The organism is Streptomyces sp. PA03-6a, assembly GCF_033792765.1.
In the GTDB taxonomy this organism is placed as follows: Bacteria; Actinomycetota; Actinomycetes; order Streptomycetales; family Streptomycetaceae; genus Actinacidiphila.
On the sequence record NZ_JARAVK010000067.1, the window covers coordinates 1 to 40457 of the forward strand.

At 74.8% G+C, this 40457-nt stretch carries 32 protein-coding genes and 2 pseudogenes; 17 read left to right on the forward strand and 17 right to left on the reverse strand.

Translation table 11 applies throughout. The features are described from left to right. Positions 1-888 (reverse strand): serine/threonine-protein kinase (locus tag PV350_RS18020; protein ID WP_500334814.1); only part of this gene is annotated, 888 nt, incomplete at its 3' end. A gap of 192 nt (positions 889-1080) precedes the next feature. Here PV350_RS18020 and PV350_RS18025 point away from each other — a divergent pair. Continuing rightward, positions 1081-2241, forward strand: coding sequence for an exonuclease SbcCD subunit D (locus PV350_RS18025; RefSeq protein ID WP_500334816.1), 1161 nt, complete (start codon positions 1081-1083; stop codon positions 2239-2241). 531 nt (positions 2242-2772) lie between these two features. After that, positions 2773-5775, forward strand: a complete 3003-nt coding sequence (locus PV350_RS18030; RefSeq protein WP_500334818.1) for an AAA family ATPase — start codon at positions 2773-2775, stop codon at positions 5773-5775. Here PV350_RS18030 and PV350_RS18035 read toward each other — a convergent pair. Continuing rightward, entirely contained in the window at positions 5740-6189 is a 450-nt protein-coding gene (locus PV350_RS18035; protein ID WP_499510416.1) for an Lrp/AsnC family transcriptional regulator, read from the reverse strand. The genes PV350_RS18030 and PV350_RS18035 overlap by 36 nt on opposite strands. Before the next feature lie 94 nt (positions 6190-6283). On the opposite strand from PV350_RS18035, the gene PV350_RS18040 reads away from it, so the two are divergent. Then, a complete protein-coding gene (locus PV350_RS18040; protein WP_500334820.1) occupies positions 6284-6808 on the forward strand; it encodes a rhodanese-like domain-containing protein in 525 nt (174 codons plus the stop codon). A gap of 18 nt (positions 6809-6826) precedes the next feature. On the opposite strand, the pseudogene PV350_RS18045 reads toward PV350_RS18040, so the two are convergent. Both PV350_RS18045 and PV350_RS18050 read right to left on the reverse strand, forming a co-directional pair. After that, positions 6827-7671, reverse strand: a pseudogene (locus tag PV350_RS18045) (ATP-grasp domain-containing protein). Positions 7672-7683: 12 nt separating this feature from the next. Beyond that, complete coding sequence (locus tag PV350_RS18050) at positions 7684-8217, reverse strand: GNAT family N-acetyltransferase (protein ID WP_499510413.1); 534 nt, start codon at positions 8215-8217, stop codon at positions 7684-7686. A 178-nt stretch (positions 8218-8395) separates the two neighbouring features. Here PV350_RS18050 and PV350_RS18055 point away from each other — a divergent pair, with 178 nt between their 5' ends. Continuing rightward, positions 8396-8992: a hypothetical protein gene (locus tag PV350_RS18055; protein ID WP_500334822.1), complete on the forward strand. Its 597-nt coding sequence runs from the start codon at positions 8396-8398 to the stop codon at positions 8990-8992. 57 nt (positions 8993-9049) lie between these two features. Here the strand turns inward: PV350_RS18055 and PV350_RS18060 are convergent, their stop codons facing one another. Together PV350_RS18060 and PV350_RS18065 are read right to left on the reverse strand one after the other, a co-directional pair. Beyond that, positions 9050-10717 (reverse strand): DUF885 domain-containing protein, encoded by a 1668-nt coding sequence (locus PV350_RS18060; protein WP_500334824.1) that lies wholly within the window; start codon positions 10715-10717, stop codon positions 9050-9052. Positions 10718-10765: 48 nt separating this feature from the next. Continuing rightward, positions 10766-11248: an Lrp/AsnC family transcriptional regulator gene (locus PV350_RS18065; RefSeq protein WP_431964617.1), complete on the reverse strand. Its 483-nt coding sequence runs from the start codon at positions 11246-11248 to the stop codon at positions 10766-10768. Positions 11249-11307: 59 nt separating this feature from the next. On the opposite strand from PV350_RS18065, the gene PV350_RS18070 reads away from it, so the two are divergent. Then, on the forward strand, positions 11308-12483 hold the full coding sequence (locus tag PV350_RS18070) for a trans-sulfuration enzyme family protein (protein WP_500334826.1): 1176 nt from the start codon (positions 11308-11310) through the stop codon (positions 12481-12483). Here the strand turns inward: PV350_RS18070 and PV350_RS18075 are convergent. The 3 genes from PV350_RS18075 to PV350_RS18085 form a co-directional block, all read right to left on the reverse strand. Next, on the reverse strand, positions 12437-13825 hold the full coding sequence (locus PV350_RS18075) for a GNAT family N-acetyltransferase (RefSeq protein ID WP_499510409.1): 1389 nt from the start codon (positions 13823-13825) through the stop codon (positions 12437-12439). The two genes, PV350_RS18070 and PV350_RS18075, sit on opposite strands and share 47 nt — an antisense overlap. Positions 13826-13901: 76 nt before the next feature. After that, a complete protein-coding gene (locus PV350_RS18080; RefSeq protein ID WP_499510408.1) occupies positions 13902-14423 on the reverse strand; it encodes a DUF1990 domain-containing protein in 522 nt (173 codons plus the stop codon). A 98-nt stretch (positions 14424-14521) separates the two neighbouring features. Continuing rightward, positions 14522-15127, reverse strand: coding sequence for a dihydrofolate reductase family protein (locus PV350_RS18085; RefSeq protein ID WP_500334828.1), 606 nt, complete (start codon positions 15125-15127; stop codon positions 14522-14524). 185 nt (positions 15128-15312) lie between these two features. Between PV350_RS18085 and PV350_RS18090 the strand changes: the two genes are divergently transcribed. Further along, the gene (locus PV350_RS18090) at positions 15313-15600 is read left to right on the forward strand and encodes an alpha/beta fold hydrolase (RefSeq protein WP_499516749.1); all 288 of its coding nucleotides are present in this window, start codon (positions 15313-15315) and stop codon (positions 15598-15600) included. A gap of 71 nt (positions 15601-15671) precedes the next feature. Here PV350_RS18090 and PV350_RS18095 read toward each other — a convergent pair whose 3' ends face one another. Then, positions 15672-17255 (reverse strand): alkaline phosphatase D family protein, encoded by a 1584-nt coding sequence (locus PV350_RS18095; RefSeq protein WP_499510406.1) that lies wholly within the window; start codon positions 17253-17255, stop codon positions 15672-15674. 282 nt (positions 17256-17537) lie between these two features. Here PV350_RS18095 and PV350_RS18100 point away from each other — a divergent pair, with 282 nt between their 5' ends. From PV350_RS18100 to PV350_RS18110, 3 genes are all read left to right on the forward strand, one after another. Further along, the gene (locus PV350_RS18100) at positions 17538-19376 is read left to right on the forward strand and encodes an HSP90 family protein (protein ID WP_499516748.1); all 1839 of its coding nucleotides are present in this window, start codon (positions 17538-17540) and stop codon (positions 19374-19376) included. Beyond that, positions 19373-22357, forward strand: coding sequence for an ATP-binding protein (locus PV350_RS18105; protein ID WP_500334831.1), 2985 nt, complete (start codon positions 19373-19375; stop codon positions 22355-22357). The genes PV350_RS18100 and PV350_RS18105 overlap by 4 nt, the downstream gene beginning before the upstream one ends. 99 nt (positions 22358-22456) lie before the next feature. Continuing rightward, positions 22457-24298, forward strand: a complete 1842-nt coding sequence (locus tag PV350_RS18110) for a glycoside hydrolase family 15 protein (protein WP_500334833.1) — start codon at positions 22457-22459, stop codon at positions 24296-24298. Here the strand turns inward: PV350_RS18110 and PV350_RS18115 are convergent. The 3 genes from PV350_RS18115 to PV350_RS18125 form a co-directional block, all read right to left on the reverse strand. Next, a complete protein-coding gene (locus PV350_RS18115; RefSeq protein ID WP_499510403.1) occupies positions 24295-25053 on the reverse strand; it encodes an N-acetyltransferase in 759 nt (252 codons plus the stop codon). The two genes, PV350_RS18110 and PV350_RS18115, sit on opposite strands and share 4 nt — an antisense overlap. 50 nt (positions 25054-25103) lie before the next feature. Then, positions 25104-26324: an MFS transporter gene (locus PV350_RS18120; protein ID WP_499510402.1), complete on the reverse strand. Its 1221-nt coding sequence runs from the start codon at positions 26322-26324 to the stop codon at positions 25104-25106. A gap of 156 nt (positions 26325-26480) precedes the next feature. After that, a complete protein-coding gene (locus tag PV350_RS18125; RefSeq protein WP_500334850.1) occupies positions 26481-26648 on the reverse strand; it encodes a hypothetical protein in 168 nt (55 codons plus the stop codon). A 27-nt stretch (positions 26649-26675) separates the two neighbouring features. Between PV350_RS18125 and PV350_RS18130 the strand changes: the two are divergent. Next, positions 26676-27394 (forward strand): annotated as a pseudogene (locus PV350_RS18130) (EamA family transporter); the annotation flags it as partial. A 129-nt stretch (positions 27395-27523) separates the two neighbouring features. Here the strand turns inward: PV350_RS18130 and PV350_RS18135 are convergent. After that, positions 27524-28975, reverse strand: coding sequence for an NCS2 family permease (locus PV350_RS18135; RefSeq protein WP_499510401.1), 1452 nt, complete (start codon positions 28973-28975; stop codon positions 27524-27526). A 203-nt stretch (positions 28976-29178) separates the two neighbouring features. Between PV350_RS18135 and sigJ the strand changes: the two genes are divergently transcribed. Both sigJ and PV350_RS18145 read left to right on the forward strand, forming a co-directional pair. Beyond that, the gene (gene sigJ, locus PV350_RS18140) at positions 29179-30105 is read left to right on the forward strand and encodes an RNA polymerase sigma factor SigJ (protein WP_500334835.1); all 927 of its coding nucleotides are present in this window, start codon (positions 29179-29181) and stop codon (positions 30103-30105) included. A gap of 186 nt (positions 30106-30291) precedes the next feature. Then, positions 30292-32115 carry a tetratricopeptide repeat protein gene (locus PV350_RS18145; protein WP_500334837.1) on the forward strand — a complete coding sequence of 608 codons (1824 nt, stop codon included), beginning with the start codon at positions 30292-30294 and terminating at the stop codon, positions 32113-32115. 9 nt (positions 32116-32124) lie between these two features. Here PV350_RS18145 and PV350_RS18150 read toward each other — a convergent pair whose 3' ends face one another. Continuing rightward, positions 32125-32871, reverse strand: coding sequence for an SDR family oxidoreductase (locus PV350_RS18150; RefSeq protein WP_500334839.1), 747 nt, complete (start codon positions 32869-32871; stop codon positions 32125-32127). A 260-nt stretch (positions 32872-33131) separates the two neighbouring features. On the opposite strand from PV350_RS18150, the gene PV350_RS18155 reads away from it, so the two are divergent. Then, entirely contained in the window at positions 33132-33896 is a 765-nt protein-coding gene (locus PV350_RS18155) for a GntR family transcriptional regulator (protein ID WP_499510397.1), read from the forward strand. A 45-nt stretch (positions 33897-33941) separates the two neighbouring features. Here PV350_RS18155 and PV350_RS18160 read toward each other — a convergent pair whose 3' ends face one another. Both PV350_RS18160 and PV350_RS18165 read right to left on the reverse strand, forming a co-directional pair. Then, complete coding sequence (locus tag PV350_RS18160) at positions 33942-35564, reverse strand: alpha/beta hydrolase (RefSeq protein WP_500334842.1); 1623 nt, start codon at positions 35562-35564, stop codon at positions 33942-33944. Positions 35565-35813: 249 nt separating this feature from the next. Beyond that, the gene (locus tag PV350_RS18165) at positions 35814-36971 is read right to left on the reverse strand and encodes an ROK family transcriptional regulator (protein ID WP_499510395.1); all 1158 of its coding nucleotides are present in this window, start codon (positions 36969-36971) and stop codon (positions 35814-35816) included. Between the two features lie 128 nt (positions 36972-37099). On the opposite strand from PV350_RS18165, the gene PV350_RS18170 reads away from it, so the two are divergent. The 4 genes from PV350_RS18170 to PV350_RS18185 all read left to right on the forward strand — a co-directional run. Next, complete coding sequence (locus tag PV350_RS18170) at positions 37100-37546, forward strand: hypothetical protein (RefSeq protein WP_499510394.1); 447 nt, start codon at positions 37100-37102, stop codon at positions 37544-37546. Between the two features lie 170 nt (positions 37547-37716). After that, positions 37717-39060 (forward strand): glycoside hydrolase domain-containing protein, encoded by a 1344-nt coding sequence (locus PV350_RS18175; protein WP_500334844.1) that lies wholly within the window; start codon positions 37717-37719, stop codon positions 39058-39060. Positions 39061-39158: 98 nt separating this feature from the next. Next, a complete protein-coding gene (gene ribB / locus PV350_RS18180; protein WP_500334846.1) occupies positions 39159-39809 on the forward strand; it encodes a 3,4-dihydroxy-2-butanone-4-phosphate synthase in 651 nt (216 codons plus the stop codon). Positions 39810-39813: 4 nt separating this feature from the next. Then, positions 39814-40457, forward strand: a 644-nt coding sequence (locus tag PV350_RS18185) for an HAD family hydrolase (RefSeq protein ID WP_500334848.1), incomplete at its 3' end; no start/stop codon positions are given.

Consider the following 40457-nt stretch of genomic DNA (forward strand, 5'->3'; position numbering starts at 1 on the left):
CCCGAAACCGGGGGGCGCCGCGTCCACGGGCGCGGGAGCGGGCGGCGTGCCGCGCTCGACGTCGGAGAGCATCCGGTCGAGCCGGTCGGCGTCGGGCCGGGCGGCGGCGTCCCGCACGAGCAGGGCGGTGAGCACGGGGGCGAGCGGCCCCGACCGCACCGGGGGCGGCAGGGGCTCGTCGAGGACGGCGACGAGCGTGGCGATGCTGGTCTCGCGGCGCAGCGGGTGGACGCCCTCCACCGCGACGTACAGCAGCATGCCGAGCGACCACAGGTCGGAGGCGGGGTTGCCCTCCTCGCCGCGGATGCGCTCGGGGGCGATGTACTCGGGCGAGCCGATGAGGCCGCCGGTGGTCGTCAGCCGTGTCGAGTCGCGGAGCGTGGCGATGCCGAAGTCGGTGAGCACCGGTGTCATGTCGGGCCGCAGCAGTACGTTCGCGGGCTTCACGTCGCGGTGGTGGACCCCGACCGCGTGCGCGGCGCGCAGCCCCGCGAGTACCCCGCGGCCGACCGTGGCCGCCTCCGGCGGGGTCAGCGGGCCGCGGGCCAGTCGGTCCTGCAGGGAGCCGCCGGTCACCAGCTCCATCACGAGCCACGGGTGGGGGAGGTCCGTCCTGTCCACGATGTGGTGGATCGTGGCGACATTGGGGTGGTGCACCCGGGCCAGCGCGCGGGCCTCGCGCAGCACGCGCTCCCGCAGTTTCGCCGCCGCCTCGGGGTCGGTCTCGGCCAAGTCCGGGTCGGGCGGCCGTACTTCCTTCAGTGCGACCTCGCGGTGCAGGGCGGTGTCGCGGGCCCGCCAGACCAGGCCCATGCCGCCACCGCCCAGTCGTTCCAGCAGCTCGAAGCGGCCGTCGATCAGTCGTCTGCCGGAGTCGCTCGCCGTCATGGCGGTTATCGTACGGGCGGGCGGGGACACGGCTTGACCGGCCTTGCCCGAATTCGGACTCCCGCGGCGCGCTGACAGTGGTGCCGGATAGCCTGCTCTCGGAGCCTACGGGACCGGTGGGGACACCGGGGCCCGTGCGGAGTATGCGGAACGTGAGCCGGAGGAACGGAACATGCGGGCGGGAGAGCCACGGTGAGGTTGCTGCACACCTCCGACTGGCATCTGGGGCGGTCCTTCCACCGGGTCGGACTGCTCGACGCCCAGGCGGCGTTCATCGACCACCTGGTGGCCACGGTGCGGGCGGAGCGCGTGGACGCCGTCCTCGTCGCCGGCGACGTCTACGACCGGGCGCTGCCCTCGCTGCCCGCCGTCGAGCTCTTCGACGACGCGCTGCACCGGCTCGCCGCCCTCGGCGTGCCCACGGTGATGATCTCCGGCAACCACGACTCGGCCCGCCGGCTCGGCGTGGCCTCCGGGCTCATCGACCGCGCCGGGATCCACCTGCGGACCGACCCGGCCGGGTGCGCGACGCCGGTCGTGCTCGCCGACGCGCACGGGCCGGTCGCCCTGTACGGGCTGCCCTACCTCGAACCGGCCCTGGTGCGCGAGGAGTTCACCCTCGACCGGGCCGGCCACACCGAGGTGCTGAGCGCCGCCATGGCGCGGGTCCGCGCCGACCTGGCCGCACGCCCCGCGGGCACCCGCTCGGTCGTGCTGGCGCACGCCTTCGTCGCGGGCGGCGCGCCCAGCGACAGCGAGCGGGACATCACCGTCGGCGGTGTGGCGGCCGTGCCCGCGAGCGTCTTCGACGGCGTCGACTACGTGGCCCTCGGCCACCTCCACGGCTGCCAGGCGATCACCGACCGCGTCCGCTACTCCGGCTCCCCGCTGGCGTACTCCTTCTCCGAGGCCGACCACCGCAAGAGCATGTGGCTGGTCGACCTCGGCGCCGACGGCTCCGTGGCCGCCGAGCGGGTCGACTGCCCCGTGCCCCGGCCGCTCGCCCGGATCCGCGGCCCCCTGGAGGAACTGCTGGAGGACCCGGCGCACGAACGGCACGAGGACTCCTGGGTCGAGGCCACCCTCACCGACCCCCACCGCCCGCACGAGCCCATGGCCCGCCTGCGCAAACGCTTCCCCCACGCCCTCGCGCTGGCCTTCGAGCCCGAACGCACGGACGCCGACCCCCACGCCTCGTACGCGCAGCGCCTGCGCGGCCGCACCGACCGGCAGATCGCCGAGGACTTCGTGACCCACGTCCGCGGCACCGGGCCCGACACCGCGGAGCGGGGTGTCCTGCGGGACGCGTTCGACGCGGTCCGTAGCGATGCGGTGCGGGCGGAGGCCGACTGATGCGCCTGCACCGTCCGACCTTCACGGCCCTCGGGGCGTTCGCTGTCAGCCGCGCGGTCGGCGTTCGGTGGGGCGATGGGCCGTGCGGCGATCACGCCGCCGTCGTGCTCGGCCGAACCGTGGGTGGTGGGCGGCCGGCGGGTGCCCGGCGCCGCGTGCGGCCGGGAACCGGGCCGGGCACCGGGCCCGACACCGCGGAGCGGGGTGTCCTGCGGGACGCGTTCGACGCGGTCCGTAGCGATGCGGTGCGGGCGGAGGCCGACTGATGCGCCTGCACCGTCCGACCTTCACGGCCCTCGGGGCGTTCGCTGTCAGCCGCGCGGTCGGCGTTCGGTGGGGCGATGGGCCGTGCGGCGATCACGCCGCCGTCGTGCTCGGCCGCACCGTGGGTGGTGGGCGGCCGGCGGGTGCCCGGCGCCGCGTGCGGCCGGGAACCGGGCCGGGCACCGGGCCCGACACCGCGGAGCGGGGTGTCCTGCGGGACGCGTTCGACGCGGTCCGTAGCGATGCCGTAGGGGCGGAGACCGACTGATGCGCCTGCACCGTCTGACCCTGACCGCCTTCGGGCCGTTCGCCGGCAGCCACACCGTGGACTTCGACGAGCTGTCCTCGGCCGGGCTGTTCCTGCTGCACGGTGCGACCGGCGCCGGCAAGACCTCCGTGCTCGACGGGGTGTGCTTCGCCCTGTACGGCGGGGTCCCCGGCAGCCGGCAGGGCAACCGGCTGCGCAGCGACCACGCCGGGGAGGACACGCCCACCGAGGTGGTGCTCGACCTGACCGTGGGCGGACGGCGGCTGGAGATCACCCGGCGCCCCGAGCAGCCGCGCCCCAAGAAGCGCGGCACCGGCTACACGATGGAGAAGGCCGTCACCCTGCTGCGCGAGCACACGGCGGGGGAGTGGCGGGCGCTCAGCAAGTCCCACCAGGAGGCCGGCGAGGAGCTGAAGCAGCTCATCGGCATGAGCCGGGAGCAGTTCTGCCAGGTCGTGCTGCTGCCCCAGGGCGAGTTCGCGACCTTCCTGCGGGCCACCGCCACCGACCGGGCAGCCCTGCTCGGCAAGCTCTTCGACACCGGCCGTTTCAAGGCCGTCGAGGAGTGGCTGCGGGCCCGGCGGCGGGCCGCCGAGCAGCGGGTCGCCGCCGGGGACGACGAGTTGCAGCGGCTCGCCGAGCGCATGGGCCAGGCCGCCGGTGACGACCCGGAGGCCCTGGCCGGGCCGCTGCCGGAGGGTGTCGTGGCCGGCGACCCGGAACTGGCCCCGCACATCCTGCGCTGGGCGGCCGTGCTGGCCACCACCGCTCACGAACGCGTCGACGTCGCCGACCTCGCCGTGACCGCCGCCGAGGGCGGGCACGAGCGGGCCCAGCGCGAGGCCGAGGCGGTACGCGAACTCGCCGTCCGGCAGCGCCGGCACGCCGCGGCCGAGCGCCGCGCCCGCGACATGGCCGGCGAGCGCGAGACCCGCGCCCGCGAACAGCGGCTGCTGGAGACGGCGGAGCGGGCCGCGACCGTGGTGCCCGCCCTGGATCTGCGCGAGCGGGCCGCCGCCCGGCAGGCCCGTGCGGCCGTCGAGGAACGCACCGCCCGTGCGGGCCTGCCCGCCGAGCAGTACGAGGCGGGCGCCGAACAGCTCGCGGAGTACGAGAACCGGCTCCGCGAGGAGCTGGGCGGCCTCGCCGACGCCGGCCGGGCCGAGCAGCGCGCCGCCGAACTGGCCCACGACCGCGGGCGCGTGGAGCGCGAGGCCGCCGAGGACGAGCGGCTGATCGCCGACACGGCCGCCTGGCTGGACGGCTGGGAGGCCGCACGCCTCGGCCACGAACGCGCCGTCGACACCGCCCAGTCCGCCGCCACCCGCGCCGCCGAACTCTCCGGCGCCCTCGACCGGGCCCGCCGCCGCCTCGACGCCGCCCGCGAACGCGACACCCACGCCACCGCGCTGCTCGCCGCGCAGGACCGGCTGCGTGCCGCACGCGACGCCGCCGCCGACGCCCGCGACCACTGGCAGGACGTGCGCGAGGCCCGCATCAATGGCATCGCCGCCGAACTGGCCGCGCAGCTCAGCCCCGGTGAGGGCTGTCTGGTCTGCGGCGCCACCGAGCACCCGCACCCCGCCCGCCCCACCGGCCGCCAGGTGGGCCGCGCGGACGAGGAGGCCGCGCAGGAGGCCCAGCAGCGGGCCGCCGCCACCCGGGACACCGCGCAGGACCAGGTCGTACGCCTCACCGCGGCCCACGACGCGGCCCTCGCCGCCGCGGGACCGGAGCCGCAGCCCGAACTCGCCGCCGCGCACGCCGCGTTGGAAGAGGAGTACCGGGCCGCCGCGCGGGCCGCCGCGCGGGCCCCCGAGGCGCGCCAGGCGCTCGACCGGGCCCTCGCGGAACACGCCCGCCGCTCCTCGGACCGCAACGAGGCCGAGAACCGGCTCGCCTCCCTCACCACCCGCCGGGAGCTCCTCGACCAGGAGGACACCGAGCTCACCGCCCGGCTGGCGCGGGCCCGCGGCCCGTACGCCACCGTCGCCGAGCGCCGCGCCCGGCTCGCGGCGGACGCCGAGCGCGCCGCCACCGCGGCCCGGGCTGCCCGCGCCGGGCAGGACGGCGCCCGCGGGCTGAAGGAGGCGGACTCCGACCTGGCCGACGCCGCCTACAAGGCCGGTTTCCCGACGCCCGAGGCGGCGGCCGCCGCCGTACAGCCGGAGACGGAACTGCGGCGGCTGCGGCAACGGGCGGAGGAGTGGCGCCGCGAGGAGGCCGCGGTCACCGCCGAACTCACCGCCCTGGAGCTGGCCGAGGCCGCCGCGCTGCCCCCGGCCGACCCCGACGCGGCCCGGCGGGCCGTCGAGACCGCCACCGTACGGCTGCGCGGGGCCGCCGCCCGACAGTCCGCCGCGCACACGACCCGCGACGCCCTCGACCGGCTGCGGGCCGAGGCGCTGCGCGGTACCAGGGCGCTCGCCCCGGCCCGCGAGGAGTACGCGAGGCTGCGACGCCTGGCGGACCTGGCCACCGGCGCCGGCGAGAACACGCTGCGCATGGAGCTGGAGACCTATGTGCTCGCCGCCCGGCTGGAACAGGTCGCTGCCGCGGCCAGCGTCCGGCTGCACCGGATGTCCTCCGGGCGCTACACCCTCGTCCACACCGACGCCCGTGCCTCACGCAACGTCAAGTCGGGCCTGGGGCTGATGGTCGTGGACTCCTGGACGGGCACCGAGCGCGACACCGCCACGCTCTCCGGCGGCGAGACCTTCTTCGCCTCCCTCGCCCTCGCCCTCGGACTCGCGGACGTCGTCACGGACGAGTCGGGCGGCGCCCGCCTCGACACGCTCTTCGTCGACGAGGGCTTCGGCAGCCTCGACGAGCAGACCCTGGACGAGGTGCTGGACGTCCTCGACGGCCTGCGCGAACGGGACCGCGCCGTCGGCATCGTCAGCCACGTGGCCGAGCTCCGGCAGCGCGTCCCCGCCCAGTTGCAGGTGGTCAAGGGGCAGCGGGGCTCAGCCCTCCGCCACCGCACGACGGGCGAGCGGTGACGAGTAGACGACGCTCGTCGTCACCGAGCCGAGGCCCGAGACGCGGCCGGTGATCTCCTCCAGGTGGCGCATCGAGCGGGCGGTGACCTTCATGATGAAGCAGTCGTCGCCCGTCACATGGTGGGCCTCCAGGATCTCCGGGGTCGACTCCAGCAGATCGTGGAACGGCTTGTAGTTGCCGTGCGGGTAGCGCAGCCGGACGAACGCCATGATCGGGCGGCCGATCCGCTCCAGGTCCACGACGGCCGTGTACGCCGTGATCACCCCCGCCTCCTCCAGCCGCCGGACCCGCTCGGTCACCGCGCTCGGTGACATCGACACGGCACGCGCCAGTTCGGCGTAGCTGGCCCGGCCGTCGCGCTGCAGGGCGTCCAGGATGCGCCAGTCGGTGGCGTCGAGGGAATCCACGGTCATGCACCCTGAGTACCAGTGGTTTCCCCGGTCGGGCAAGACGGACGCCGGGGAACGACCCTTCAGACGGGCGTCGGCGGCTCGTAGATTTGCCGCCATGACGACACAGACCGCTGCCCCCGCCTACGCCCCCGCCTCCGCTCCGGCCGACAACCCCGTGCTGCGCGTCCCGCCCGCCGCTCCGGCCGACGCCGCCGCGTACTTCGCCGCGAGCCTCGCCTTCCACGCCGACGTGTCCGACGTCGCGGCCGCCCTCGCCACGGCGGCGGAGAGCGGCACCGGACCCGGCTTCGTCGTCGTCGACTCCCGCTCCACCCAGGCCTGGGAGCAGGGCCACGTCCCCGGCGCCGTCCACCTGCCCACCGCGGACGTCCCCCGGCTCGCCGCGGCCTACCTCGACCGCGACGTGCCCGTCGTCGTGTACTGCTGGGGGCCCGGCTGCAACGGCGCCACCCGCGCCGCGCACGCCCTGGCGAGCCTCGGCTACCGGGTCAAGGAGATGCTCGGCGGCATGGAGTACTGGATCCGCGAGGGCTTCGCCCACGAGACGGCCGACGGCACCTTCCGGCGCCCGGCCGACCCGCTGACCGCGCCCGTGGGCGGCGACGACTGCGGCTGCTGAGGCCGCCGCGCGGCGGCCTCAGCGGACGACGGAGACGGCCGGGCGCAGGAACCGGCGGTCCCGCGGCCCCCGTCCGGCGAGCGGCGCCGCGGCCCGCAGGACGACGTCCAGCGCGGCGTCGGCCTCGCAGGCGTAGTGCCCGCTCGCCCAGGCCGCGTTGGCCTCGACCACCGCCCAGCCGTCCGCGGTCCTGCCGACGTCGACCACGACCGCGCCGGGCAGTTCCGGCACGCCGTGTGCGAACAGCCGTGCGGCGAAGTCCCGCACCTCACCGGCCGCCGGGTCGCCGTCCAGGGGAGCCACGTCCAGGTCGCCGCGGGTCGCGTAGCGGCTGCCCGTGACGACCTCGCCGTCCAGCAGGAACAGCCGGTACTCGACGGCGAACGCCACGATGTCGCTCACCAGCACGGGGGTGTCTCGTCCACCGCGTCCGGACCGGGCAGGCCGCTGCCGTCGGGGTACACACGGGCCGGGAAGCTCTTGTCGTTCGGCGGCTTCACGAAGGCGGGCCGGCGCAGCCCGCGGGCCTGCGCCAGGGTGGTGAACTCGATCCGCCGCCCCACGAGTTCGAACGGCAGCCGGGCCAGCCAGTCCTCGTCGGCCTCCAGCAGCCCCAGGCCCAGGTCCGCCGCCACCGCGTCCGCGAAGAGCGGCCCCGCGTACAGCGACGGGCCCACGGCGTCGAGCGCGTCCTGCGGCACCCGCCACGTGGGGAGGGTACGCGTCGCCATGCCGCGCCGGTGGGCGGCCGCGGCGAGCGCGTGGCCGGTGGCGGTCACGCGCGGCGAGAGGAAGAGGGTCCGGGACGGGTGCACGGTTTTCACGGTCACCGATGGTGGCGCATCCGGCGGGTGACGCGACATCGCATTACGCCGTCACACCACCCCGGCCGGCCGCAGCTCGTACGCCCACTGGGCGTCCCGGTCCGCGACCCGCCCGAAACCGGCCCGCTCCAGCACCCGTTGCGAGGCGCGGTTGCCCGGATCGGTGGTCGCCAGCACGGTGCGCACCTCGGCACGGCTCAGCGCCCACCGGGACAGCACCAGTACGGCGTCCGTCGCCCAGCCCACGCCGCGCGCGGACTCCGACAGGTCGTAGCCGATCTCCACCAGGCCGTCGACGGCGGAGGGCGGGCCGTGGAAGCCGATGCCGCCGAGCGCGAGGCCGTCGTCCGTCCGCTGGATCACGAACAGCCCCCACCCCGGGGCGTACACCGCTGCGGCCGCCGCGATCGTCATCATCCCGGCCGCGATGATCGTGCCCTCGCCCGGCCCGCCGTCGATCCACTCCAGCCCGGCCGGCTTGCCGTCGGCCAGCTGCGCCGCTTCCTCCGGCAGTTGCTCCCTCAGCACCACCCGCCCGTGCGTCAGCACCAGGCGGCCGTCTTCCCGCGCAGCATTCGGAATCATCCGCGTGACACCCCCATGCGACTCACCCTATCCACCCCCGCCGCTCCCCGCGGGCGGGTCCCCGCGCGGGGGCGGGCATCGCGGGCAGGCACCGGGCGGCGGAGTGCCCCGCGGGAAATCCGCGGGCTTCCGACGGTCCGGCGTGACACGATCGGTGCCGCTCAGGGGAGGGATGCGCATGGGGCTCGACTACACCTACGAGATCGTCCTGCCGGCCGGGAACGTCGCCGCCGCGCTGGCGGAGCTGGTGAAGCTGGCGCCGCCGGCCTCGCGCGTGCCGCCGCTGACGGTCACCCTGCCCGGCGGTGAGGGCGTCGTCGTCCCGTTCACGTCCCATTTCCGGAGCGAGCCGGTGGATTGCTCCGGGAGCGGCACGCTGGAGCTCGACACCTCGATCATGTTCGGGGTGGACGACGCCGTACGCGCGTTCCTGGAGACCTGCGACCCCGAGCCCGACGCGCTCGGGAGGGTCCCGATCGGCTACGTCTACCTGACGGTCCGGTTCGCGCCCGCGCTCCACCCCCACTACGCGACGCTGGAGTTCACGGCGGCGACCACCGGGATGAGCCTGATGTTCGAGCGGTCCGCGAGCGTCCGGTCGGTGTTCACCGGCCTCACGGCCGCAGCCGGGGGAGTGTGCTGCCTGCTCGACACCGAGACCGGCATCCACCGGATGGACTGGCTGAACGGCCGGCCGGTCCGGGAGAGCGTCCCCGGCCCCCGCTTCGCCGACTACCGGGCGCTCGTGGCGGCCTGGCCCGACCCGGAGCGGTAGGCGTCGGTGCGCCCTGCGTCCTTCCCCGGGCGGGGCCCGGGGAAGGACGGTCGACCGTCAGAGCTTCGAGAGCTCGTCGACGAGGTCGTCCAGGCCCAGGGAGCCCTGCGAGAGCGCGGCCATGTGCCAGGCCTTGGGGTCGAAGGAGTCGCCGTGGGCCTTGCGGGCGGCCTCCCGCCCGGCGAGCCAGGCGCGCTCGCCCAGCTTGTAGCCGATGGCCTGCCCCGGCATGCCGAGGTAGCGGATGATCTCGCTGTCGAGCATGGCGTCGCTGAGCCCGTTGAAGCGCCCGAAGAACTCACGCCCCAGCTCCGGCGTCCAGGTCTCGCCCGGACGGTACGGGCTGTCCTGCGGGATCTCCAGCTCCAGGTGCATGCCGATGTCCAGGATGACGCGGGTGGCCCGCAGCATCTGCGCGTTGAGGTAGCCCAGCCGGCGCCCCGCGTCCGTCAGGAAGCCGAGTTCGTCCATGAGGCGCTCGGCGTACAGGGCCCAGCCCTCCGCGTTGGCGCTGACCTGGCCCAGGGTGGCCTGGTAGCGGCTGAGCCGGTCCGCGACGTACACCCACTGCGCGAGCTGCAGGTGGTGGCCGGGGACGCCCTCGTGGTACCAGGTGCTGACCAGGTCCCAGACGGGGAACCGCTCGCGGCCCAGGGTGGGCAGCCAGGTGCGGCCCGGGCGGGAGAAGTCCAGGGAGGGGGCCGTGTAGTACGGCGCGGCGGCGCTGCCGGGCGGAGCGATGCGGGACTCGACGTGCTTGACGGGCTCGGCCAGGTCGAAGTGGGTGCCGTCGAGCGCCGCCATGGCCTCGTCCATCAGGCCCTGCAGCCAGTCGCGGACCGCGTCGACGCCCTCGACGGCCTCGCCGGCCTCGTCCAGGTGGGCCAGCGCCTCCAGCGGGGTGGAGCCGGGCAGCACCTTCTCCGCCTCGACGCGCATCTCGGCGTCGAGGCGCCGGAATTCCTCCCAGCCCCAGGCGTACGCCTCGTCCAGGTCGAGGTCGGAGCCGGTCCAGTAGCGGGCCCAGCGGGCGTACCGCTCGCGGCCGACGGCGTCCGGGGTGCCCTCGACGGCGGGGGCGTAGGTGTCGCGCAGCCAGTCGCGCAGGTCGGCGACGGCGGCGGTGGCGTCGGCGGCACCGCCGTCGAGCTCGGACCGCAGGGCCTGCGGGCCCTCCTTCACGAACCAGCTCGCTCCTGCGTCCTCGCCCAGCCACTCGCCGAGCTGCTCGATGACCGTGGCGACCTGGCGCGGCCCGGCCGGCAGCTTGCGGGCGACGCCCTCCTCCAGGGAGGCCCGGTAGCCCGCCAGGGACTCCGGGACCGCGCGCAGCCGGGCGGCGACGGCGGCCCAGTCCTCGTCGGTCCCGGTCGGCATCAGCATGAAGACGCCGCGCACCGAGTGGACGGGGGAGTGCAGGTTGCTCACGGCCCGCAGGCCCTCACCCGCCTCGTGCACGGCCAGCTCGGCGGTGAGCCGCTCGCGCAGCAGCCGGGCGCAGCGGCGCTCGTCGTCGTCCGTCGCCTCGGCCGCGTCGACGTCGGCCAGGGTGCGGCGGGCGAGCCCGGCCTGGGCCTCCAGGCCGGCGGGGCTGAAGTCGGGGAGCCGGTCCTGACCGGTCCGCACCCCCAGGTACGTGGCGGTGATGGGGTCGAGTTCGGTGACCGCGTCGACGTACGCGTCGGCGATCTGGCGGGGCAGCGCGCTGCCGGTGGTGTCGGGCATGGTCACATCCTGGTACGGAGCGGCCTGCTCCGTCATCACCATTGACGATCATATTCCTGACGTGGGCGGGAGCAGTGGGCCGCAGTCCCAGTGCTGGAAGATCAACCGGGTCTCCACGCGCGCGACTTCGGGCCGCGAGGTGAACTCGTCGACGACCAGCCGCTGGAGGTCGCCGGTGCTCGCCACGGCCACGTGGACGAGGTAGTCGTCGGGCCCGGTGAGGTGGAACAGCGCCCGGGACTCGGGCAGTGCCCGCACCCGCTCCACGAACGGGCCGATCAGCTCCCGGCGGTGCGGCCGCACCTGCACCGCCAGCAGTGCCTCCAGCGGCCGCCCGAGCCGGGCCGGGTCGACCCGCAGCTCATGGCCGAGGATCACCCCGGTGCGGCGCAGCCGGCTGACCCGGTCCAGGCAGGTGGACGGGGCCACGCCCACGGCCGCGGCGAGGTCCTTGTAGGTCGTCCGTGCGTCGTTCTGCAGGAGCCGCAGAATCTCGAGGTCGACCGGATCCAGAAGCACGGAATCGGACATCGGCCGAAGTTAACACGGGCTCTCCCCACTACGGACCGGTAGCTGTTCAGCATCGGGCCATGGACACGACAGCATCGGCGCCCACCCGCGCCCTCGCCACCGAGGCCGTGCACGCCGGCCGCGAAGACCTCGCGGACCTCGGCCTGCACGCCGTTCCCCTGGACCTGTCCACCACCTACCCCTCGCGGGACAGCCGCGCCGAGGCCGCCCGGCTGGACGACTTCGCCGTGACCGGTGCCGCGCTGACCGGCCCGCCGGTCTACTCCCGGCTCGACAACCCCACCGTCGCCCGCTTCGAGGCGGCGCTGGCCCGGCTGGAGGGCGCCGAGGCCGCGGTGGCCTTCGCCAGCGGCATGGCCGCCCTCACCGCCACCCTGCTGGCCCGCGCCTCCATGGGGCTGCGCCACGTGGTGGCCGTCCGCCCGCTGTACGGCTGCAGCGACCACCTCCTGACCGGGGGCCTGATCGGCACCGAGGTGACCTGGACCGACCCGGCGGGCATAGCGGACGCCATCCGCCCCGAAACCGGCCTGGTGATCGTGGAGACCCCCGCCAACCCGACGCTGGCCGAGGTCGACCTGCGGGCCGTCGCCCACTCCTGCGGCGAGGTGCCGCTGCTGGTCGACAACACCTTCGCCACGCCCGTCCTGCAGCGCCCCCTGGAGAGCGGCGCCAGGATCGTGCTGCACAGCGCCACCAAGTACCTGGGCGGCCACGGCGACGTCCTGGGCGGGGTCATCGCCTGTGACGAGGAGTTCGCCCGCGTGCTGCGCAAGGTGCGCTTCGCCACCGGAGGGGTGCTGCACCCCCTGGCGGGCTACCTGCTGCTGCGCGGGCTGTCCACGCTGCCGGTCCGGGTGAAGGCCGCCTCGGCGACGGCGGCCGCGCTGGCCGAGCGGCTGGCCGCCGACCCGCGGGTGGCGAAGGTGCACTACCCGCGGATCGGCGGCGCCATGGTCGCGTTCGAGGTCCAGGGCGACCCGCACGAGGTGATCGCCGGGGTCCGGCTGATCACCCCGGCGGTCAGCCTCGGGAGCGTCGACACCCTCATCCAGCACCCGGCCTCGATCAGCCACCGCATCGTCGACGAGGGCGACCGCCACAGCTCGGGGGTCAGCGACCGGCTGCTGCGGCTGTCCGTCGGCCTGGAGGACGTCGAGGACCTGTGGGAGGACCTCGACATCGCGCTCAGCGCAGCGACGCGCTCGCGCCGGCCGGTGACAGCGTCGCGGTGATGACCAGCGTGCCGTCCTCGACCTGGTAGTCCAGCGGCAGACCCAGGCGGCGCATCGTCGCGACCATCCCGGTGTTGGTCGCCCGGGTCACCGCGTAGACGCTCTCGCACCCCGCGTCGACGGCCTGGGCGACCAGGCGGCGCAGCAGCTCCAGGCCGATGCCTCGGCGCTGCCAGGCGTCCTCGACCAGCAGGGCGACCTCGGTCTCTTCGCCGTCCCACAGCAGGTGGCCGAGGGCGACGAGCCGGCCGGAGACGGTCTGCACGGCGAGGGTCTGCCCGAAGCGGGGGCTGAGCAGGTGGGTCAGATAGCGGTCCACGTCCGCGACCGGGCCGTGGTAGCGGCGCGTCAGGGTCCTGGCGGAGCAGCGCCCGTGGAGCTCGCGGGCGGCCTCGAGGTCCTCGGGGCCCGCCCGGCGGACGGTGATCTCGTTGCCCTCGGGCAGCGTGAGCACCGCCCGGTCCTCCGGGACCCTGGTGCCCAGGTGCGCGTCGAGCTCGACGAGCGCGCGGGCGCGGGCGAACTCGGTCGGGGTGAACGGGAGGTAGGCGCGTTCCACGGTGATGGTGCCTCCGGCCGGATCGCGCAGCCGCATGACGGTGCCCTCCAGGGTGTCCTCGGTGTCCTCCGTGTCCTCGGCGGGATCGGGGCCGGCCGTACCGGGCGGGGTGGACCTTATCGTGCAGCGGCCGAACAACTGTCGTAGTGCCAGGGGCAGTTCGGCGGCGTCCATGGCGGTGCGGGTGGCGAGGTTCAGCACCCGGGTCGGGGTGTCCACCAGGTCGTGGGCGTCGGCCCGCTCGATCCAGGTGTCGCGCCCGCCCCCGCCGCCCACGGTCCGCGTCAGGTCGCCCGGGGCGAGTGCGGCCGGGGCGCGGACCAGGAACTCGTCCACGGTGCCCTCGGCCAGCGGGTGCGTCTGGAGCGTGAGGATGTCCACGCCCCGCCCCGCCAGGGCCGTGCAGAGGGCGGCGAGGCTGCCCGGCGTGTCGTGCACGGTGGTGCGCACCCGCCACAACGTGGTCCGCGGGTCGGGTCCGCCCACGGCGGAGCTTTCCCCCGGCTCCGTCGTACGGCTCCCGCCGTGACTCCCGGCGGTCGGCGGTGAATGACCGTGATGGCGTGCCCACCATGTGTGGAAGCCGGCCGTGGCGACGAGCGCGGCGGCCGACAGGCACAGCAGGGCGGGGCCGTCGGGGGCGTGCCCGACGAGATTGGCGATGAGGTCGGCGGTGGCCACGGCCACGAAGAGCGCGGCGAGTTCGATGACGTCGCGGCGCCAGTGGTGCCGCCGGCCCGCGAACGCGGCGGGGGCGGTCGTGGCGGAAGTCAGTTCTCGCATGCAAACACCATGCCGAACTCGTGTTGCGTGATCACGAACGCGTTGTGACCGACGGGTAAAGGGTGTCCCATGTCGGTTAACTCCCCCTTTCAACAATTCCGTCCTGCGACAATCTGCGTAGGCACCGGCCGTAGCGCCGCGCGATGCCACGCTGAGTGACGCGTCCCAGGGGGCCCAGTAGACGCACGTACCACGCCCCCGGTCCACTGAAGGCCGTGACATCCAGCCACACGGACCCGTCGGGCGCGAGGCTCACCACGAACGCCTCCTCCCCGCGTTCCGGGTGGCCGGGGAGCGTCCCGTAGGCGAACCCCACGCGCTCCGGGCCGCGTTCCGCCCACACCACCTCGCACGGCGCGCGCAGCGGGCCGATCCGCAGGGGCACACGCACCCCCGGTGCCGCCTCCGGGGTGCCGGCGGGCACCCGCAGTCCGGTCGCCCGGTGCATCCGCCACCCCATCAGCGCCCGTCCGGCCGCGGCCAGCACCTGGGGGCCCTCGCCGAGCCGGATCCGCTCGTGCAGGTGGTGGAGCCCCGGCGGCGTGGGCCCGCCGGTCCGCGTCACCCCGACCTGCTCGTAGGTGAAACCACCCGTCACGGCGCCGTCCTTCCCGTCCTCGGGAGCCCGCGGAGCACCCTCCCCGCTCGCTCCACGAGGTCTCGAAATCGCCGTATTGCCCCGACGATTTGCACATGCTAAGCCCCGGGGGCGCCGCCCGCCCGCCGGTAGGTGCAGACGTTGACGCCCTTGTCGCTGGTGACCGTGGAGACCAGTGCGAAGGTGCGCAGCGCGCCGTCCTCGGGGAAGAGCGACTTGCCGCCGCCGAGGAGGACGGGCGTGACCATGAGGCGGAGTTCGTCGACCAGGTCCTCGCTCAGCAGGGTGCGCGCGAGCGTGGGGCTGCCCATCACCACGATGTCGCCGCCGGGCGCCTCCCGCAGCTCCTTGATCCGGGCGACGGCTTCGCCGCCGGGGATACGGGTGGTGTTGTGCCAGGCCAGCTCGGAGTCGCCGAGCGTGCCGGACACGACGTACTTCGGCAGCGCGTTCATCCGGTCCGCGAAGGGGTCACCGGCCCGCTCGGGCCACGCGCCGGCCATCGCCGCCCACGTGCGGCGCCCGTACAGCAGCGCGTCGGCCTTGCCGACCGCCTCGTCGAAGGCGCCGCCCACGACCTCCGGGTCGAAGAAGGGGTGCGTCCAACCGCCGTTGGCGAAGCCGCCGTCGGTGTCCTCCTCCGGTCCGCCCGGCGCCTGCACCACGCCGTCGAGGCTGATGAACTCGGTGATCACGATGCGCATGGGATTCGCTCCTCGTCTTCGTCGTCACTCGCCGCCGTCACTGCAAGGGAGACCGTCGCACTGCCCCGGAATCATCGCGCCCAGGAGGCGAGGCGAGGTGACCTGGACCACATCCCTGCGGATCGAGACGGAATCCGACCGCCGCCGACCGGCTGTGATCGCCAGGAGCTGTTCCCGCAGTACTTCTGCACTTCTGCCCGGACGTCGCACCGGAGGAGGCACGGGTACTGGCCGCCGTGCAGGGACCCAGCGACGTGGCCCGCTTCGGCTTCGTGTCGGGACCGCCGGCCTGGCGCGAGCACCCATGCCACTCCGTCGTCGCGGAGAACGACCAGATCATCCCGCCGGACCTGGAACGCTTCGTGGCCGAGCGCATGGGGGCCGCGACGGTATCGGTGCCCGGCGCCGGCCATCTGGTCATGGTCTCCCGGCCGCGGGCCGTGGCGGACGTGATCCTGGCGGCCGCCCGCTGAGCACCGGACGCCCGGCGGCGCGCTCGCACCGCCGGGCGCCGGCCCGTCGCAGCCCCCGCTGCCGTCCGTGGCTACTGGCCGACCAGCCCCGCCCGGAGCACCTTCGTGAACAGCACCGAGCCGTCCTGCTCGCGCAGCCGCACCGTCATGTCCCCGGAGTGGCCGTCGATGTCGACCTGCCCGAAGAACTGGTAGCCCTCGGCGGGCGAGACGTTCGAGGCCGTCGGGGCCTTCACGAAGACCCGCTCCGGGCCGAAGGTGCCGTCCAGCGCGCTCGCCGGGAAGGCACCCGCGTTCAGCGGACCGGAGACGAACTCCCAGAACGGCTCGAAGTCCGTGAACGCCGCGCGGGAGGGCTGGTAGTGCTGCGCCGAGGTGTGGTGGACGTCGGCGGTCAGCCACACCGTGCCCGTGATCCTGCGGTGCTTGACGAACCGCAGCAGTTCGGCGATCTGCAGCTCGCGGCCGAGCGGCGCGCCGGGCTCGCCCTGCGCGACGGCCTCGATGTTCGGCCGGCCCTCCGTGGTGTCGGGCACCACCAGCCCGAGCGGCATGTCGGCGGCGATCACCTTCCACACCGCGCGCGACCGCGAAAGCTCCCGCTTCAGCCACTCCAACTGCTCACGGCCGAGGATGCCCTGCGGGTCGTGGGCCTGGTCGTCGGGGGAGTTGGCGTTGCGGTGGGTGCGCATGTCGAGGACGAAGACGTCCAGCAGGGGACCCTGCCGCAGCACCCGGTACACCCGGCCGGCGCCGTCCGGCCGCAGCGAGGAGAGGGGGAAGTACTCGGCGAACGCCCGCCGCGCCCGGGCCGCGAGGACGTCCACGCTCTTCTCGGTGTAGCGCGGGTCCGAGGCGGCGATCACCTCGCCGGGGTACCAGTTGTTGCGGACCTCGTGGTCGTCCCACTGGATGACCGACGGCACCCGGGCGTTGAAGCGCCGCAGGTTCTCGTCGAGCAGGTTGTAGCGGAAGTTGCCGCGGAACTCGGCCAGCGTCTCGGCGACCTTGGACTTCTCCTCCGTGGTGACGTTGCGGTAGGCGCTGCCGTCGGGGAGGGCCTGGGTCGCCGCGATCGGGCCGTCGGCGTAGATGTTGTCACCGCTGCACAGGAAGAAGTCCGGGTCCACCGCGCCCATCGCGTCGAAGATGCGGTAGCCGCCGATGTCGGGGTTGATGCCCCAGCCCTGCCCGGCCAGGTCGCCCGACCACACGAAGCGCACGCCGCCGTGCCGTCCGTCCGGCGCCGTGCGGAAGGTGCCCGTGACCGGCGCGCCGGTGCGGCGCGGGTCGTCGGGGTCGGCCAGCAGCACCCGGTAGTGGACCTGCTCACCGCCCGGCAGGCCGTGCAGCCGGGTCACCCCGGTGAAGTCGGTGCCGGGGCCGACCACCGGGCCGGGGAAGCGCCGGGTGTGCCGGAACGACCCGGTCGCCGAGGTCTCCACCACCATCCGCGCCGGCCGGTCCGCGCGCACCCACACCAGGCCGCCCGACGCGGTCACGTCGCCGGTCTGCACCCCCGACGTCGCCGCCGGCCTCCCCGACAGGGCCAGCGCGGGCGCGGCCGCCGCGGGCACCAGCAGCGCCCCGGAGGCCGCCAGCCCGCCCCTCAGCACCGAGCGCCGCCCGACCGTGCTCCCGGATCCGTCCGCCATCCCGACCTCCCGCGTCGCAGCCGCGTACGCCGGAATGCGTCCGCCCCACGTTCCTACTCGCGCCGCGTGCCGTCGATCCGAACGCCCGGTGAACAACCGGCCCGCGCCGTACGGCGGCGCCCACCCGCTCCGCGCGCACCCACGTGCGTCCCGTGCGGCGAAACCCCCTGGTAACCACGGGCTCCGCCGCCATACGATGTCCCGAATCCGGCGGCCGCGATCACCCGATCGCCCTACCCGCGCCCCGTACTCCCTCCCCGGGAGCGCACCGGCGCCCCCATGATGACTGCAGATCAGACACCGCACGCCTTCCAGGTCGACCTGCGCGGCCTGGTGGACCTCCTCTCCCACCACCTCTACTCCAGCCCCAAGGTCTACCTGCGCGAACTGCTGCAGAACGGTGTCGACGCGATCACCGCCCGCCGGGCCGAACAGCCCGACGCCCCCGCCCGGGTGCTCCTGCACGCCGAGGGCGGCCGGCTGCGCGTGACGGACACCGGCGTCGGCCTCACCGAGTCCGACGTGCACGAGCTGCTCGCCACCATCGGCCGCAGCTCCAAGCGCGACGGGCTGGAGAACGCCCGCTCGGAGTTCCTCGGCCAGTTCGGCATCGGGCTGCTCGCCTGCTTCGTCGTCGCGGCGGAGATCCGCGTCGTCAGCCGGTCCGCCCGTACCCAGGACGCCCCGCCCGTCGAGTGGACCGCCCGTGACGACGGCTCGTACACCGTCCGCACGCTGCCGCGGCAGGACCACCCCGAGCCCGGTACGACCGTCCACCTGACCGCCCGGCCGGGCGCCGCGGAGTGGCTTGCCGAGGAGCGCGTGCTCGCCCTCGCCAAGGACTTCGGGTCCCTGCTGCCGTACGACGTGCGGGTCGGCGACACGCCCGTCAGCGAGCGCCCGCCGGTCTGGGAGCGCCCGCACCCCGGGCAGGCGGCCCGCCGGGTCGCGCTCGCCCGGCACTGCCACGAGCAGTTCGGCTTCACCCCGCTCGACGTCATCGACCTCGACGTCCCCCTCGCGGGCGTGCGCGGCGTCGGCTACGTCCTGCCCGCCGCGGTCAGCCCCGCCCAGCGCGCCGGGCACCGCGTCCACCTCAAGGGCATGCTGCTGACCGACCGGGCGGACGAACTCCTCCCGGAGTGGGCCTTCTTCGTCCGCTGCGTGATCGACACCGACAGCCTGCGCCCCACCGCGTCCCGCGAGAGCCTGTACGCCGACGAGACGCTCGCCGCCGTCCGCGAGGCCCTCGGCGAACGCATACGCGGCTGGCTGACCGAACTCGCCGCGGGCGACCGGGAACGGCTCGCCCAGTTCCTCGCCGTCCACCACCTCGGCGTCAAGTCGCTCGCCCGGCACGACGCCGGGATGCTCCGCACGATGCTGCCGTGGCTGCCGTTCGAGACCACCGACGGACAGCTGTCGCTCGAGGAGTTCGCCCGCCGCCACCCCGTCGTCCACTTCACCCGCACCGTCGAGGAGTACCGCCAGGTCGCGGCCATCGCCTCCGCGCAGGGCATCGGCGTCGTCAACGGCGGCTACACCTACGACGCCGACCTGGTCGAGCTGCTGCCGACCGTGCGTCCCGGCACCGCCGTCGCCGAACTCGACGCGGACACCGTGACCGCGCACCTCGACCCCGTCGACCCCGCCGAGGAACTCGCCCTGTCCGGCTTCCTCGCCGCGGCCCGCGCCAGGCTCGACCCGCTCGGCTGCGACGTGTCGCTGCGCACCTTCCACCCCATCACCGTCCCCGCGCTGCACCTGGACGACCGGGCCGCCCGCCACGAACGCGCCCGCGCCGAGGAGGAGGAGCAGGCCGACGAGCTGTGGGCGGGCATCCTCGGCTCCCTGCGCGGCGGCGCCCCGCGCGCCCGGCTCGTCCTGAACCACCTCAACCCGCTGGTCCGGCGGATCAGCGCCTTCACCGACCCCGAACTCGTCGGCACCGCCGCCGAGGCGCTGTACGGCCAGGCCCTGCTGATGGCCCAGCGCCCGCTGCGCCCCGCCGACTCCGCGCTCCTCAACCGCGCCTTCCTCGGCCTGCTGCAGTGGGCGGCGCAGACCGCGGACAGCCCCGCGGGCAAGCCCGCCGACGCCGAACAGGAGGACGGCCGATGAGCACCCGGGACCCGGCGGTCGAGACCGTACGCCGCGCCCTGCACCACAACCGGGAGGAGCCCGAGGGCCGCGCCCGCAACGCCGGCGCGGAGCGGCTCGTCGCCGAGGCCGGGGCCACCGGCGACACCCCGCTGCTCCTCGAGGCCCTGTTCAACCTCGCCAACGCCTACGCCTACAGCAGCGAGAAGGACAAGTTCTTCGTGCCCTTCGCCCGCCTGCTGCGCATGTGGGACGAGCGGCCCGGGGACTTCGACGGCGCGAACACCCACCACCTGCACTGGATCTTCAAGTGGGTGGCCAACGGCATGCTCGACCAGCCCGACGTCCCGCTCGCCTCCATCGAGAAGTGGCACCGCGAGATGGAGCACCGCTACCGCCTCGCCGGTCACTCCGAACGCGCCGTACGTCAGGGCGAGTTCCGCATCGCCCGGCACCTCGGTGACACCGCCCGCGCCGAGGCCGCCCACGCCGCCTGGCTCGCCGCCGACCGCGACGGCATGGCCGACTGCCACGCCTGCGAACTCCACGGCCAGGGCAGCTGGCAGGTCGAACGCGGCCGTGACGAGGAGGCGCTGAGCACCTGGGAGCCGGTCCTGACGGGGCAGTACACCTGCGCCCACGAGCCGCACAACGTGCTGGCGTCCTCGCTGCTGCCGCTGGTCCGGCTCGGCCGGCTCGACGAGGCGCGCGCCCACCACCTGCGCGGCCACCGCCTGGTGCGCGCCATGGAGAGCATGCGCGGCGCGGTCTCCTCCCACGTCGAGTTCTGTGCCCTGACCGGCAACGAGGCACGGGCCCTGGAGATCCTCGCCGAGCATCCCGCGTACTTCACCGACACCGGCGACCCCGACACGCTCATGGACCACCTGGTCGTCACCGCGCTCCTGATGCGCCGCCTGCTCGCCCTCGGCCACGCCGGCCGCGGCGTCCCCGGCCCGGCCGGCACCGAGTGGACCGCCCGCACCCTGCTCGCCCACGCCGAGCGCGAGGCCGCCGCCGTCGCCGCGCGTTTCGACGCCCGCAACGGCAACGACGCCGTCAGCCGCCGCATGCGCGAGCGCCTCGGCGCCGAGCCCCTCGTGGAGCGGCTCCCGCTGGGCGTCCGGGCCAGGCAGCGCCTGACCACGCCCGCCCGCCCGCAGCCCGCACCGGCCGCCGAAGCGGCCGTACCCGCGGGCGCGGCGGACGTCCCCGCACTGCTCGCCGAGGCCCGCAGGCTCAGCGCCGCCCAGCACCCCGACGCGGGCGCCGCATGGGCCACCGCGGGCCGTGCCGCGGACAGCACCGGCACCGTCCTGGACGACCTGTCCCGCGCCGAGATCGCCGACCACGCCGGCATCGGCGCCTTCGCCGACCCCTGCACCGCCGTACCGCTCTTCGACACCGCCGCCGGGCTGTTCGAGGCGGCCGGCAAGCCCGGCGAGGCCGCGGCCTGCCGTGCCCGCGCCGCCTACGCGGTGGCCGTCGCGGAACAAGGCGGCCAGGCCCTGACCGCGCTCGACGCGGCCGTCGACGCCCTGCGCGAGCTGCACGGCACCGGCCGGGCCACCGCCCGCCAGCTCACCGGGGCCTGGCTGGCCCGGCTCCACCTGCGGCCGCCCGGCGCCGAGGGCGAGGCGGAACTGCTGCGGATCATCGCCTTCGCCGAGGAGCACCGCGACGAGGACCGGATGGCCGGACGGCTCGCCGACGCGATCGCGCTGCACGCCCGCCACACCGCCGCGCGCGGCGACCTCGCGACCGCCGCCGAGCTCTTCGCCCGGGCCGCCCGCCTCCACCACGAGGCCGGAACCCCGTGGCACGCCGCCGAGCCCGAGGCGCTCCTCGCCGACCTCTCCCTCCAGCGGGACGACCACACCACCGCGGAGCGGTCCGCCCGCGCCGCGCTGGAGGACGGCGCCGCGGCCCTGGGCCCGGTGCACCGGGCCCACCTGCACACCGTGCTCGCCGCCGCGCTCGCCGAGCGCGGCGCCGACGCCGAGGCCGCCGACCACGCCCTGGAGGGCGCCCACTGGGCCGACAAGGGCGACATGTCCGAGGAGCTCGGCGCCTGGGCACGGCTCGTGCTCGGCGGGGCGCTGCTGCGCGAGGACAGGTCCGCCGAGGCCGCCACCGTCCTGGAGACCGCCCTGCCCGACCTGGTGCGCGCCCACCACGACGGGCGCGTCGTCCAGGCCCGCTGGTGGCTGGGGGACGCACTACGCGACCTGGACGAGCCGCGCGCCGCCGCCGAGCAGTTCCTGCTCGCCGCGGAGATCGCGCAGGGCTGGGAGGAGCAGCAGGACCACGCCGTCCTCGCGAACCTCGCCGCCGACTCTCTGGAACGGGCCGGCCTGGCCGGCGAGGCCGCACAGGCGTACACCCGCGCCGGTGAGCTCTGGCGTGCCCTGGAGCGTCCCGTCCCCCTCGTCCGCTCGCTGCGCGCCCGGGCCTGGCTCGCCCTCCACGACGGCCAGGGCGGGCTCGCCGTGGGCCGCTCGGTGATGGCCGAGGCCGTCGCGGTGGCCGAGGAGGCGCTGGCCGCGGCGACGGCGGCCGGTGACGGGGACGCCGCGGCTCACCTGCGCGCCGAACTGGCGGGGACCCACCGGCAGACCGGCGAACTGGTCGTCCGCTCCTGCCCCGGTGAGCCCGGCGAGGACGACACGGACGGCTCGGCGCGCGCCGCGTACGAGGAGGGCCTGGCCTGCGCGGAACGCGCGATCGCCGTCTTCGAACCGGGTCCCGCGCGCAGCGCGGCCCAGCTGATGGCCGCCTGGCTCGAGGCCGATCTGGGACGGCACGCCGCGGCCGCGGAGCGGGCCCGGGCCGTGATCGCCCTGTACGGGGGCGAGGACGGCGGTCCGGCGGACGAGGTCGCCGAGCAGCGGCGGGCCGAGGCGCGCTCCGTCCTCGAATACGTCGGCGAGCGGTCCGCCGGACCGGAGCAGGCACAGGGCGGGGAGGCACAGGGCGGGGAGGCACGGGCCGGGCAGGCGTAGCCCCGGCCGCCGGCACGGTCCCGACCGAGAAGGAGCAGGCCGTGGAGGGTTAGTCTGAATGGTGGCTTTTGCCGTTTCCCGGCACGCGAGGAGGCCACCGTGACAGCCGAAGCCCTCCGGTCCGAGTTCGCACCGGCCGACGGCCGGTACCTGCCGATCGCCGCCCACGGGCTCATCGGCGACCTGCGCAGCGCCGCGCTCGTCGGCACGAACGGCACCATCGACTGGTACTGCTCGGGGCGCTTCGACGCCCCCAGCATCTTCGCCTCGATCCTCGACGCCGACCGGGGCGGCAGCTTCGAGCTGGCCGCGGACGTGCCCGCGCGCACCAAGCAGTTCTACTTCCCCGACACCAACGTGCTGATCACCCGGTTCTTCGCCGAGGACGGCATGGGCGAGGTGCAGGACTTCATGCCGGTGGTCGACGACTCCCACGAGGCCGACCGGCACCGCCTGATCCGCCGCGTGGTCTGCGTGCGGGGCGTGCTGCCGTTCCGGATGCGGGTGGCGCCGCGCTTCGAGTACGGCAGCGTGCCGCACACCGTCCACATGAACGGGATGCAGGCGCTCTTCGCCACCCCGGCCCAGACCCTCGCCCTGACCTGCTCGGTGCCGCTGGAGAACGACGGCCGGGACGTGTGGGCCCAGTTCAAGCTCTCCGAGGGCGAGACCGCCGTCTTCGCCCTGGACCAGGTCGGCGACGGTGTCGGCCCCCGCGGCTGCCCGCTGACCGAGGCGGAGGACCAGTTCGAGAAGACCGTGCGCTACTGGCGCCACTGGCTCTCCCAGTCGAAGTACCGCGGACGCTGGCGCGAGATGGTGCACCGGTCCGCGCTGACCCTGAAGCTGCTCACCTACGCGCCGACCGGCGCCATCATCGCCGCGCCCACCACCAGCCTCCCCGAGCGCATCGGCGGGGAGCGCAACTGGGACTACCGCTACGTCTGGATCCGCGACGCGGCCTTCTGCGTCTACGCGCTGCTCCGGCTGGGCTTCACCGACGAGGCCGAGGCCTTCATGAACTTCCTGTCGGACCGCATCTGCATGGGGGGACCCCGCTGCACCACCGGCCCGTTGCAGATCATGTACGGCATCGACGGCCGCTCCGAACTGCCCGAACGGGAGCTGGACCACCTGGAGGGGTACGCGGGTTCCGCGCCGGTCCGGGTGGGCAACAATGCCGTCCACCAACTCCAGCTGGACATCTACGGCGAGCTCATCGACTCCCTCTACCTGTACGACAAGTGGGGCAAGCCGATCTCCAGCAGCCACTGGGACACCGTCTGCGAACTCGTGGACTGGGTCTGCGACAACTGGGACCAGCCCGACGAGGGCATCTGGGAGACCCGCGGCGGCCGCAAGAACTTCCTGTACTCCCGTGTGATGTGCTGGGTGGCGATCGAGCGCGGCATCCGCATGGCGAACCACCGCGGCCTGCCCGCCAACCGCGAGCGCTGGTACGGCGCCCGCGACTCCATCTACCGGCGGATCATGAGGAACGGCTGGTCGCAGGCGCGCGGTGCGTTCACCCAGAGCGAGGGCGAGGACGTGCTGGACGCGTCGGTGCTGATGATGCCGCTGTCGAAGTTCATCTCGCCGACCGACCCCAAGTGGCTCTCGACGCTCGACGCCCTCGGCAAGGACCTGGTCTCCGACTCCCTGGTCTACCGCTACGACCCCGTGTCGAGCCCGGACGGCCTGCCCGGCGACGAGGGCACCTTCTCCATCTGCTCCTTCTGGTACGTCGAGGCCCTCACCCGCGCCGGGCGCAAGGACGAGGCGCGGCTGGCCTTCGAGAAGATGCTCACCTACGGCAACCACCTCGGCCTGTACGCCGAGGAGATCGACCGCGCCGGCGAACTGCGCGGCAACTTCCCGCAGGCCTTCACGCACCTGGCCCTGATCAGCGCTGCCTTCAACCTGGACCGGGCGCTGGGCTAACCGCCCGTGCCGTGCCGGACCCACACGTTGGGCTCCACGTACACGGCGTGGTCGTGCGCGGTGTCGCAGTGCACGGGGACCAGCGCGCCGGGCACCTCGACGGCGCCGTCGCGGTCGAAGGGGAGCCCCGTCCAGCGCCGCCACTGGGCCAGCGTCCCGCTGACCGTCATGGAGGCCGGCGCGACCTTCACGACGACGCCGCCGGCCCTGACGTGCACCCGCAGCCAGGGGTCCTCGGGGAGCCCGTCCTCGCGCAGCAGGCCGACGTACTCGGTCATGGGGAGCCGCGGACGCAGGTGCTTGGCCGTGGGCCGGACCGGGGCGAGCAGCGCGTCGTGGCCCAGGTCCCCCGCGGTGTCGCGCAGCGCGGCCACCATGCGGTGCGACAGGCCGCGCCCCAGGTACCCGGTGTCGATGGTGATCTCCAGCGCGCTGACGGCCGTCGCCGGACGCCCGTCGCGCAGGTCGCCGTACGCCCACACCAGGACGCGGTCCCAGCCCTGGTCGGGTGTCTCCTCGCGGCCCTCGCCGGTGGCGTCGAAGGGGACGGCGAACCCGCGCGCCACGACGCGGTCGCCGTCGGTGGCGACGACGCAAGTCCGCGGGAAGTCCTCGGCCACCCGGTGCAACAGGGCCCCGGCGACCGGGTCCTGGGGGACGAAGGCCGGCCAGTTCCCGGTGATCTCCCAGAGCCGGGGGACCAGGGCGGGGCGCTCGGCGAGCGTGGTGATGCGGAGGGTGCCGGTGTCGTTCACAAGGCGGCACCCTGCCAGACGCGCCACCGCCCCGGCATCCCGATTTCCCCTCAGGCCGCCCGGCTCACGTCCGAGCGGGCCACGACCGCGGCGGCGCGGCGGCCGGCCGCCACGGCGCCCCGGCCCCAGGTCCCGGAACCGGCGCCACGGGCCACCGCGGTGAGCGGTACGGCGGCGAGCAGCAGCAGGCAGCCCAGGACGGCGCCCATCGCCGGGAAGCCCAGCCGGGAGCCGAGCAGTGCGCCGGTCAGCGGTCCGCAGGCCACCCCGAGCGAGGACGCGGAACCGGCGTACACCGCCCAGCGGCCGCGCGGGTCGAGCGCGGCGGCCAGGCCGATCAGGTACGAGAGGACCACCGGGTAGACGGTGTTCCACAGCACCTCGCCGACCGTGAAGGCGACCGCGCCGCGGGCCGAGGCGCCGGCCGCCACGCACACGGCGATCACGACCGTGCCCAGGCCGACGGGCACCGCGCGCCCGAGGCGGGTACCGAGGGCCCCCGCGGCCACGACGCCGAGCAGCCCGCCCCCGAGGGCCACCGCGAACACCATGCCCACCGCGGCCTCCGACAGGCCCACGCGGTCCAGCCCGATGCGTCCGCTCACGCCCCACAGCGCGTTCTGCGCCAGTGACCAGCACAGCATCGACGCCGCGAGCACGGTCCCGGCGACCGGGTGCGGCAGCGGCAGCCCGGTGTGCCGCGCCACGGCCGTGGTCCGCGGGCACGGCCGCGCGGGCAGCCGCCGGGTCAGCGGGAGGACGAGCAGGGCGGTCGTGGCGATGGCCGCGAACGGCAGGGCGTGGCCACCGCCGAGCCGCGGCAGGACGAGGTAGAGCGCCCCGGCCGTCGCCGAGGTGGTCAGCAGCGCGAGCACCGTGACCCGGTGGGGCTCCCGTTCACCGGCGATGCCGACGGCGGCCACCGCGGTCGACGTACCGGACCCGAGGCCGCCGGCGACGCAGCCGAGGACCACCAGGGGCACGTGGCCGGTGGCCGCGGCCGTCGTGAAGCCGCCCGCGATCAGCAGCAGGCCGTACCGGGCCAGCCGCGCCCGGCCGATCCGGTCGACCCGCGAGGCCAGCGTGAACCCGGCGCAGGCCGAGCCGAGCAGCAGCGTGCTGCCGACCGCCCCGGCCTGGGAACCGCTCAGGGCGAGACCGGTGGTGAGACGGCCGACGACGGTCGGCATGAGGTACGGCGCGAGGTAGCCGGCGCAGAAGAGCGCGACGAGCGGCAGCAGGGCGCGCGAGGGCGCGGTCCGCGAAGACATGGGCGTTCCTGGGTGAGGGACGGCCGAAGGCACGGCGAGCAGGTGGGGGAGTGCGCCCATCGACGGACAGGAACGCGCGGAACCATGTGTATCAAGCAACGAGGCTCGGCGATAAGGGGGTATTCCCCACTCAAACCTGCTGTTGCCGAATCGAGATCAAACGCTCGCGTAGAGCACACGCACACAAGTCTCGATGTCGCCCGCCGACAGGTGCGCGTAGCCGAGCACGAGCCGTACCCGGCCGTCCTCCTCCCCGGACCGGCCGTACGACGACAGCGGCCGCAGCGCCATCCCGGCCCGTGCCGCCCGTGCCGCCCGTGCCACCCGCGCCGGGAACGACGGCCCGGGGCGCCCGTCGCCCGGCGCGGCGCCGGGCCCCGGCTCCGCGCGCTCGCCCCGCTGCAGTGGGTGCGGCCGGCGCTGCTGGCCGGCACCGGGATGGTGGCCTTCAACCTCGCGGTGCTGAGCGCCGAGCGCACCGCGGAACCCGCCGTGCCCGGGGTGCTGGTGGGCTGCGCGCCCGTCGTCGTCGCCGTCCTGGTGCCCGCCGTGGAGGGCCGGCGCCCCGCGCCCCGGGTGACGGCGGCCGCCGCCCTGGTCGCGGCGGGGGCGTTCGGGGTGCAGGGCTGGGGCGCCACCGACGTCGCCGGGCTGCTGTGGCCGTCGGCGGCGCTCGGCGGCGAGGTCGCCTTCGCCGTGCCGGCCGTGCCGGTGCTGCGGCCGCTCCGCCCGAAGCTGCTGTCCGCCTGCGTGTGCGGCGTGGCCGCGGCCGAGGCGGCACCGCTCGGTGTGGCCCTCGACGGCGCGGAAGCCCTCCGGACCGCCGTGATCGCTTCGTCTGCTGGTACGCGGGCGTCCAGCGGATCGGCGCCGAGCGGGCCACGCTCTTCTCCGGGCTGATCCCGGTCTCCGCCGCGCCGACCGCGCCGCTCGCCGGAGTCGGCACGTACGGCACCGGGCAGCCGGCCGGCAGCCTGCTGGTGGCGGCGGGGGTGGCGCTCGGCGCGGGCGTGCGCCACGTCACATCCGGGGATCCGGAACGGGCGGGAACTCCCGCCCCGCGCCGGTAGTTCGACAGGTACGGGCCGCGCGCGGAGCGCCGGTCCGGCCAGCGGCCCCGACCGGGGGCCCCCGTCCCGGTCGGGGTCTTCATCGTGGGGCCGCGGGAGGCCGCCTCGGCCCCCGCGGCCCACCGGGCCCTACTTGACCCCGAGCAGTTGTTCGAGCGGGTCGATCGCGAAGTAGACGACGAAGAGCGCCGACACCGCCCACAGCAGCCAGTGCACCTGACGGGCCTTGCCCAGCACCGCCTTGAGCAGCACGAAGGCGATGAATCCGGCACCGATGCCGTTGGTGATCGAGTACGTGAAGGGCATCACGGCGATCGTCAGGAAGGCCGGGATGGCGATCTCGAAGTCGTCCCAGCCGATGTTCTTGACCTGGGTCATCATCAGGAAGCCGACTGCGACCAGCGCCGGCGCCGCCGCCTGGAGCGGCACGATCGTCAGCAGCGGGCTCAGGAAGAGCGCCACCGCGAACAGGCCGCCGGTGACCAGGTTGGCGAAGCCCGTACGCGCCCCCTCGCCGACCCCCGCCGCCGACTCGATGTAGGCGGTGTTCGACGACGCGGAGGCCGCGCCGCCCGCGACCGCCGCGGCACCGTCGATGAGCAGGACCCGGCCCAGGTTCGGGACCTTGCCCTCCTCGTCCAGCAGGCCCGCCTCGGCCGTGATGCCGACGACCGTGCCCATGGTGTCGAAGAAGTCCGACAGGATGAGGGTGAAGACCAGCAGCACCACCGTGATGAAGCTGACCTCGGCGAAGGCGCCGAAGAGGCTGAAGTGACCCAGCAGCCCGAAGTCCGGTGCGGCGAACACGTCGTCGGGCACCTTGGGCGTGGTCAGACCCCAGCTCTTCACGTCCGCGACGGCGTCGACCACGATCGCCAGCACCGTCATGGCGACGATGCTGATCAGGATCGCGCCCTTCACCTTCCGGGCCAGCAGGGCGATCGTCAGCAGCACCCCCAGGCAGAAGACGAGCACCGGCCAGCCCGACAACGCCCCGCCGCCGCCCAGTTGCACGGGGACCGTGGTGTTCGCGGCGTCCGGGATGCGGCTGACGAAGCCGGCGTCCACGAAGCCGATGAAGGCGATGAACAGGCCGATGCCCACGCTGATCGCCTGCTTCAACGCCTGGGGTATCGCGTGCATCACCGCCTCGCGGAGCCCGGTCACCACCAGGACGCAGATGACCAGGCCCTCGATGACGATCAGGCCCATCGCGTCGTCCCAGCTCATCATGGGCGCGATCTGGAAGGCGACCACCGCGTTGAGGCCGAGGCCCGCCGCGATGGCCAGCGGCAGGTTGCCGCCGACGCCCATGACGATCGTCATGACCGCCGCCACCAGCGCGGTGGCGGTGACCAGTTGACCGGTCGACAGGACGTGGCCGAACTTGTCCTTCGCGCTCCCCAGGATGATCGGGTTCAGCACGAGGATGTAGGCCATCGTGAAGAACGTGGCGAAACCGCCGCGGACTTCGCGGCCGAAGGTCGACCCGCGCTCCCCGATGCGGAAGTAGCGGTCCAGTGCGTTGTGGGGTGGTGGTGGCGGAGAGCCCTTCGCCACGTCGGTGGCCTGAGCGGACATGGTGCTCCTCGGGGTCGGTACGGCAACCGGGTAAACCTGCTGGAGGCTGGGGGGATTGTGTACGCCGGAACGTCCGCTCGGGTTTTGAATCCGTTTCCTTGTGTTAACGAATCGGCACCGCTCGGCGCCCCACCCGGACTCCGGCGTCGAAACCGGCGCGCAGCGGCGTCCTGCCTGGACATGCCCTCCCACCGTCCGGTGGGATGGGGACCGTGGGCGACCAGGACAGCGCGGCGGAGGTCTTCGAGCGGCACCGGCCCCTGCTCACGGGGGTCGCGTACCGCATGCTCGGCCGCTTCGCCGACGCCGAGGACGTCGTGCAGGAGACCTGGCCGCGCTGGGCCGCCGCCGACCGCGCGACCGTACGCGACCCGCGGGCCTTCCTGGTGACCGCCACGACCCGGCTCGCCATCGACCGCCTGCGGCAGGTGCGGTCGCGCCGCGAGTCCTACCCCGGTCCCTGGCTCCCCGAGCCCGTCGCCACCGACTTCGGGCACACCGTGCCCGACGCGGCCGAACGCGTCGTCCTCGCCGAGTCCGTCTCGCTCGCCGTCCTCGTCCTGCTGGAGTCGCTCTCCCCGCTGGAGCGCGCCGTGTTCGTGCTGCGCGAGGCCTTCGCGTTCCCGTACGCGCAGATCGCCGCGGTCCTCGACCGGACCGAGCCCGCGGTACGCCAGCTCGCCGGCCGCGCCCGCCGCCACGTCGAGGACAGGCGCCCCCGCTACGACGCCGACCCCGCCGAGACCGCCCGGGTCACCGAGCGCTTCCTCGCCGCCGCGGTGGGCGGCGACCTCCAGGGACTGCTCGCCCTGCTCGCCCCCGACGTGCGCCTCCTCGGCGACGGCGGCGGCGTGCAACGCGCCCCGCTCCGGGTCATCGAGACCGCCGGCAAGGTCGGCCGCTTCCTGCACGCCGTCGCGCCCACCCCGATCGCCGAACCCGCCTTCGCCTTCCGCGAGGTGAACGGCGTCCCGTCGATCGTCGTCACCTCCCGCGGCCGCCCCCACACCGTGTTCAGCCTGGAGGTCACCGACGGCCTCGTCTCCACGGTCTACCTCCTCACCAACCCCGGCAAGCTCACCGGCGTCGCCACCGCGGCCCCCGTCCTCCGCGACACCGGCACGGCCTGACCGCCGTGGCGCACGGGACGGCCGCCCTCCGGCCCCGGGCAGCAGAAAGTAATGCGGGGGTCCAGAACACCAGGCCCACCTCCCTACGGACGTCAAGCCTGGGCACTCCGACAGGCGGTTCGACGCCGTCGGTTAGGGTGCCCCGGGGGCGGGGGCACCACGAGCGACGCGAGGCGGGGAGCGGCTGTGCACGATCATCCGGAGGGCCACGAGGGCGGGGCGCGCCTGGAGGCGGAGGGCGAAGTGGCCACGGCGCGCATCGCGCTGGCCGGGGGCGACCTCGAGCACGCCGCCCGGCACCTGGAGGACGCGCTGGCGCGTGACCCCGCACTCCCCGAGACCCACGAGGCCATCGCCGAGTTCGCCGCGCGCGTCGGGGGCGCGGAGGCGGCGCTGGCGTACTTCGCCCCCGAGGAGCGGGCGTTCATCGGCACCGTGGCCGCGCGCGGCCACCTCTGCGCGGTCGCGGGCCACTGGGACGAGGCCGTCGGCCTGCTCGCCCAGTGCGCCGGGCACGAGCCGCAGCGGCCCTGGCTGGACGTCGCGTGGCTGCGCCGCCCCGACATCGCCGAGCTCGTCGCGCCGGACACCGTGGCCCGGGCGGCCGCGCGCGTCGCGCCGCAACTGCCCGATCCGGTGGAGGAGGAGCGGCGCGGCCCGCTGCTGCCGCTGCTCGACCTGGTCCGCGCGAGCGCCGCGCGCCACCCCGACCACACGATGCTGCTCTGGTGCGGTTCCACGCTCGCCCGCCGCATGGGCGGCTCCGAGGAGGCCGTGAGCTGGGCACGGCGCTCGTACGAGCTCGAACCCTCCCACCCCGCCGCGGTGATGCTCGGTTACGCGCTGCGCAGCGCCGGCCGCCCCGAGGAGGCGCTGGAGGTCTGGCAGCGCGAGGTCGCCCGCGACCCCTGCGACCTCGACCTGTACGTCGACGTCGCCGAGTTGCTGGGGTCGCTCGGCCGTCCCGCCGAGGGCGTGGCATGGGCCGAGCGGGCGCTGGCCGCCGACCCCGCGCACCCCAAGGCGGGACCCGCGGCGCACGCGCTGCGCCACGCGGTGCGGCCGGACCTGCGGCACCTGGTGGCCCTCGCCGACCATCTGCGGGCCGAACCCGGACACGGCTACGCCGCGGACCTGCTCGCCCGGCTGAGCCAGGGGACGCCGTGGCTGAACTGGATACCCGGCGGCAACGAGGCCGTCGTCAGCCTGCTGCACCAGGCGCTCGGGCAGTCCGTGCCCGCGGACGCCGGACTGACGCTCACCGTCTCCGCCCTGGAACCGCCGAGCGCGCTGCTCGCGCTGCGCGCCGCGTACCCGAACGCGGTCACCGACATCCAGTCCGTGCCCGAGCCGGACCTGCGGATCGCCCCGCGCCCCGTCGAGGTCGCGCTCTGGGCCTACGAGGGCACGACCGCGCGGCCCGCCGTCCGTCCGCCGTCCCCGGAGGCGGCCGAAGCGGTGCGCCGCCTGGCCTGGCACGGCTGGCCGCACCTGGTCGCCGCCTACGACGACGCGGTGGCGCTCTCCGGGCTCGATCCCGAGGACCTGCTCGGCGTGCTCGTCCATCCGCCGGCCCCGCGCGAGGACGAGTTGGGCCGCGCGCTCTCCGCCCAGGCCCCCGACCTGTGGATACGGTGCGTGCAGGTGTGGGCGTGCCTGGGCCTGGCGCACCACCGCAGCGACGAGCCCTGGGCCGTCTCGCGGCGCCGTGCGCTCCTCGTGGACGTGCTGGACAACGCCGAGGACTGGGTGTGCGAGGCGGCCGCACTCGCGATCGTGGCGACCGCCTGGACCGACCCCGCCGTGCGCCAGGACGCGGCCGAACTCGTCGGCCGCCGCCTGCTGGACGCCCTGGAGGCGAGGCGGAGCCGCGTCGTCACCCTGACCTGGTCGCTGTGCCACCTCGCCCTCGCCACCCCGGAGCTGACCCCGCAGGTCGCGGCTCTCGCCACCGACGTGCTGCGCACGATCGACGCGGAGGACGACGAGGAGGCCGCCGGCCGGGAGTAGCGGGCGTCGCTACAGGCCGCCGGCGACGCGCAGCACTGCGCCCGTGGTGTACGAGGCGTCCGGCGACATCAGCCACGCCACCGCGCCGGCGACCTCGTCCGGCTCCCCGGGCCGCCGCATGGGCACGCGGTCCGGATTGCGCCAGGGCCGCTCGGGGTCGCCCATCGCGGCGTGGATGTCGGTCACGATCATGCCGGGCTGCACGGAGTTGACGCGCACGCCGTCCGGGGCGAGTTCCTTGGCGAGGCCCACGGTCAGCGCGTCGACCGCCGCCTTGCTTGCGGCGTAGTGCACGTACTCCCCGGGGCCGCCGAGCGTCGCGGCGCCGGAGGAGATGTTGACGATCGCGCCGCCCCGGCCGCCGTACCGGGTGGACATCCCCAGCGCCGCGCGGCGGGCGCACATGATCGCGCCCATCACGTTGACGTCGATCACCCGGCGCATGACCTCGACCGGGGTCTCGGTGAAACGGCCCAGCGGCCCGGTCACGCCCGCGTTGTTGACCAGGCCGGTCACCGCGCCGAGCTGTTCGCCCACGGTGTCGAAGAGCGTGTCCACCTGTCCGGCGTCGCTGGTGTCGACGCGCACCACGACGCAGCGGGCGCCCGCGTCCCGGACCTTGCGGGCGACGTCCTCGGCGGCGCCGGCGTCCTTCTCGTAACCGATGCCGACGGCGTGCCCCTCGCGGGCCAGCCGCAGCGCGACCGCCGCGCCGATGCCGCGGCCGCCTCCGGTGACCACCGTGACCGGACCCATGCCAGCTCCCTCACTCGACGTGATCACGAACGCTACCAGCGCGCGAACGCCCCATGACGGGCCCATGACGGGCGCGAACACCTCGTGAACAGCGCGCGGCCGTGCCCGCCGGACGCGGCCGGGCCCCTGAGCATTGGTCTTGACCAAGTCGGAGGGCAGCTCTATCGTCGCCTAGTAGTGCAAGAACCTTTAATAAAGAGCCGTTCGGAAACAAGGCTGAACAAACCCCGGACGGCGTCAGGCCGATTGCGGAGGACAGGGTGGGGACCACGCAGCTCGAGAACGTGCCGGAGCCCAAGTACTGGCACCTCAAGACCGTCCTCATCGACGCCCTCGACTCCGAGTTCGCGGTCGGTGAGATCCTGCCCAACGAGCGTGAGCTCGCCGCCCGTTTCGGTGTCGCCCGGGCGACCCTGCGCCAGGCCCTGGAGCAGTTGGAGCTGGAGGGCCGCCTGCAGCGCCGCAGAGGTGTCGGCACCACGGTCGCGCCGCCGCGCGTGGGCGTCTCGGTCGGCCCGTCGAGCGGCAGCTGGCCCGGCGCCGCGGGTGACGCGTGGCGGACCGTGGGGTGCGTCGAGGCCGTCGCCCCCGCCGCGGTCGCCGAGGCGCTCGGCACCGACGCCGACGAGGCGGTGCACACCGTCCGCCGGGTCCGCGCGATGGGCGGCCAGTCCGTCGCCACCGAGCTGCTCTACGTCCCCCGGGCCTCCGTCCCCGGCCTCGCCGGCGACCTCACGCCGGCCGGCCACGCCCCCGCCGTCCTGCGGGAGTTGCACGTCCTCGGGCTCGACGGCGACGACCGGGCCGTGGAGCTGGGCTCGGCCCGCGCCGAGGACGCCAAGCAGCTCGACCGGCTGCCCGGCGCCCCCGTGCTGGTCGTCACCACCCGTTACTTCAGCGGGGGACGTGTCGCGGCCGTCGCCGTCGCCACCTACCGCGCCGACACCTGCCGGCTGACCTTCGGCGACAGCGGAGCGATGGAGATCACCCACCACGGCCAGGAGCGGCACGCCGCCGCGTCGTGAACCCGGCTCCGGCCTCCGTCCCGCCCTCCCGTCCGGTCCGCCCGCTCAGTAGAAGCGGCCCGTGTTGGCGTCCTCGGCGCCATCACGGCCGGAGGGTACGGGCAGCGGGTGCCCGGAGCAGCGGACGTCCCGGTCCCCGGTGGCGCCGGAGACCAGGTAGCGGTCGACGCGTGCGGTGACGCACTCGTTCCAGAAGCTGATCAGGCCGTGGGAGCCCCGCCCCTCCTCGGTGATCATCCGGGAGCCCGGCAGCCTGCGGTGCAGTTCGACCGCGCCCTCGTACGGTGTGGCCGCGTCCCGCTCCGACTGGACGATCAGCACCGGCGGCAGCCGCGACCCGGGGCGCGCGCCGACGTCCACCGCCCGCCCGCCCTGGACCGGCCACGAGGCACAGGGCAGGTTCAGCCAGGCGTTCGCCCAGGTCTCGAAGGGACGTTGACGCGCGATCCGTGAGTTGTCGCGGTCCCACACGCTCCAGTCGCGCGGCCACGCCCCGTCCGAGCACTCCACCGCAAGGTAGACCGCTTCGCTGTTCTCCTCGTCCTCGGCCTGCCCGGGGTCCGGGGCGGCCGCGGTGACGAGCGGGTCGTCGTCACCGCGCAGGTAGCGCGAGAGCAGATGGGCGAAGGAGGCCCAGCGCTGGTCGTAGTAGGCGGCCTGCACCGCCGCCGAGTGCAGTTCGCCCGCGCCCACCTTGCCGGCCGGGCGCTTGCCGAGCATCCGCATCGCCCGGTCGAAGCTCGCCTGCACGCGCCCGGGTGTCGCGCCGAGGCCGTACACGCGGTCGTGCCCGGCGGCCCAGGCGCGCCAGTCCGCCCAGCGGTGCTCGAAGGCCACGTCCTGCGCGAGGTTGGCGCCGTACCAGACACCGCGCGGGTCGGGGTTGACGACGCTGTCGACGACCATGCGGCGCACGTGCGAGGGGAAGAGGGTGGCGTACACCGCGCCCAGGTACGTCCCGTAGGAGACGCCGTAGTAGTTGAGGCGCGGCTCGCCCAGGGCGGCGCGGATGACGTCGAGGTCCCGTGCCAGGTCCGCGGTGCGCATGTTCCGCAGGAGCGCGCCGCCCCGCGCGCCGCAGTTCTCGGCCGTGCGCCGGGCCTCCGCGCGCTTGGCGGCCTTCACCGCGGCGGTGGGCAGTCGCGGATCGGGGCCGGGGGAGCGCTGGTGGCCCGCCGGGTCCTGGCAGGACAGCGGCGCGGAGTGGCCGACCCCGCGGGGGTCGAAGCCCACCAGGTCGTACGTCCTGGCCGCGGTCTCCCAGACCTTGCGGGTGACCGCGCCCACGCCGGGCCGGCCCACCGCGGGGAACCACAGCCCCGACGAGCCGGGGCCGCCCGGGTTGAACACCAGGGCACCCTGGCGCACCGAGGCGGGGCCCGCCGCGCGCAAGCGGCTCACCAGCAGGCCGATCGTCGCGCCGCCCGGCTCCGCGTAGTCCACCGGCACCCGGACGGTGCCGCACTGCACGGGCGCCTTGAGCCCGCTGTCCGCCGGGCACGCCCCGAAGACGATCCCGGTGGCCCCGGCCGACCGGGCCGCGACCGTGGCCCCCGCCATCCGCAGCTGCTCGGCGACCAGGGGATCCGGGGAGTGCCCGGCGGCCGGGGCGGTCGCCGCGCCGGCCGCCAGCACCAAGGACACTGCCAGGACCACTGCTCGCCGCACGAGGGACGCCCTTTCGCCGGCCACGCCCGCCGGCGCGGCACGCTCGCCGATGCGACGGATCGTCGGCTGGTCGGACAAACGGGCCAAGCAGGCAGGCCGGTGAGCCGCGGAATTTCGCCCGTATTGCCCTGGCCGCTGGTTCGCGTGCTCGGCGGTGGGGCCGGCCGGTGGGGCCGGCCGGTGGGGCCGGCCGGTGGTGCCGTGGTCGTGTGGTGCCGTCGGTGGTGCGGCCCGGCTCGCGTCGCGCGCTCAGCGGCCGAGCAGCGAGGTCCTGGCCACCGCGAACAACTGCTCCTCGACGTGGTCCAGCGCGAGCCGCAGTGCCCCCGTGGCCACCGCCTCGTGCCCCAGCGCCGACAGCGCCACCTCCGGCGGTCGCAGGCAGTAGCGCGCCAACTCCGTGCGCAGCGGCTCCAGTACGCCGTCCAGTCCGGCCGCCCAGCCGCCGATCACCACCAGTTCCGGGTCTATCGCCTGCACCAGCGCCGCCACGTCGTGCACCAGGCGCTGCAGGAACCGGTCGAAGGCCTCCCGCGCCTGGACGTCGCCCGACCTCGCGAGCGCGAACACCTCGGCCACCGCGGACTCGTCCAGCGGGTGCAGAGGTGTCCCCGTCGTGGACAGCAGCCGTTCCGGCCGGGCCTCCCGGCCCAGCAGGTGCAGCGCCCCGATCTCGCCCGCCGCCCCGCCGAAGCCGCGGTGCAGCCGGCCCCCGATCAGGGACCCGGCTCCGGGGCTCAGCCCCGCCAGCACGAACACCACGTCGTCGGTGCCGACGGCCGCGCCCTTCCAGTGCTCGGCGACGGCGGCGGCGTTCGCGTCGTTCTCCACCAGGACGGGGCAGCGGAACGACCGGCGCAGCCGCTCGCCCAGCGGCAGCCCCGTCCAGCCGGGCAGCGCCGTGCTCAGCCGCACCGCGCCGTCGGTCTCCACGATCCCCGGGCTGCCCACGCCGACCGCCCACAGGGTGCTGCGGGCCACGCCGGCCTTGCGCAGCAGCTCGGCGACGGTGCCGCGGACCCGCTCCAGGCGCTCCTCGGCCGGCAACGTGTCGGCGACGTCGTGCGCCAGCGACCCCAGGACGCGACCGCTGAGGTCCGACAGCAGCGTCCGGATCTCCCGGGCCCCGATCTCCACGCCCAGCAGGTGCCCCGCCTCCGCGTGGAAGCGGAACCTGCGCGCGGGACGGCCCTGCTTGCGCGCGTCACCGGGCTCCTGCGGCGCCTCCACCACCAGGCCCGACTCCGTCAGGCCCTCGATCACGCCCTCGACGGTCGGCCGTGACAGCCCCGTCGTCTGCACCAGTTCGGTCAGGCTCACGGCGGGCTCGCCGCGCAGCGCATGGAGCACCACCGCGGAATTGATCCGCCGGAGCAGGGACGGGTCCCCGCCGGTGAGCCGCCCCAACGTACGTCCTCCCAGCTTGCGCGCGTGTTGGCCGGATCGTACCCGTCCCGGCGGCCCGCGGCGAGTAGCTCCGGCACAGGGTTACTGACTCGATGTCAAGTGTCACAGGCGCGGGGTTTACTGGAGCCATGGACCTGCCCGGCCACGTGGCCCTCGTCGACGCGCTGCGCGCCCGCCCCTTCCCGGCGCGGCGCGAGCGCTGCGGCGCGGTCGACAGCGGCCCCGGCTACCACATAACGGACCTCCGGATCAGTGCGGACTTCTGGGACGCGGACGGGGACCCCGGGTACAGAGGGCAGGTCGAGGACGACATGGAGGCCGAGTGCCAGGCCCTGGTCGAGGTGTTCACCGAGCGCTGGGGGGCGCCCGAGACGGTCGACCTCGCCGCCCACCTCGAACGCTCCTTCCACGGTGAGCCGGTTCCGCCGCCGCTGGACACCCTGTGCGGCTACGCCTGCGAGGCGTGGGCCTGGCGCGTCGGGGACCGCTGGATAGGGGTGTGCGTCGGCCAGGCGGACCCGGAGCTGCCCTTTCAGCTCGTCGCCGCCGTCGGCGACGCAGCGGCCGTACCGTGACCGCGTCGCACTCCTCGACGCGGTGGCCGCACCCCCACTACCCTTTGTCCGTAACGGCCTGATGTGTCGTCATGCGCGACGACTCCCGCCCCGGGGCCGGCACACACGGCGCGGACGGCTGACCCAGTGATTCCGGCGCCATGGCGCCGTGCCGTACCCGGGGGGCCGTCATGCCGAACCCGCACTTCCTCCACCGCGCCGCGCGAAGACTCCTCGCCGCCGCCTCCGCCCTGCTCCTGGGCGGCGCCACCGCCCTCGTCCTCGCCCCCGCAGCCTCCGCCGAACCCGCCACCCCGGCCGGCTACCCCGCCGGGGCGGGCGCCACCCGCTACTCCGGGCTCGCCTTCGACACGTGCACCGCGCCGCCGCTCACCACGATCCAGGCGTGGAACGCCTCCCCGTACCGCGCGCTCGGCGTGTACGTGTCGGGCGTCAACCGCACCTGCGCCCAGCCGCAGCTCACCGCCTCCTGGGTGACCTCCGTCGCCCGGCTCAAGTGGCGCCTGCTGCCCATACACAAGGGCCTGCAGCCGCCCTGCGGCGCCCGGCCCGGCGACGCCAAGATCAGCACCACCCCCGGCTCCGCGCGGACCCAGGGCACCAGGGCGGCCGGCGAGGCCGTCGCCGCGGCCAAGGCCCTCGGCATGCAACCCGGCAGCGCCCTCTACAACGACATCGAGAACTACGCCCAGGACGACGCCGCCTGCCGCACCGGCGTCCTCACCTATCTGTCGGCCTGGACGAAGGAACTGCACCGGCTGGGCTACGTCTCCGGCGTCTACATGAACCTCAACCTCGGCGCCAAGCAGCTCGCCGACGTCTACACCTCCGCCTCCTACGCCCGCCCCGACGCCCTGTGGATCGCCCGCTACGACGGCGCCGACACCCTCAAGGGCTGGACCGGCGTCGCCGACGCCAAGTGGCCCGTCCACCAGCGCGCGAAGCAGTACCGCGGCGGCCACGACGAGACCTACGGCGGCGTCACCGTGAACATCGACAACGACCGGCTCGACGCGCCCGTCGCCACCGTCGCCCTCGGCTACACGGTGACGAGCTCCACCGCCCTCAAGGCCCGCAGCGGCCCCTCGACGACCCATCCCGTCGTCACCACCCATGCGCCCGGCTCCGCCCTGCGCGTCGTCTGCCAGGCCCCGGGCCTGAAGGTGGGCACCACCTCCGTGTGGGACAAGCTCACCGACGGCACCTACGTCAGCGACCACTACGTCAGCACCCCCTCGGCCACGGGCTACAGCGCCCCCCTGCCCCGCTGCGTCCTGCCCTACCAGGTCACCGCGCCCGGCGGCCTCACCGAACGCAGCGGTCCCGGCACCTCCTACGCCGCCAAGGGCACCTCCCCCAACGGCGCGCTGGCCTGGGTCGTCTGCCAGAAGTCCGGCTCCAAGGTCGGCGCCACCAAGATCTGGAACCGCATCGACAACGGCCGCTACGTCTCCGACCACTACGTCGCCACGCCCGGCACGACGGGCTACAGCAAGCCGATCCCGCGCTGTTGAGCGGGGAAAGCCCGTTCGGCGTACGGGCTTCTCAAGCTCCCCCGTTCGGTCACCGATGCATCCCGCAGGAAGCGTTACTGCGAGGAGAGGTTGGATCTGTGACGTCAGCATCGGCGCCGCGCTCGGCTGCGGGCCTGGACGCGGTGGGGACCGCCGTCGGCGACCTGCGGGCCGGGCGGCCCGTCATCGTGGTCGACGACGAGGACCGCGAGAACGAGGGCGACCTGGTCATGGCGGCCGAGTTCGCCACCGCGGAGACCATGGGGTTCTTCGTCCGCTGGACCAGCGGCCTGATCTGCGCGCCCTTGGCGCCGGAGATCGCCGACCGCCTGGAACTGCCGCTGATGGTCCCGCCCGGCCCCGACCTCGACACGGCGGCGTACACCGTCTCCGTGGACGCGGTCGGCGTCGGCTCCGGGATCTCCGCCGCGGACCGGGCGCGGACGGTACGGACGCTGGCCGGCCGGGCGACCCGGCCCGACGAGCTGCACCGCCCCGGGCACGTCTTCCCGCTGCGCGCCCGCCCCGGGGGGATCGCCGAGCGGCGCGGGCACACCGAGGCCACCGTCGACCTGCTGCGCCTGGCCGGGTTGCCGCCGGTCGGAGTGATCAGCGAGGTCTGCGAGGACGACGGTTCGGTCGCCCGCTTCGACCGGCTGCGGGCCTTCGCCGACCGGCACGGCCTGGCGCTCATCTCGATCGAGCAGTTGTCGGACGGGCCGCGCCACGCGGACCCCGCGACGGTGTGACCGGATGAGCCGTGCGACGATCTTCGACCTGGACGACACGCTGGTCGACAGCGCGGACGCATGGGTCCGTGTCTGCGCCGCCTTCGCCGCCCGCCACGGTCACCGCTGGCGGGCGCAGGACACCGCCGCGCTGCACGGCAACGGCGGCTGGGCGGCGTACGTCGCCGGACTGTGCGGTGGCACGGCGAGCCCCGCCGAGGTGGTCCGGGCCTGCACCGCCGCGGCGACCGGCGAGGTGGCCGCGGGCCGGGTCCGGGCGCTGCCCGGCGCCGTGGACCTGGTCCTCGAAGCCGGACGGCACGGCCCCGTGGGCCTGGCCACCGCCAGCCCGCGCCGCTTCGTCCTGGCGGTCCTCGACGGGCTGGGCCTGACGGGACGGCTCAGCGCCGTCGTGTGCGGGGAGGACGTGGCGCGGGGCAAACCCGCGCCCGACCCCTACCTGCGTGCGGCCGCCGAGATCGGGGTGCCGCCGTCCGGCTGCCTGGCCGTCGAGGACTCCCCGAACGGCATCCGCTCGGCGGCCGCGGCCGGCATGCGCGTCCTCGCCGTCCCCCGCGGCGGCATGCCGCTGCCGCCCGACGTCGCCCACCTGCCCGCCGCCCAGGCCCTGTCTCTTAAAAAAATTATAACATCAAAAAAAAAGAGCTT

Bases quoted from the DNA above. Each gene is read 5' to 3' on its own strand.
- PV350_RS18055 (WP_500334822.1), top strand. From the start codon at position 8,396: ATGGGGCTCGACTACACCTACGAGATCGTCCTGCCGGCCGGGAACGTC.
- PV350_RS18060 (WP_500334824.1), bottom strand. From the start codon at position 10,717: ATGCCCGACACCACCGGCAGCGCGCTGCCCCGCCAGATCGCCGACGCG.
- PV350_RS18030 (WP_500334818.1), top strand. From the start codon at position 2,773: ATGCGCCTGCACCGTCTGACCCTGACCGCCTTCGGGCCGTTCGCCGGC.
- PV350_RS18095 (WP_499510406.1), bottom strand. From the start codon at position 17,255: ATGGCGGACGGATCCGGGAGCACGGTCGGGCGGCGCTCGGTGCTGAGG.
- PV350_RS18040 (WP_500334820.1), top strand. From the start codon at position 6,284: ATGACGACACAGACCGCTGCCCCCGCCTACGCCCCCGCCTCCGCTCCG.
- PV350_RS18120 (WP_499510402.1), bottom strand. From the start codon at position 26,324: ATGTCTTCGCGGACCGCGCCCTCGCGCGCCCTGCTGCCGCTCGTCGCG.
- PV350_RS18075 (WP_499510409.1), bottom strand. From the start codon at position 13,825: ATGCGAGAACTGACTTCCGCCACGACCGCCCCCGCCGCGTTCGCGGGC.
- PV350_RS18150 (WP_500334839.1), bottom strand. From the start codon at position 32,871: ATGGGTCCGGTCACGGTGGTCACCGGAGGCGGCCGCGGCATCGGCGCG.
- PV350_RS18135 (WP_499510401.1), bottom strand. From the start codon at position 28,975: ATGTCCGCTCAGGCCACCGACGTGGCGAAGGGCTCTCCGCCACCACCA.
- PV350_RS18065 (WP_431964617.1), bottom strand. From the start codon at position 11,248: ATGTCCGATTCCGTGCTTCTGGATCCGGTCGACCTCGAGATTCTGCGG.
- PV350_RS18035 (WP_499510416.1), bottom strand. From the start codon at position 6,189: ATGACCGTGGATTCCCTCGACGCCACCGACTGGCGCATCCTGGACGCC.
- PV350_RS18070 (WP_500334826.1), top strand. From the start codon at position 11,308: ATGGACACGACAGCATCGGCGCCCACCCGCGCCCTCGCCACCGAGGCC.
- PV350_RS18050 (WP_499510413.1), bottom strand. From the start codon at position 8,217: ATGATTCCGAATGCTGCGCGGGAAGACGGCCGCCTGGTGCTGACGCAC.
- sigJ (WP_500334835.1), top strand. From the start codon at position 29,179: ATGGGGACCGTGGGCGACCAGGACAGCGCGGCGGAGGTCTTCGAGCGG.
- PV350_RS18105 (WP_500334831.1), top strand. From the start codon at position 19,373: ATGAGCACCCGGGACCCGGCGGTCGAGACCGTACGCCGCGCCCTGCAC.
- PV350_RS18170 (WP_499510394.1), top strand. From the start codon at position 37,100: ATGGACCTGCCCGGCCACGTGGCCCTCGTCGACGCGCTGCGCGCCCGC.
- PV350_RS18175 (WP_500334844.1), top strand. From the start codon at position 37,717: ATGCCGAACCCGCACTTCCTCCACCGCGCCGCGCGAAGACTCCTCGCC.
- PV350_RS18085 (WP_500334828.1), bottom strand. From the start codon at position 15,127: ATGCGCATCGTGATCACCGAGTTCATCAGCCTCGACGGCGTGGTGCAG.
- PV350_RS18100 (WP_499516748.1), top strand. From the start codon at position 17,538: ATGACTGCAGATCAGACACCGCACGCCTTCCAGGTCGACCTGCGCGGC.